The organism is Pseudomonas xionganensis (assembly GCF_009763245.1).
Taxonomy (GTDB): Bacteria; Pseudomonadota; Gammaproteobacteria; order Pseudomonadales; family Pseudomonadaceae; genus Aquipseudomonas; species Aquipseudomonas xionganensis.
In genome coordinates this window covers 450,328-506,224 of sequence record NZ_WKJZ01000001.1, presented here as the reverse complement: position 1 = coordinate 506,224, position 55,897 = coordinate 450,328, and the positions used below count along the sequence as shown (strand labels likewise).

General features: G+C 64.6%; 55 protein-coding genes (2 of these 55 running past the window's edge). 29 read left to right on the top strand and 26 right to left on the bottom strand.

Annotation, left to right across the window (positions count from 1 at the left end):
* Positions 1–1,561, bottom strand: the 5' portion of a protein-coding gene (locus GJV18_RS02305) for a putative bifunctional diguanylate cyclase/phosphodiesterase (RefSeq protein WP_160343109.1). Its footprint begins 1,316 nt before the window's first position; 1,561 of the gene's 2,877 nt are visible here — the first part of the coding sequence; the start codon lies at positions 1,559–1,561; its stop codon lies beyond the left edge, outside the window.
* 267 nt (positions 1,562–1,828) lie between these two features.
* Here GJV18_RS02305 and uvrD point away from each other — a divergent pair, with 267 nt between their 5' ends.
* The 3 genes from uvrD (at position 1,829) to GJV18_RS02290 (ending at position 6,039) form a co-directional block, all read left to right on the top strand.
* Positions 1,829–4,033 carry a DNA helicase II gene (gene uvrD, locus GJV18_RS02300; RefSeq protein WP_160343108.1) on the top strand — a complete coding sequence of 735 codons (2,205 nt, stop codon included), beginning with the start codon at positions 1,829–1,831 and terminating at the stop codon, positions 4,031–4,033.
* 163 nt (positions 4,034–4,196) lie between these two features.
* Positions 4,197–5,288, top strand: coding sequence for a TRAP transporter substrate-binding protein (locus GJV18_RS02295; RefSeq protein ID WP_160343107.1), 1,092 nt, complete (start codon positions 4,197–4,199; stop codon positions 5,286–5,288).
* Between the two features lie 172 nt (positions 5,289–5,460).
* Entirely contained in the window at positions 5,461–6,039 is a 579-nt protein-coding gene (locus GJV18_RS02290) for a TetR/AcrR family transcriptional regulator (RefSeq protein ID WP_160343106.1), read from the top strand.
* Positions 6,040–6,074: 35 nt separating this feature from the next.
* Here GJV18_RS02290 and GJV18_RS02285 read toward each other — a convergent pair whose 3' ends face one another.
* Positions 6,075–7,496 carry a GGDEF domain-containing protein gene (locus tag GJV18_RS02285; RefSeq protein ID WP_233280107.1) on the bottom strand — a complete coding sequence of 474 codons (1,422 nt, stop codon included), beginning with the start codon at positions 7,494–7,496 and terminating at the stop codon, positions 6,075–6,077.
* A 217-nt stretch (positions 7,497–7,713) separates the two neighbouring features.
* Here GJV18_RS02285 and GJV18_RS02280 point away from each other — a divergent pair, with 217 nt between their 5' ends.
* Positions 7,714–8,082, top strand: coding sequence for a VOC family protein (locus tag GJV18_RS02280; RefSeq protein WP_160343104.1), 369 nt, complete (start codon positions 7,714–7,716; stop codon positions 8,080–8,082).
* 6 nt (positions 8,083–8,088) lie between these two features.
* Positions 8,089–8,520: a hypothetical protein gene (locus GJV18_RS02275; protein WP_160343103.1), complete on the top strand. Its 432-nt coding sequence runs from the start codon at positions 8,089–8,091 to the stop codon at positions 8,518–8,520.
* Here GJV18_RS02275 and GJV18_RS02270 read toward each other — a convergent pair whose 3' ends face one another.
* Positions 8,521–9,078, bottom strand: a complete 558-nt coding sequence (locus tag GJV18_RS02270; protein WP_160343102.1) for a hypothetical protein — start codon at positions 9,076–9,078, stop codon at positions 8,521–8,523. It lies immediately after the preceding gene.
* 132 nt (positions 9,079–9,210) lie between these two features.
* Here GJV18_RS02270 and GJV18_RS02265 point away from each other — a divergent pair, with 132 nt between their 5' ends.
* The gene (locus GJV18_RS02265) at positions 9,211–9,621 is read left to right on the top strand and encodes an SMI1/KNR4 family protein (RefSeq protein ID WP_160343101.1); all 411 of its coding nucleotides are present in this window, start codon (positions 9,211–9,213) and stop codon (positions 9,619–9,621) included.
* Positions 9,622–9,920: 299 nt separating this feature from the next.
* On the opposite strand, the gene GJV18_RS02260 is transcribed toward GJV18_RS02265, so the two are convergent.
* From GJV18_RS02260 to GJV18_RS02245, 4 genes are all read right to left on the bottom strand, one after another.
* Positions 9,921–10,613, bottom strand: a complete 693-nt coding sequence (locus GJV18_RS02260; protein WP_160343100.1) for a sensor histidine kinase — start codon at positions 10,611–10,613, stop codon at positions 9,921–9,923.
* A complete protein-coding gene (locus GJV18_RS02255) occupies positions 10,610–12,214 on the bottom strand; it encodes a tetratricopeptide repeat-containing response regulator (protein ID WP_160343099.1) in 1,605 nt (534 codons plus the stop codon). The genes GJV18_RS02260 and GJV18_RS02255 overlap by 4 nt, the downstream gene beginning before the upstream one ends.
* An 84-nt stretch (positions 12,215–12,298) precedes the next feature.
* Entirely contained in the window at positions 12,299–12,946 is a 648-nt protein-coding gene (locus GJV18_RS02250) for a GntR family transcriptional regulator (RefSeq protein WP_160343098.1), read from the bottom strand.
* Between the two features lie 206 nt (positions 12,947–13,152).
* Positions 13,153–13,926 carry an SDR family NAD(P)-dependent oxidoreductase gene (locus GJV18_RS02245; RefSeq protein ID WP_160343097.1) on the bottom strand — a complete coding sequence of 258 codons (774 nt, stop codon included), beginning with the start codon at positions 13,924–13,926 and terminating at the stop codon, positions 13,153–13,155.
* 124 nt (positions 13,927–14,050) lie between these two features.
* Here GJV18_RS02245 and GJV18_RS02240 point away from each other — a divergent pair, with 124 nt between their 5' ends.
* From GJV18_RS02240 to GJV18_RS02220, 5 genes are all read left to right on the top strand, one after another.
* The gene (locus GJV18_RS02240; RefSeq protein ID WP_160343096.1) at positions 14,051–15,442 is read left to right on the top strand and encodes an aspartate aminotransferase family protein; all 1,392 of its coding nucleotides are present in this window, start codon (positions 14,051–14,053) and stop codon (positions 15,440–15,442) included.
* A 141-nt stretch (positions 15,443–15,583) separates the two neighbouring features.
* Positions 15,584–16,951 carry a glutamine synthetase family protein gene (locus GJV18_RS02235; protein WP_160343095.1) on the top strand — a complete coding sequence of 456 codons (1,368 nt, stop codon included), beginning with the start codon at positions 15,584–15,586 and terminating at the stop codon, positions 16,949–16,951.
* A 103-nt stretch (positions 16,952–17,054) separates the two neighbouring features.
* Positions 17,055–17,813: an SDR family NAD(P)-dependent oxidoreductase gene (locus GJV18_RS02230; protein ID WP_160343094.1), complete on the top strand. Its 759-nt coding sequence runs from the start codon at positions 17,055–17,057 to the stop codon at positions 17,811–17,813.
* A 56-nt stretch (positions 17,814–17,869) separates the two neighbouring features.
* Entirely contained in the window at positions 17,870–18,358 is a 489-nt protein-coding gene (locus GJV18_RS02225) for an acyl-CoA thioesterase (protein WP_160343093.1), read from the top strand.
* A gap of 29 nt (positions 18,359–18,387) precedes the next feature.
* Positions 18,388–18,783: a DUF3301 domain-containing protein gene (locus GJV18_RS02220; protein WP_160343092.1), complete on the top strand. Its 396-nt coding sequence runs from the start codon at positions 18,388–18,390 to the stop codon at positions 18,781–18,783.
* A gap of 19 nt (positions 18,784–18,802) precedes the next feature.
* Here GJV18_RS02220 and GJV18_RS02215 read toward each other — a convergent pair whose 3' ends face one another.
* Both GJV18_RS02215 and GJV18_RS02210 read right to left on the bottom strand, forming a co-directional pair.
* Positions 18,803–19,681 carry an alpha/beta fold hydrolase gene (locus GJV18_RS02215; protein WP_160343091.1) on the bottom strand — a complete coding sequence of 293 codons (879 nt, stop codon included), beginning with the start codon at positions 19,679–19,681 and terminating at the stop codon, positions 18,803–18,805.
* A 46-nt stretch (positions 19,682–19,727) separates the two neighbouring features.
* Complete coding sequence (locus GJV18_RS02210; RefSeq protein WP_160343090.1) at positions 19,728–20,693, bottom strand: CobW family GTP-binding protein; 966 nt, start codon at positions 20,691–20,693, stop codon at positions 19,728–19,730.
* A gap of 124 nt (positions 20,694–20,817) precedes the next feature.
* Here GJV18_RS02210 and GJV18_RS02205 point away from each other — a divergent pair, with 124 nt between their 5' ends.
* Complete coding sequence (locus GJV18_RS02205; protein WP_160343089.1) at positions 20,818–21,168, top strand: NADH:ubiquinone oxidoreductase; 351 nt, start codon at positions 20,818–20,820, stop codon at positions 21,166–21,168.
* Between the two features lies 1 nt (position 21,169).
* Here GJV18_RS02205 and GJV18_RS02200 read toward each other — a convergent pair whose 3' ends face one another.
* The 4 genes from GJV18_RS02200 to dksA form a co-directional block, all read right to left on the bottom strand.
* Entirely contained in the window at positions 21,170–22,807 is a 1,638-nt protein-coding gene (locus GJV18_RS02200) for a sensor histidine kinase (protein WP_160343088.1), read from the bottom strand.
* 175 nt (positions 22,808–22,982) lie between these two features.
* On the bottom strand, positions 22,983–23,627 hold the full coding sequence (locus GJV18_RS02195) for a DUF1826 domain-containing protein (protein ID WP_160343087.1): 645 nt from the start codon (positions 23,625–23,627) through the stop codon (positions 22,983–22,985).
* Positions 23,627–24,835 carry a zinc metallochaperone GTPase ZigA gene (gene zigA, locus GJV18_RS02190; protein WP_160343086.1) on the bottom strand — a complete coding sequence of 403 codons (1,209 nt, stop codon included), beginning with the start codon at positions 24,833–24,835 and terminating at the stop codon, positions 23,627–23,629. The genes GJV18_RS02195 and zigA overlap by 1 nt, the downstream gene beginning before the upstream one ends.
* 14 nt (positions 24,836–24,849) lie before the next feature.
* Positions 24,850–25,257, bottom strand: a complete 408-nt coding sequence (dksA, locus tag GJV18_RS02185) for an RNA polymerase-binding protein DksA (protein ID WP_160345935.1) — start codon at positions 25,255–25,257, stop codon at positions 24,850–24,852.
* Positions 25,258–25,348: 91 nt separating this feature from the next.
* Between dksA and folE2 the strand changes: the two genes are divergently transcribed.
* The 12 genes from folE2 to GJV18_RS02125 all read left to right on the top strand — a co-directional run bounded on the left by folE2 (position 25,349) and on the right by GJV18_RS02125 (position 35,225).
* On the top strand, positions 25,349–26,245 hold the full coding sequence (folE2, locus tag GJV18_RS02180) for a GTP cyclohydrolase FolE2 (protein WP_160343085.1): 897 nt from the start codon (positions 25,349–25,351) through the stop codon (positions 26,243–26,245).
* Positions 26,242–26,913 (top strand): metal ABC transporter ATP-binding protein, encoded by a 672-nt coding sequence (locus GJV18_RS02175; protein ID WP_160343084.1) that lies wholly within the window; start codon positions 26,242–26,244, stop codon positions 26,911–26,913. The genes folE2 and GJV18_RS02175 overlap by 4 nt, the downstream gene beginning before the upstream one ends.
* 41 nt (positions 26,914–26,954) lie before the next feature.
* The gene (locus tag GJV18_RS02170; protein WP_160345933.1) at positions 26,955–27,776 is read left to right on the top strand and encodes a metal ABC transporter permease; all 822 of its coding nucleotides are present in this window, start codon (positions 26,955–26,957) and stop codon (positions 27,774–27,776) included.
* 10 nt (positions 27,777–27,786) lie between these two features.
* Positions 27,787–28,659 carry a metal ABC transporter substrate-binding protein gene (locus tag GJV18_RS02165; protein WP_160343083.1) on the top strand — a complete coding sequence of 291 codons (873 nt, stop codon included), beginning with the start codon at positions 27,787–27,789 and terminating at the stop codon, positions 28,657–28,659.
* The gene (hisI, locus tag GJV18_RS18555) at positions 28,656–29,063 is read left to right on the top strand and encodes a phosphoribosyl-AMP cyclohydrolase (RefSeq protein WP_160343082.1); all 408 of its coding nucleotides are present in this window, start codon (positions 28,656–28,658) and stop codon (positions 29,061–29,063) included. The genes GJV18_RS02165 and hisI overlap by 4 nt, the downstream gene beginning before the upstream one ends.
* Entirely contained in the window at positions 29,060–29,305 is a 246-nt protein-coding gene (gene yidD, locus GJV18_RS18550) for a membrane protein insertion efficiency factor YidD (protein ID WP_218571953.1), read from the top strand. Before hisI ends, yidD begins: the two co-directional genes overlap by 4 nt.
* Entirely contained in the window at positions 29,298–30,638 is a 1,341-nt protein-coding gene (locus tag GJV18_RS02150; protein WP_160343080.1) for a dihydroorotase, read from the top strand. The genes yidD and GJV18_RS02150 overlap by 8 nt, the downstream gene beginning before the upstream one ends.
* Positions 30,639–30,673: 35 nt before the next feature.
* On the top strand, positions 30,674–32,599 hold the full coding sequence (gene thrS / locus GJV18_RS02145; RefSeq protein WP_160343079.1) for a threonine--tRNA ligase: 1,926 nt from the start codon (positions 30,674–30,676) through the stop codon (positions 32,597–32,599).
* Positions 32,593–33,174 carry a 6-pyruvoyl trahydropterin synthase family protein gene (locus GJV18_RS02140; protein WP_160343078.1) on the top strand — a complete coding sequence of 194 codons (582 nt, stop codon included), beginning with the start codon at positions 32,593–32,595 and terminating at the stop codon, positions 33,172–33,174. The genes thrS and GJV18_RS02140 overlap by 7 nt, the downstream gene beginning before the upstream one ends.
* A gap of 39 nt (positions 33,175–33,213) precedes the next feature.
* A complete protein-coding gene (locus GJV18_RS02135; protein WP_160343077.1) occupies positions 33,214–33,696 on the top strand; it encodes a GNAT family N-acetyltransferase in 483 nt (160 codons plus the stop codon).
* 136 nt (positions 33,697–33,832) lie between these two features.
* Positions 33,833–34,282, top strand: a complete 450-nt coding sequence (locus GJV18_RS02130; protein ID WP_407692328.1) for a ribonucleotide reductase subunit alpha — start codon at positions 33,833–33,835, stop codon at positions 34,280–34,282.
* A 94-nt stretch (positions 34,283–34,376) separates the two neighbouring features.
* Complete coding sequence (locus tag GJV18_RS02125) at positions 34,377–35,225, top strand: lipopolysaccharide kinase InaA family protein (protein WP_160343076.1); 849 nt, start codon at positions 34,377–34,379, stop codon at positions 35,223–35,225.
* A 4-nt stretch (positions 35,226–35,229) separates the two neighbouring features.
* Here the strand turns inward: GJV18_RS02125 and GJV18_RS02120 are convergent, their stop codons facing one another.
* Complete coding sequence (locus GJV18_RS02120; protein ID WP_160343075.1) at positions 35,230–37,140, bottom strand: DUF2207 domain-containing protein; 1,911 nt, start codon at positions 37,138–37,140, stop codon at positions 35,230–35,232.
* A complete protein-coding gene (locus GJV18_RS02115) occupies positions 37,137–37,706 on the bottom strand; it encodes a LemA family protein (protein WP_160343074.1) in 570 nt (189 codons plus the stop codon). Before GJV18_RS02115 ends, GJV18_RS02120 begins: the two co-directional genes overlap by 4 nt.
* Positions 37,707–37,810: 104 nt before the next feature.
* Between GJV18_RS02115 and GJV18_RS02110 the strand changes: the two genes are divergently transcribed.
* Positions 37,811–39,682, top strand: coding sequence for a DUF294 nucleotidyltransferase-like domain-containing protein (locus GJV18_RS02110; protein ID WP_160343073.1), 1,872 nt, complete (start codon positions 37,811–37,813; stop codon positions 39,680–39,682).
* Positions 39,679–40,386, top strand: a complete 708-nt coding sequence (locus GJV18_RS02105) for a 3'-5' exonuclease (RefSeq protein WP_160343072.1) — start codon at positions 39,679–39,681, stop codon at positions 40,384–40,386. Before GJV18_RS02110 ends, GJV18_RS02105 begins: the two co-directional genes overlap by 4 nt.
* Here GJV18_RS02105 and GJV18_RS02100 read toward each other — a convergent pair.
* The 4 genes from GJV18_RS02100 to GJV18_RS02085 form a co-directional block, all read right to left on the bottom strand.
* Positions 40,347–40,991: an SCO family protein gene (locus GJV18_RS02100; protein WP_160343071.1), complete on the bottom strand. Its 645-nt coding sequence runs from the start codon at positions 40,989–40,991 to the stop codon at positions 40,347–40,349. The two genes, GJV18_RS02105 and GJV18_RS02100, sit on opposite strands and share 40 nt — an antisense overlap.
* Positions 40,984–41,385: a hypothetical protein gene (locus GJV18_RS02095; protein ID WP_218571952.1), complete on the bottom strand. Its 402-nt coding sequence runs from the start codon at positions 41,383–41,385 to the stop codon at positions 40,984–40,986. The genes GJV18_RS02100 and GJV18_RS02095 overlap by 8 nt, the downstream gene beginning before the upstream one ends.
* Positions 41,375–41,947: a hypothetical protein gene (locus tag GJV18_RS02090; protein ID WP_160343069.1), complete on the bottom strand. Its 573-nt coding sequence runs from the start codon at positions 41,945–41,947 to the stop codon at positions 41,375–41,377. Before GJV18_RS02090 ends, GJV18_RS02095 begins: the two co-directional genes overlap by 11 nt.
* Positions 41,948–42,024: 77 nt before the next feature.
* Positions 42,025–43,203, bottom strand: a complete 1,179-nt coding sequence (locus GJV18_RS02085) for an MFS transporter (protein ID WP_160343068.1) — start codon at positions 43,201–43,203, stop codon at positions 42,025–42,027.
* A 158-nt stretch (positions 43,204–43,361) separates the two neighbouring features.
* On the opposite strand from GJV18_RS02085, the gene GJV18_RS02080 reads away from it, so the two are divergent.
* On the top strand, positions 43,362–44,333 hold the full coding sequence (locus tag GJV18_RS02080) for a LysR family transcriptional regulator (protein WP_160343067.1): 972 nt from the start codon (positions 43,362–43,364) through the stop codon (positions 44,331–44,333).
* A 59-nt stretch (positions 44,334–44,392) separates the two neighbouring features.
* Here GJV18_RS02080 and GJV18_RS02075 read toward each other — a convergent pair whose 3' ends face one another.
* Positions 44,393–46,060 carry a BCCT family transporter gene (locus GJV18_RS02075; RefSeq protein WP_160343066.1) on the bottom strand — a complete coding sequence of 556 codons (1,668 nt, stop codon included), beginning with the start codon at positions 46,058–46,060 and terminating at the stop codon, positions 44,393–44,395.
* A gap of 279 nt (positions 46,061–46,339) precedes the next feature.
* Between GJV18_RS02075 and GJV18_RS02070 the strand changes: the two genes are divergently transcribed.
* Entirely contained in the window at positions 46,340–47,095 is a 756-nt protein-coding gene (locus GJV18_RS02070; protein ID WP_160343065.1) for a substrate-binding periplasmic protein, read from the top strand.
* Here GJV18_RS02070 and GJV18_RS02065 read toward each other — a convergent pair.
* The 6 genes from GJV18_RS02065 to GJV18_RS02040 form a co-directional block, all read right to left on the bottom strand.
* The gene (locus tag GJV18_RS02065; RefSeq protein ID WP_160343064.1) at positions 47,089–47,604 is read right to left on the bottom strand and encodes a DUF3617 domain-containing protein; all 516 of its coding nucleotides are present in this window, start codon (positions 47,602–47,604) and stop codon (positions 47,089–47,091) included. The genes GJV18_RS02070 and GJV18_RS02065 overlap by 7 nt on opposite strands.
* Positions 47,605–47,749: 145 nt before the next feature.
* Positions 47,750–48,166: a DUF1850 domain-containing protein gene (locus GJV18_RS02060; RefSeq protein WP_160343063.1), complete on the bottom strand. Its 417-nt coding sequence runs from the start codon at positions 48,164–48,166 to the stop codon at positions 47,750–47,752.
* Complete coding sequence (locus GJV18_RS02055; protein ID WP_160343062.1) at positions 48,163–50,190, bottom strand: TRAP transporter permease; 2,028 nt, start codon at positions 50,188–50,190, stop codon at positions 48,163–48,165. The genes GJV18_RS02060 and GJV18_RS02055 overlap by 4 nt, the downstream gene beginning before the upstream one ends.
* Before the next feature lie 234 nt (positions 50,191–50,424).
* On the bottom strand, positions 50,425–51,378 hold the full coding sequence (locus GJV18_RS02050) for a TAXI family TRAP transporter solute-binding subunit (RefSeq protein WP_160343061.1): 954 nt from the start codon (positions 51,376–51,378) through the stop codon (positions 50,425–50,427).
* A gap of 324 nt (positions 51,379–51,702) precedes the next feature.
* Positions 51,703–53,046: a sigma-54-dependent transcriptional regulator gene (locus GJV18_RS02045; protein ID WP_160343060.1), complete on the bottom strand. Its 1,344-nt coding sequence runs from the start codon at positions 53,044–53,046 to the stop codon at positions 51,703–51,705.
* Between the two features lie 205 nt (positions 53,047–53,251).
* The gene (locus GJV18_RS02040; RefSeq protein ID WP_178113403.1) at positions 53,252–55,006 is read right to left on the bottom strand and encodes a sensor histidine kinase; all 1,755 of its coding nucleotides are present in this window, start codon (positions 55,004–55,006) and stop codon (positions 53,252–53,254) included.
* 178 nt (positions 55,007–55,184) lie between these two features.
* Here GJV18_RS02040 and GJV18_RS02035 point away from each other — a divergent pair, with 178 nt between their 5' ends.
* Positions 55,185–55,897 carry the 5' portion of an efflux RND transporter periplasmic adaptor subunit gene (locus tag GJV18_RS02035; protein ID WP_160343058.1) on the top strand. Its footprint extends 382 nt past the window's final position, so 713 of the gene's 1,095 nt are visible here — the first part of the coding sequence; the start codon lies at positions 55,185–55,187; its stop codon lies beyond the right edge, outside the window.

Here is a 55,897-nt window from a genome sequence, read left to right as displayed (position 1 = left end):
GGCGCGACGACAGGTCGGCGAAGAAGCCGACGATATGGCTGACCCGGCCCTGGTTGTCGCGCACCACATTGAGTTGCAGCCACTGCGGGTACAGCTCGCCGTTCTTGCGCGTCTCGATCAGTTCGCCCTGCCAGCTGCCACGGCTTTCCAGCTCCAGGCGGATCAGCTGGTACTGACGGCGGCTCTCGCGGCTGCTCATCAGCACCGCCACGTTCTTGCCGACCACTTCTTCGCGGCTGTAGCCGGTGACCAGGGTGAAGGCCTGGTTGATCGCCAGCAGGCGGTAATGGGGGTCGAGAATGACGATGCCTTCGCTGGCCGCCTCGAACACCGTGGCCGACAGCCGCTGCTGCTCCTCCTGCACCTTGCGCTCGCTGATATTGCGCCGCGTGCCAAGCATGCGCAGCACGCGGCCATCAGGGCCCCACTCCACGGCGCGGCCGCGGTCCTCGATCCACACCCAGCGGCCATCGGCGTGCTTGATGCGGTATTCCACCTGGTAGCCGTCGCTGCGTCCCTTCATGTGTTCGACCAGGGCGCGGCGCAGCACCGGCAGATCATCCGGGTGCAGGCGCGGCTTGAGGTCGCGCAGCATCACCTGCACCGACTCGGGCGCCAGGCCGAAGATCTCCTTGAGCCGGGAATGGTGCACCTCGTCGCTTTCCAGGTTCCAGTCCCACAGGCCCAGTTCGCTGGCCTCGATAGCCAGGGCCAGGCGCGCCTGGCTCTTGCTCAGGGCATGGCTGGCGGCGTCCAGCTCCAGGGTGCGCTCGGCCACGCGCATTTCCAGCTCATCATGGGTCTGGCGCAATTCACGCTCAGCCCGGCGACGCTGTTCCACCTCCCGCGCCAGCTCGTCGTTCAGGCCATCGGCCTGCTGCTTGGCCAGCTGCAGGTTGCTGATCAGCGCCTGATTCTGAAAACGCTGCAGCAGGCTGCGCTGCACCAGGCGATTGACCTGCCAGGCCACCACCAGCAACGACGCCAGCAGAATCAGGCCGAGCAGGCCCCAGCCGCGCTGCAGGCTGTTGCCTTCCAGCAGCAGGTAGGCCACGGTGGGCAGCAGACAAGGCAGGGCGAAACTCAGAAAGGCCGCCAGGCTGACCGCATAGGCCACGCTGGCAGAGAGAATGGCCGCCGCAATCAGGCCGTAGACCACCACCTGCAGATGAAACACATCGGCCGGCACCAGCCAGATGGCGGCAAAGGCCAGGGTCAGCCCCGAGGCGCCGGCCCCCAGGAGAAAGCGCTGGCGCCAGCGCGGCTCGGCCTGCCGGGCGGGCGTGGTCTGGTTGAAGGCACGCACCTGCACCAGGCGCAGGCCGCCGAGCAGCCCCAGCCAGACCAGCCAGCCGGACAGCAGGCCATGGGCCTGGGAATCCCACAGCAACAGGGCACAGGCCACACCATTGAGCAGGGTAAAGAGAGTCGGCACCAATGAGCCCTGATAGAGCAAACGGGTGCGCTCGGCGGCAATGTCCGTGGCGAACTGCTGCATGATCTGCCGGGGCGATTCCGGCAGGTCCGCACTGGCCACGGTGGATGAAGTGGATGCGGTCACAGGCGATTTTCTTGTAATGGTTGCCTTGGCGTACCGGAGGTCTCTACAGCCAGGCGCAAAAAACGCCTCCGGGACACACGCGTCGGCGCAGCATACCCGAGCTAGACGCATCGCCCAAGATCCCCTGGCGGCCATTTGCCAGCCTGATACCCCTACTTTCGATCAGCGCCCGAGCCGCAACAGCCCCTTGCGGGGTGCCGACCGCTGATCGGCTGACATCGGTCGTGCTGGTTTGCCCTGCCCGGTCCCGCCCCATAGAATGCGGCGATGCAAAATGATCCCGAACTTCTCCTCGCTTCCCTCAACGATGCCCAGGTCCAGGCCGTGGCCGCTCCGCTCGGCCGGCAACTGGTACTGGCCGGCGCCGGCTCGGGCAAGACCCGCGTGCTGGTGCACCGTATTGCCTGGCTGATCCAGATCGAAAAGGCCTCGCCCCACAGCATTCTGTCGGTGACCTTTACCAACAAGGCCGCCGCCGAGATGCGCGCGCGCATCGAACAGATGCTCGGCATCAATCCGGCCGGCATGTGGGTCGGCACCTTCCACGGCCTGGCCCATCGCCTGCTGCGCGCGCACTGGCAGGAAGCGGGGCTGGCGGAGAACTTCCAGATCCTCGATTCCGACGACCAGCAACGCCTGATCAAGCGGGTGATCCGCGAGCTGGGCCTGGACGAGCAGCGCTGGCCGGCCAAGCAGGCCCAGTGGTTTATCAACGGGCAGAAGGACGAAGGCCTGCGCCCGCAGCATATCCAGGCCGGTGGTGACCTGTTCCTGGCCACCATGCTGAGCATCTACCAAGCCTACGAGGCGGCTTGCGCCCGCGCAGGCGTCATCGACTTCTCCGAGTTGCTGCTGCGCGCCCTCGACCTGTGGCGCGACAAGCCGGGCCTGCTGGAACATTACCAGCGGCGCTTCCGGCATATCCTGGTGGACGAGTTCCAGGACACCAACGCCGTGCAATACGCCTGGCTGCGGATGCTCGCCAAAGGCGGCGACAGCCTGATGGTGGTGGGCGACGACGACCAGTCGATCTACGGCTGGCGCGGCGCGCGGATCGAGAATATCCAGCAGTTCTCCGATGATTTCGCCGGCGCCCAGGTGATCCGCCTGGAGCAGAACTATCGCTCCAGCGCCGGCATCCTCAAGGCCGCCAATGCGCTGATCGCCAACAACCAGGGCCGTTTGGGCAAGGAGCTGTGGACCGAGGACGGCGACGGCGAGCCGATCAGCCTGTACTCGGCGTTCAACGAGCACGACGAAGCGCGCTATGTGGTGGAGTCCATCGAGGATGCCCTGCGCAAGGACGGCCTCAAGCGCAGCGAAATTGCCATCCTCTACCGCTCCAACGCCCAGTCGCGGGTGCTCGAAGAAGCCCTGCTGCGCGAGAAGATCCCCTATCGCATCTATGGCGGTCAGCGCTTCTTCGAACGCGCCGAAATCAAGAATGCCATGGCCTACCTGCGCCTGCTCGATGGGCGCGGCAACGATGCAGCCCTGGAGCGCATCATCAATGTGCCGGCCCGCGGCATCGGCGAGAAGAGCGTCGAAGCCATCCGCGAATACGCCCGTGGCCATGATGTCTCCATGTGGGAGGCGATCCGCCTGATGGTCGCCGCCAAGGCCCTGCCGGCCCGCGCCTCGGGCGCCCTGGCCGGCTTTATCGAGCTGATCGAGAACCTCGCCGCCAAGGTGCTGAGCATGCCCCTGCACCTGATGACCCAGACGGTGATCGAGCAGAGCGGGCTGATCGCCTATCACAAGGCCGAGAAAGGCGAGAAAGCCCAGGCGCGCATCGAAAACCTGGAAGAACTGGTCAGCGCCGCCCGCGCCTTCGAGAACGATGAGGACGAGGAGCTGACCCCGCTGCAGGCCTTCCTCAGCCACGCCTCCCTGGAAGCCGGCGACACCCAGGCGGCGGAGAACGAAGACAGCATCCAGCTGATGACCCTGCACAGCGCCAAGGGCCTGGAGTTCCCCCTGGTGTTTCTGGTGGGCATGGAAGAAGGCCTGTTCCCGCACAAGATGAGCCTGGAAGAACCCGGCCGCCTGGAAGAGGAACGCCGCCTGGCCTATGTCGGCATCACCCGGGCCATGCGCAAGCTGATGATCACCTACGCGGAAACCCGCCGCCTGTACGGCAGCGAGACCTACAACAAGGTGTCGCGCTTTGTCCGCGAAATACCGCCGCAGCTGATCCAGGAAGTGCGCCTGAGCAACAGCGTCAGCCGGCCGTTTGGCGCAGTCAGCCGCAACCTGGGCAACAGCAGCATGGGCGGTGAGAGTCTGTTCGCCGGCAGCGCCGTGCCGGACACCGGCTTCAGCCTGGGCCAGCGCGTGCAACACTCACTGTTCGGTGAGGGCACCATCCTCAACTTCGAAGGCGCCGGCGCCCAGGCGCGGGTGCAGGTGAATTTCGAGAGCGAAGGCAGCAAGTGGCTGATGCTGAGCTATGCCAAGCTGCAGGCGCTGTAACAGCTGGCCGTAGCGCTTATGTTTAGTGGCAAGGCCTGGACCTTGTAGGGTGGATGACGCTTCGCCCATCCACCGACTGCGATGGTGGATGAGAAAACGTCAGCCACCCTACCCCTGATTGCATTCAGCTACACGCTCAACTTTCCAACAACAAGGAGCCTCCATGATCCGCCGCCCTCTGCTGCTCGCCAGCGCCCTGCTCGCCGCCCTCGGCCTGAGCGGTTGCAAGGAAGAACCTGCCGCACCGCAGGCAGCAGCAACGCCTGCCGCCGAAAGCTTCCAGTGGAAGATGGTCACCGCCTGGCCGAAGAACTACCCGGGCCTGGGCACCGCCGCCGAGCGCCTGGCCGAGCGGGTCAAGACCATGAGCAATGGCCGCCTGAGCATCAAGGTGTATGCCGGCGGCGAGCTGGTGCCGCCGCTGGAGGTGTTCGACGCAGTGTCGCGCGGCACCGCCGAGCTGGGTCATGGCGCCGCCTATTACTGGAAGGGCAAGGTGCCGGCGGCGCAGTTCTTCACCGCCGTGCCGTTCGGCCTGTCCACCAGCGAAATGAATGCCTGGCTGAGCAAGGGTGGCGGTCAGGCGCTGTGGGACGAGGCCTATGCCCCCTATGGCGTAAAACCCCTGGTGGTGGGCAATACCGGCATGCAGATGGGCGGCTGGTACAACAAGGAAATCAACGCCCTGGATGACCTCAAGGGCCTGAAGATCCGCATGCCCGGCCTGGGCGGCGAGGTGCTGAGCAGGCTCGGCGCCACCACCGTCAACCTGCCCGGTGGCGAGGTGTTCACCGCCCTGCAGACCAACGCCATCGACGCCACCGACTGGGTCAGCCCCTACAACGACCTGGCCTTCGGCCTGCACAAGGCGGCCAAGTTCTACTACTACCCGGGGTGGCAGGAACCCCAGGCGGTGCTGGAACTGCTGATCAACCAGAAGGCTCTGGACAGCCTGCCGGCCGACCTGCAGGCGATCCTTACCGAGGCCGCCCGTGCCGCCAGCCAGGACATGCTCGACGACTACGTCTACCACAACGCCCTGGCCCTGGCTGAGCTGAAGCAGCAGGGCACCCTGCTCAAGCGCTTCCCCGACGAAGTGCTGGCCGCCATGCAGCATGAAAGCACCCTGGTGCTCGGTGAACTGGCCGCCCAGAGCGAGCTGAACGGGCGCATCTGGGCCTCGATGCAGGCCTTCCAGGCTCAGGTCAGCCAGATGCACCAGGTCTCGGAAAAAGAGCTGTACGACTGGCGCTAAGCACTCGTAGGGTGGATGGCGCTTTATCCATCCACCATCGCCCCGGTGGATCGGTACAGCGTGATCCACCCTACAGGCTACAAGCCACCCACAACGGAAGCCTCGGCTTCCGTTGGTCGTTTCCGGCCCAGCCCCGCAAATCACCGGCCATACTCGATAGCGAGGTAAGCCGATGAAACCCACACCTGTCTGCGCCGCACAGATACTCGATAGCGCCCTCAAGCTGGCCGACGTCTGCGGCTGGGAGCGCCTGCACCTGTTCGATGTGGCCGCCGACCTGGGCGTCGGTCTGGATGCCATCGCCCAGCATTACCGGGAAAAGGATCAGCTAGTGGAAGCCTGGTTCGACCGCGCCGACCTGGCCATGCTGAGCCGCGGCCAGGCACCCGATCTGCTGCCCCTGGAAGCTGGCCAACGTCTGGAAGAACTGCTGCTGGCCTGGCTCGACAGCCTGGCGACACACCGCTCAGTCACCGGACAGATGCTGCTGTACAAGCTGGAACCCGGGCATATCCACCTGCAGATCGGCGGCATCCTGCGCATCAGTCGCACCGTGCAGTGGTGGCGCGAGGCCGCCCGGCGGGAAACCCTGCACCTGTCGCGCATCGTCGAGGAAAGCCTGCTGACCGGCGTCTACCTGCGCTGCTTTGTGCACTGGCTGCGTCACCCCGAACAGGACCCCGCCGAGTTCCGCGCCCTGCTGCGCAGCCAGCTGCGCTGCGGGCCGCTGCTGTACCTGCTCAAGCAATAGCAGGCCGAACACCGCCGCTGTTGCACAGCGGCCATTCAGGCCGCCGGCAAGACCTCATCGGCCAACATCACGCAATTGCGCCCGCCATGTTTGGCCCGGTACAGCTGGGCATCGGCCGCTTCCAGCAGGTCCTCGGCACTCTGCGGGCCTCCGCGATAACCCACCACCCCACTGCTGACGGTAATGGCGATCTGCTCGCCATCGATCGCCAGGGGCTTGGCAGCCAGGGCCAGGCGGATACGCTCCAGGGCCTGGGCCGCCTCTTCGGCACTGGCCTCGGGAAAGAGAATGGCGAACTCCTCGCCCCCGACCCGCGCCACACTGTCGATATCGCGCACATGCTGCTGCATCAGCACGGCCAGTTGCACCAGCACGCCGTCACCCACCCCATGGCCATATTGATCGTTGACCACCTTGAAGTGATCCAGATCGAGCAACGCCAGGGCGCAGGGCCTGTGGGTACGCAGCACGCGCTGGTGCTCGGCAGCCAGCAGCGGAGTAAAGGCACGGCGATTGAGCAGACCGGTCAGCGGATCGTGCAGGGCTTCACTCTGCCAGTGGGCACGGGAGCTGTCGGCCAGCTGCAGCTGGCGGTAGTACAGGCCCAGGCACAGGGTCACCAGGGCACTGGTGATGACAAAACCCAGCAACATCAGGTGCGCCTCGGCCGACTCCAGGCCGCGGAACGGCCCAGGCTGGCGCGCCGCCACCGCCATCAGCGCCAGCATGCTGAGCAGCAGCACCAGATGCAGCCCCGCCAGGCGCACCTTGACCACCAGCCAGAGCAGCACCGGCAGAATCAGATAAAGCAGGGCGCTCAGGCCATTGAACGCCAACAGGATCAGCAGCAGGTTGCCCAGGCCCAGGATCACGATCCAGCGCCATTCCTCCGCGCTCGGCCAACCCTGCTCGCGCCAGGCCTGATACAGGGGGTAAACCAACAGCACACCGAGGCTGTCGGCCAACAACAGCGCCGGCCACAGCTGCATGGCGGCCTTGCCCGATAGGTAGCCGCCCCAGAACAGATTGGCGCAGATCAGCCCGGTGCCCAGCAGGGCCGGCAACAGGCACACGTAAAAACAGAAAGCCCCCAGTTCCCGGGCCCGCTGCAGCCCCTCGGGCAGGCGACGCTGCAACAGCCAGGCCGCCAGGCCCGCGCTCAGGCTGTCGCCACAGGCGGCCAGCAGGGCATGCAGCAAGCCCTGTTGCCAGCCTGGACCACTCAGCCCCGGGTAGTTGGCCGCCAGACTGGCCAGCAGCACCAGAGGCAAGGCGCCCCAGCCATGGCGCACCAACAGCACCAGGCCAATGCCGAAAGGCAACCAGATCAGGGTCATATTGCTCGGCTGCAGGGCGAACAGCTGCATGCCCAGGCGCGCACTCAGGTAATAAAGCAGTGCCAGCAGCACGGCAGACGCCCAGGAAGGCGAACGGCCAGCGCTCAGTACAGGCGGCATCGACACCTATAATCTCCCGGCGGCCTGGCCCAGGCCCTCCGCCTGTTTTCCACCGCCCGATAAAGTTTGAGCACGCCCATCCCCTGTGCTTAGCTGCATCTCTCAGCCTAGCCCGTCACAAGCCTTGGCAAAGAGCTAGCATGTGTTAATTACGCCACGCCCGGGAGCTCAGCCCCTTGATACAGGTCATCAACGGCCTGCACTGGAGAACGAAACGATGATTGGATACTGCACGGTCGGCAGCAATGATCTGGACAAGGCCAAGGCCTTCTACGGCACCCTGCTCGCCGAACTGGGCGCCAAGCCCCTGATGGACACCGGTCGCGCCGCCTTCTACGGCCAGAGCATGGGCAAGCCGATGCTCGGTGTCTGCCTGCCCTTCGACAAGCAACCGGCCAGCGTCGGCAATGGCAACATGGTGGCCCTGCCGGCCGGCTCCCGCGAAAACGTTGACCGCCTGCATGCCATGGCCATCGCCCTCGGAGCCAGTGACGAAGGCGCGCCGGGTGAGCGCATGCCGGGCTTCTATGCCGGCTATTTTCGCGACCTGGATGGCAACAAGCTGGCCTTTTTCCATATGGGCTAAGGCGTCGTGCAAAGCCTCTACCTGGATACCGAGTTCACCTGCCTGAGCCCCGATCGCCGCCTGATCAGCCTGGCCCTGGTGACGCCCCACGGGCCGGAGTTCTATGTGGAATTGACGGACGGCTGGCGTCTCGACGACTGCAGCGACTTTGTTGTCGAGGTGGTGCTGCCGCAGCTGGACCTGTCATGCCATGGCCAGAGCCAGGAAGCGGCCAGGCGCGCGCTGCAGGCCTTTCTGGCCAATAGGGGTGACTTGGAAATCGTCAGCGATGCCCTGGCCTGGGACGGGCCCCTGCTGCTGGAGCTGCTGGGCCCTGCGGGTTTGCCGGCGAATGTGCTGGGCTGCCGCGAACAGGCGGACCTGCTCAGCGATCTGGACGAGGCGCAGATTCCTCACCACGCCCTGCTGGATGCGCGCCTGATGGCCCGCGCCGGTTGATCAGGGCTGTGCCCCGACGGCCTTGTCGCCCCAGGCCTGGATCGCCTCGCGGCGCTTGCGGCTGTTGAGCAGGGCGCGGTCCAGCGGCTCGTTGTACAGATTCAGCCAGCTGCGCGAACCCGGCAGCATATTGGCCAGATCGGCCATGCCGCTCTTCAGGCCCTGCAGCACCCGTTGAAAGTCTTCTTCCTGGGCCTGCAGCACCTGACTGACCTCGGTGATGCTGTCGGGGTTTTCGGCGCGCGCGAACAGGCCGGTCAGTTGATTGGCCTGCTGACTGGCAAACAGGTCCTCCTGATGCTTGAGCGCCTCCTGCTGGGTGGCCAGCTGCGCCCGCAGCTTCACCACCTGCTGCTCCAGCGCCGCGATACGCGGTTCGTCACCGGCACTGAGCAGGGCGTAGAAGTTAAAGCCCACCGAGAGCAGCATCAGGCTGCCCAGTACCCCGGCCAGGGCCAGGATAAACAGGCGGTTACGCCGCCCTGCGGCTGTCAGCAGCTGCAGGCGCTCGTCCTCGCTGGGCGGGCTGTCGGAGTCCTTCGGAGCAGTACTGGACATAATCGAACCGTTTTCTGGCGTGTGAAAAATGGCGCCTTATACCCAGCACAATAGCACTGTGCCTGCTTTTTGCCCGCCGCCAGCTAGGGTATAAGACGCCCCCATCATCCACTGCATACGCGAGGCCGCCCAATGGAAGAAGTCATCGAACAATTGCGCGAACTCAACGAACCGGTACCGGTGCCCCTGGAACTGCCGGAGGAGGAAACCCTGGTGGAAGTCCAGGAGCAGATCCTGATTCACCTCCCCTTCGCCCTGCGCGAATACCTGCTCACCGTCAGTGACGTGGTCTACGGTCGCCTGGAACCGGTCACCGCCAGCGACCCGCAATCGCACACCTACCTGCCGGAAGTCGCCGCCACCGCCTGGGACCTGGGCGTACCGCGCTACCTAGTGCCGCTGTGCGAAGACCATGGCAACTACTACGTGGTGGAAGAAGACGGCACCGTACTGCTGTGGGAAGCGGAAACCGGCGAGATCAACGAGGACGAAAGCTGGGAAAGCGTCTGGCACTGGTGCCGGGATATATGGCTGGAAAGCTGAGAACCTATACGATCTGCTGCGCGTCGGCCCTGCGGCGTTAAAAACAGGCTCGGAAAGCCGCTTGCGGCTAACGCGCCTCAGCGCGACCCGAAGGGCGAGTGAAACGAGTAATGCTCATGTACAAAAGTACACTCCGCTTGATTCGCTGCGCTCACCCTGCGGGCCAGCCGCTGGCTGTTACTACGCTGCGCTGCGTTTCTCGCCTGTTTTGACCAGCCGGAGGCTGTTAGCCCCTTGCAGGACTCTAGCTCGCGAGATCTCGAATAAATAATGAGCGACAACGCAGAAGCCCAACAACCCTACGGCAGGTAAATCCGAAACACCCCGCCACCCAGGGGCCCGCCGTTGGCCAGCTCGATGCGCCCCTGCAGGCCCTGGCGCTGGTGCAAGGCGGCGATGCGGCCGGCGAAGTACAGGCCCAGGCCGGTGCTGCCGCTGCTCTGGTTGAGGCCAAGGACGTAGCTGGACTGCTGTTCGATCATGCTCGGCGGGTAACCCTGGCCATCATCGCAGATGCTCAGCACCAGAAACTCGCCTTCCTGCCAGGCACTCACCAGCAACTGGCTGCGGGCGTAGCGGATGGAGTTATTGATGATATTGGCCACCACCGAGCCGAGCAGTTCCTGATCGAAAAAGCCCATCAAATCGAAGCTGTCCACCTCGCAGCGGGCTTCGATCTGGCGGCTTTGCAGTACCTCCTGATGGCGCGCCAGCTGGGCTTCGATAAAGTCTTCCAGCTCGTGGTAGGCCGGGTGCAGCGGCAGCTGGTTGGCCCCCAGTTTGTACAGGCCGAGCAACTGCACCAGCATGCCGTTGAGACGGGCGAATTCGTAGTCGATGATGCCCTGCTCGCGCCCCTGGCGCAGCTCGGCCGGCAGCTGCGCCTGCCACTGGGCATGGCTCTGGGTGAGCAGGGCCAGGGAGTTCTTCATATCGTGCACGGTGGAGGCGATCACCGTGGCGATATCCAGGCCGTCGGGCTGCTCGCTCATTGACCGAAGGCCTTGCGCCGCAGTTGCTGATAGCGCTCGTGGCGGGGGTCGCTGGCCGGCATCATGCGCACCGCCTCCAGGCAGGCACGGCATTCTTCCAGCAGCTCGGCAGGGGGCTTTTCACCGCCCTGACGCAGCAACGACTGGGCAGTGTTGAGGGCGATACTGATGTTCTTCGGCTGCAGGGCCAGGGCCTGACGGAACAGCTTGAGGGCCTCGTCGAACTGCTTCTGCTGGTAGCAGCGCACGCCCTGGCGATTGAGCTCCACCGCCTCCTTGCCGCCACTGAGAATGCCGGCGTCGCTGGTCTGCTTGGCCACGCCCTGCATCACCGCCGGGTCGTCGCCATACACCTCCACACAGGTCTTCAGCAGCTGGTCGCTGGCCGCAGCCTGGCCCAGGTCACGCAGCTGGCCGGCCACCTGCAGGGCGGTGTCGGCGGCGAACAGCTCGGGCAGTTCGGCCATGGCCTTGACCGCCTCCTCGGTGAGTTTGGCGGCGCGGGCCGGGTCGCCGGACTTCTTCAGGCTGGCGGCCAGGGTCAGGCGCGAGCGCACCTGCAGGGCCGGGTCGCCGCTATAGCTCTTGTCCATTTCCCCCAGGGCCTGGTTGATCTCGACCTGCACGCGCTTGTCCAGGGTTGCGTCACCTGCCTGCTGGGTCAGGGCCTGAGCCAGACCCAGGTAGTTTTCCGGGCTCTTGAAGCGCGAGGTGCGGCCCATGTCCACGGCCTGGCGATAGGCCTTGCTGGCAATGTCGAAATCCTGGTTGTCCATGGCCAGTTTGCCCAGCTGCATCTGCCGGCGAATGGCCAGGGGCGAGAGCTTCAGCGCATCTTCCAGGGCCTGCTGGGCGCGCTGGCTGTCGCCCTGGGCCAGCAGCACGGCGGCCAGGCCGTCATACAGCGCCGGCATCATCGGGAAGGTCTGCAGGCCCTGCTCGAAGGTGGCCTGGGCGCGGCTCAGATCACCGCGCTTGTGCAGCAGCTGACCGAGCAGCACGTAGGCCCAGGGCAGCGGCCGCTCGGCCAGCACAGCGCTAAGCAGGCGCTCCAGTTCCTCATGGCGGCCCAGGTCGCGCAGGGCATTGGCCTTGTGCCGCAGACACAGCGGCGCATAGCGTTTGTCCTGACGGGCAATATCCTCGCAGGCGGCCAGCACCGCGGCGGCGTCCTGCTTGTCCAGGGCCTGGAGAATGGGCTTGAGCACCTGCTTGCGTTCCACCAGCTTGTCCAGGCGCTGAGCCAGGCTGGCGCGGTTGAAGGGCTTGGTCAGGTAGGCGTCCGGTTCGTGCTCCAGGGCGCTCAGGACCATGGCCTGGCTGCTCTCGGCGGTGACCATGACAAAGATGCACTGGTGGCTGATCAGCTTGCCGACCATCAATTCTTCCAGCACCTGCTGGCCATTCTTGCCGCTGCCCAGGTTGTAGTCGTGGAGGATGATGTCGTAGCGCTTGTTGCGGCACATCTGCAGGGTGTCTTCGCCACGGTCGGCCATGTCCACATCCTTGCCGCCCATGTCCCAGAGCATGGCCTTGACCGAGCTGCGGAAATCGGAAAAGTCGTCGACCACCAGAAAGCGCTTGTCGCTGTAATCCTGCATCGAACAGATCCTTATGCACACCGGCAAATATGCCTGAGTGTAGTTGCCCGTCAGAGGCTCGCCAGAGGTTGCTGAGCGAGGTATTCAATAATGCTCCAGCTCCAGCAGGTTAAGCAGAAACTGGCCGAAATAGCTCAGGTCCTGCTCCATGGCGGCCCGCGCCGCCTTGCCGTCGCCGGCCTGCAGCGCCTTGAAGGCCTGCTCGTGGAAGTCGTTGAGACGCAGTGACAGGTCGGCCTCGGTAAACAGGCGATTGAAGAAGGGCCCGACCTGCAGCCACAGGGACTCGATCATACGCAGCAGAATGGGGTTGGCGCAGGCGCGGTAGAGGGTCAGGTGGAACAGGCTGTTGTCGTCCAGATAAGCCTGCACCTCGCGGCGCTCCAGGGCCGCTTCCATGCGGCTAATGCAGTGACCAAGCAGCTCCAGTTCAGCGGCGCTCAGGCGCGGGGCCGCCAGCTCAACGGCCAGGCCCTCCAGACCCAGGCGCACCTGAAACAGCTGCTGGAAGCGTTCGCGGGTCATCTCCGGCACCCGCACCGAGCGCTGCGGCTCACCTTCCAGGGCACCCTCGGCGACCAGGCGCTGCAGCGCGCCACGCACCGGCATCGGGCTGGTGCCCCACTCGGCGGCCAGGTCGCGGATCTTCAGCCGCTGGCCAGGCTGGAAGCGCCCGGCCAGCAGGCCCTCGCGCAGGCGTTGATAGAGTTGTTCCTGCAGGTTCTCGGCCATGGTGTTAGCGTCCTTGCGGCGGGGCGGGCAGTTGGGAAAGGGTTAATAGGCAGTTACGCATGGAGTTCTCCAGATTTAGGATCTAAGCACCTGAACGAGCGAGCTAGAAGCTGGCAAGGCGAAAAGCGGCGAGGACGCGGAGTTTACAAGCTGTAAATGAGCAGTCCGAGCCGCTTTTCAACACCGCCAGATCGACGCACAGCCGTTCAGCAGGGGGCTTTGTTCTCGATCAGGCAATTGCCGCCATCCACGACCAGTACCTCGCCAGTGATATAGCTAGCCTCGCGCGAGGCCAGAAAGGCCACCGCCGCCGCCACTTCCTCGGGGCGCCCGGCGCGGCCGATCGGGGTGTACTCGGCGGCGTGACGCTCCTCGTCGGTGGACGAGCCGGTGGCGATCCAGCCCGGTGCCACGCTGTTGACCGTGATGCCCTGCTTGGCCACCTCCAGCGCCAGGCCCATGGACAGGCCGAGCATACCGGCCTTGGCCGCGCTGTAGGCGGCCTCGCCAGGGTTGCTGCCGCGGGTGCCGGTGGTCGAGCTGATATTGACGATGCGCCCGTAACCGCGGACGCGCATGCCCGGCAACACGGCGCGGGTCAGCAGAAAGGCGCTGGTCAGGTTGCGCGCCAGGGACAGGTTCCAGGTGGCCAGGTCCATCTCGCTGACCTCGGCAAAGGGCTCGGGGCTGCCCTGCATGGCCATGCCGGCGTTGTTCACCAGCACATCCACCCGCCCCCACTGCGCCTCGGCCCAGGTCGCCAGGGCTGCCACCTGCTGCTCATCGGTCAGGTCGGCGGCCATGGCCCGTGCTTCAATACCTTCTGCACGCAGTTCGGCGGCACGCTGTTCGATGCGCGCACTGCTGGCGCTCAGCAGCAGGCGCATGCCCTGCTGGCCGAGGCGGCGGGCGATGGCCATGCCGATACCGCTGTCACTGCCGGCCCCGCTGACCAGGGCGATTGCGCTGTCTTGCTGCATGATTCAGGACTCTTTGTGATCACAGATAAGGCTGAGACTTTACACAAAATGCCTTCCAAACACAGTATTGACAATTATGTGATCACAAATGACGATGTGCAGATATTCGAACGAGGTGTGCAACATGACTTCCAGTGGTATCAGCCCCGCCGCCGTAGAACGCTTCTTCGCCGCCGAACGCGAGCGTTTCTTGCAACGCAATCCCAAGTCCGTGGCCCTGGCCGAACGTGCGCGCCACTCGCTGTACGGTGGCGTGCCGATGCACTGGATGGCCGACTGGTCGACCCCGGTGCCGCTGTTCGTCGAGCGCGCCAAGGGTGCGCGCTTCTATGACGTCGACGGCCACGAGTACATCGACTTCTGCCTGGGCGACACCGGCACCATGTTCGGCCACTCGCCAGACCCGATCGCCAAGGCCATCGCCGAACAGGGCAACAATGGCCTGACCACCATGCTGCCGGGCGAGGACGCGGTGGTCTGCGGCGAGCTGCTGGCGGCGCGCTTCGGCCTGCCGTTCTGGCAGGTCACCGCCACGGCCACCGACTCGAACCGCTATGTGCTGCGCTGGGCCCGCGCGATTACCCAGCGCAAGACCCTGCTGGTGTTCGACGGCTGCTACCACGGCACCGTGGATGACGTGATGGTACGCTGCATCGACGGCGAAACCGTGCCGCGCAGCGGCCTGGTCGGCCAGGCCTACGACCTGACCCAGTACAGCCGCTCGATCCCGTTCAACGACGTGGCCGCGCTGGAAGCGGCGCTGGCCCAGGGCGACGTCTGCGCCCTGCTCTGTGAGCCGGCGATGACCAATATCGGCATGGTCCTGCCCGAGCCGGGCTTTATGCAGCAGTGCCGCGAACTCACGCGTAAATACGGCGCGCTTTTGATCATCGACGAGACCCACACCATCTCCACCGATATCGGCGGCTGCACCAAACTGTGGAACCTCGACCCGGACTTCTTCGTGGTCGGCAAGCCGATTGCCGGCGGCGTGCCGTGCGGTATCTTCGGCTGCAGCGCGGCGATGGCCGAAGCCATGACCGCCGCGCGCCAACGCGCCAGCGAGGGCAGCCATGGTCATGGCCACAGCGGCATGGGTACCACGCTGTCAGCCAACGCCCTGGCCATGCACTGCATGCGCGCCAATCTGGAACAGGTGATGACCCCGGCCGCCTACGCGCACATGCTGCCGCTGGCCAAGCGCCTGGCCGATGGCTTCCGTTCGCTGATCGGCAAGCACGACCTCAAGTGGTCGGTGACCGAGCTGGGTGCGCGCAGTGAGTTCCAGTTCTGCCCGGTATCACCGAAGACCGGCGCCGAGGCCGAAGCCGCGTTCCACGACGAACTGCAGATGGCCCTGCACCTGTACCTGATCAACCGCGGCATCCTGATCACGCCGTTCCACAATATGACCCTGTGCTGCCCGAGCACCACGGCGGAGGATGTGGACAAGCTGATCGCCATGCTCGACCAGGCCCTGACCGAACTGCTGGCCATTCCCGGCGCCCGAGAGTAAGGCCTGCTATTTCGTAGGGTGGATGACGCTCTTTTCATCCACCAACCCACACAACCCCGGTGGATGGATAAAGCGCCAACTACGCGCCCCGATCCACCCTACGCCACGGTGCACAGCGTGCACCCCAGGTGAGAGACCACCATGCAATTCGCCAATCCCCAGGAAGCCCATGACTTCCTCGCCGCCCACCCGGAAGTGCGCAGCATCGAGCTGATGCTGATCGACGCCAACGGCATCCCCCGCGGCAAGCTGCTGCACCGTGACGAACTGCTGGCCATCTACGAGAACGGCCGGCCGCTGCCCAGCTCGATCCTGGCGCTGACCCTCCAGGGCGAGGACGTGGAAGAAAGCGGCCTGGTCTGGGAAGTCGCCGACGCCGACTGCTGGACCTACCCGCTGCCCGGCAGCCTAACCCTGCAACCCTGGCGCACCGTGCCCACCGGCCAGCTGCAGGTGAGCATGCACCCGACCCAGGGCCTGCCGGCCGCCCCGGCCGACCCCCGCCACGTACTGGTGCGCGCCATCGACCGGCTCAAGGCCGACGGCTACCACCCGGTGATGGCGGTGGAGCTGGAGTTCTACCTGCTGGACAAACAGCGCGACGCCAATGGTCGCCCGCAGCCGGCGCTGCAGATGAATGGCGTGCGCCCGCAGGCGCCGCAGGTCTACGGCGTGTACGAGCTGGAGCAGTTGCAGCCCTTCCTCGACGACCTCTACGTCGCCTGCGAAGTGCAGGGCCTGCCGGTGCGCACGGCGATTTCCGAATACGCCCCGGGCCAGGTCGAACTGACCCTGGAGCACCGCTTCGACGCACTGCAGGCAGTGGACGAAGGGGTGCGCTACAAGCGTCTGGTCAAGGGCGTGGCCAACAAGCACGGGCTGCAGGCCTGCTTTATGGCCAAGCCGTTCGGCGACCTGGCCGGCAGCGGCCTGCATATGCATGTGAGTTTGGCCGATGAGCACGGCAATAACCTGATGGCCAGCGAAGACCCACATGGCACCCCGCTGCTCAAGCACGCCATCGGCGGCATGATGGCCACGCTCAACGACGCACTGGCGATCTTCTGCCCCAATGCCAACTCCTACCGCCGCTTCCAGGCCAACAGCTACGCGCCGCTGGCCAAGAGCTGGGGGGTGAACAACCGCACCGTATCCTTCCGCGTCCCTGGCGGCCCGGCCAAGAGCCGGCATGTCGAGCACCGCATCTGCGGCGCCGATGCCAACCCCTATCTGGCAGCGGCGGCGATCCTCGCCGGCATCCATCACGGCATCAAAAACCAGATCGACCCCGGCGAGGAAATCATCGGCAACGGCTACGAGCAGGCCCGCGAAACCCTGCCCACCGACTGGCTGACCGCCCTGCGCGCGCTGGAAAGCTCCAGCTGGGCCAAGGATGCCCTGGGCGAGGGCTTCCTCAAGGTCTACCTGGCGATCAAATGGGCCGAATTCCGCCAGTTTATGGGTGAAGTCGGCGAGCAGGACTGGCGCTGGTACCTCACTCATGCCTAACCCGTAGGGTGCGCCGTGCGCACCGGGCTGCCTGCGCGGGGCTTGCGGTGCGCGCGGCGCCCCCTACGCAAGACACGATTCTTTTTGCATACGGAGCCTCGCCATGCCGCAACCCGTCGTACTGATCACCGGAGCCGCGGGTGGCCTCGGCCGCGCCCTGGCGCAACGCTTCCACCAGGGCAACTGGCGGGTGGCGGTAACCGATTGCAATGCCGCCGGGCTGACCCTGCTCGGCCATGAGCTGCCCCTGGCCGCCTCCATCAGCGCCGACCTGGGCAACGCCACGGCTTGTCGGGATGTGGTGGAGCGGGTTGTCGCCGGCTGCGGCCGCCTGGATGCCCTGGTCAACGCCGCCGGCATCTGGCGCGAAGGCCCGGTGGAAAGCTTCAGCGAGGCCGACTACGACCTGCTGATGGCGGTCAACCTCAAGGCGCCCTTCTTTATGTGTGCGGCGGCCATTGCCCATCTCAAGGAGAGCCGCGGCGCCATCGTCAATATCTCCAGCGACGCCGGGCGCCAGGGCAACCAGAACGCCGCCGCCTACTGCGCCAGCAAGGGCGGCCTGACCCTGCTCGGCAAGACCCTGGCGCTGGATCTGGCGCCCTTCGGTGTGCGCTGCAACACCGTCTCGCCCGGTGATATCGACACGCCGATGCTGGCCTTCCAGGCCGAGCGTTACGGCAACGGCGACCCCCTCGGCTATTACCGCAGCCTGCTGGACAAATATCCCCAGGGTGAGCAGGCGCGCTTTATCCAGCCGGCGGAAGTGGCCGAACTGGTGTACTTCCTCTGCCAGCCTGGCGCGGCGGCCATCACCGGCGCCGACCTGGCCATCGACATGGGGCTGTCGGCGGGCATCTGAGGTGTCTGTTAGGCTGTGGCATACGTCAGTGCGTAACCCCCCAGCCTGGAGCCTGCATGGAACCGATCAACGCCCAACTGACCATGACCGTCCTGATGACCCCGGACATGGCCAACTTCTCCGGCAATGTGCACGGCGGCACCCTGCTCAAGTACCTGGACGAGGTGGCCTACGCCTGCGCAAGCCGCTATGCCGGCAGCTATGTGGTGACCCTGTCGGTGGACCAGGTGATCTTCCGCGAACCCATCCATGTCGGCGAGCTGGTGACCTTCCTGGCCTCGGTCAACTACTGCGGGCGCACCTCCATGGAGATCGGCATCAAGGTGATCACCGAGAATATCCGCGAGCGCTCGGTGCGCCACACCAACAGCTGCTTCTTCACCATGGTGGCGGTGGATGAGCGCGGCAAGCCGGTGGCGGTGCCCCCCCTGCAACCCCAGACCCGCGATGGCCACCGACGCCAGTATCAGGCCGAGCAACGCCGGCAGATCCGCCAGGAACTGCAGCAGCGCTACCAGTCCCTCAATACCCCGGCGATGGACTAATATCGCCCTCCCGTACTGCGGATAGCCCCATGATCGAGCTGTTTGATGTCTTCCTGCTGATGCTCTTTGCCGCCGCCTGCGCCTGGCTCTGGCGCGGCCATGGCATCCGCGAGCGCGCCCTGCTGCTGGCCAAGCAGCATTGCGCCAAGCTGGATATCGAGCTGCTCGATGGCGCCGTGGCCCTGCGCCGGCTGGCCTGGCAACGTGATGCCCGCGGCCATCGACGCCTGGCGCGCCTGTACGACTTCGAGTTCACCGTGACCGGTGAACAGCGTCTGCGCGGTCAGATCAGCATGTTCGGTCAACGCCTGAGCAGTATCGAACTGCAGCCCCATCCGGTGCTCACCCCGCAGCCTGCGCCAGTGGCGACCCAGGGTCAGAGCCAGGTGGTCCAGCTGGAGCACTGGCGCAACAAGACCAATTAACGGGTCGTTTCAACAGCCCTCAGCCACGGGGCAGCAAAAAGGCGCTGATGCGCTCGGCTGCTGGCGCCGGCTGCTCCTGCATAAAGCAGTGCCCCCCGGGCAGCACATGGGCACTGACATGGGCATTGCCGGCGCACCAGCGCGCCACCGACTTGGCCACGAAGGGGTAACTGCGCTGGCCGTAAAGCACCTGGGTCGGCGTGCTGACCTTGGCCAGGGAGGGCCACAGGCGCTTGGGAAAGGAGCTGAAGATATCCGCCTCGCGACTGGGGCGGCATTTCAGCTCCACGCCCTGGTCGCTGTCCTTCAGCGCGTGCTGGATATAGGCGGCGAAGGCTTCCTCGGTCCAGCCGCGGAACATCCCGCGGCCATGCAGGGCGGCATGCGCGGCGGCGCGATCCGGCCAGCTGCTGCGGCGCTGCAACGCCTTGCTGGCCAGGGTATTGCGCCGACTCAGGCCGACCACATCGGACAACGCCATCACCCCGATCATGGCCGGGCTGAACAGCACCGGGTCGAGCAGCACCGCACGGCCAAACTGCTGCGGCTGCTGGGCCAGCATCAGGCTGGTCAGCACCCCGCCAAAACTGTGGCCCAGGGCAAAACGCGGCACCGCGCCGAAGATCGCGTTGCCGGCAGCAAAGGCCTCCAGGGCCAGCTCGGCGCTGCGGTTCCAACCGTGGAAGCGGCCGCCGTGATCGCTGTCACCATGGCCCTGCACATCACACAGCCACAGGTCGAAATCCTCGGCCAACAGCTGCAGCATGGGCGTATAGACCCGCCCACAGTAGCCATTGCCATGCAGAAAATGCAGCAGCGGTTTGCCCGAGGGCGGAGTGTGCCAGCCGCGCAGGGTAAAGCCGGCACTGCAGAGATAAGACCAGGGCAGCAGGGTCATGGGGCTATCCACAGAAAAGAGGCGGCCAGTCTAGCAAGAGTGGGCCTCAGGCCAGTAGACAGCGCAGCATGCCCGCCTGCAACGCCGCCTGATCCTGGGCCTCGGCGAAGATCAGCTCCAACCGCGAGTCCTTGCGCCAGAGGCTGGGCTGCCAGGCAAGCGGCTGATCGGCGAGGGCATTGGCCAACTGCCAGCCCTGCTCCGTGTGCAGCACCAGCTTGGCCCGGCGCCAGGGCAGACTGGCCAGCCACTGCTGCACCCGCGCCATATCGAAGCGCTGATCGGGGTGCCAGCGCCAGCCAATGCTCCAGCCCTCGGCCTGGGCCTGCACCTGGCAGATCGGCTGGTCAACGCGATGCCACAGCTGCGGCAAAGGCGCAGACGCTTCGGGAAGCGTGTCAGGATCGGCACCCGGCTCGACCTGGGCCTCCAGGCCCGGCAGCTCTGCAAGCGGCAACTGGCCCTGGCTGGTCCAGCGCTGCGGCACAGGCGGCAGCTGGCGCTGGATACGCGCCTTGTCCGCCTCACTCAGCCCTTCGGCCTTGTTCAGCAGCAAGAGCCCGGCTTCGCCCAGACAGGCCTGCTGGCTGTCCGGCAGGGCCTGGCCGGCAGCCAGGGTCTGGGCATCCAGCACCAGCACCAGCGGCTGCACCGCCAGCACCCCGGCCCAGGGCGGCTGACGCAGCTGCCTCAGGAGTTGCTGAGGGTGACCCAACCCGGACGGCTCAATCAGCAGGCGATCCGGTTTGGCCTGGCGCAGCAACCGGCCGAGGCCAACCTGAAAGGGCACACCGTTGATGCAGCACAGACAGCCGCCGGCCACCTCGCCCAGGGCGAAACCCTCGTCGTCCGTGGTCAGCAGGGCCGCGTCCAGGCCGATCTGGCCAAATTCGTTGATCAACACCGCCCAGCGCTCATGGGCCGGCCGCTGCGCCAGCAGGTGGTGGATCAGGCTGGTCTTGCCGGCACCCAGGGGGCCGGCGATCAGGTGGGTCGGGATATTTTTCAACATGGGCCTATGGTGCGGCTTTGCCCGCCGGCCGAGAACCCCCGGCGGGCGCAGACTGGATAAAAACAGCGTGCTAGAGTCGCCGCTTCTACCCCTCCAGCCGCTTTATGTATTGAGGAGGCCGCCGATGCGTGCCGTTCTGCTCCTGGGCTTATCCCTGTTATCCACCCTGGCCTGGGGTGAAGCCTGCGTGGTGCATAGCCAGGGCCAGCGCCTGGAGATCAAGGTATGCCAGCAGAACCGCAGCATTCCGCCCAACCTGTTTCGCAGCGGTTTCTGCCAGCCGCAGCTGCAGGGGCAGAAGGTCGAGGTGGAGTTCCTCGAACAGTGTCCCATCGGCGCCTTCGGCGTCTGCCGCAATGCCACGGTAAGCGGTCTGTACCGGCAGGATATCCACTATTACGGTGTTGCCAGCGACGCCACCTACCTCAAGCCCTACTGCGAGCAGCAGAGCAAGGGCGTGTGGATGAGCTACTGACTTATTCGCACAGCGGCAACTCAAAGTAGAAGGTCGTTCCCTCGCCCACCCGGCTGTCAAAAGCGATCCGGCCATCCATGCGCTCCAGTAACTGGCGCGTAATGGCCAGCCCCAGACCTGTGCCACCCTTGCTTCGCGTGCTGGAGCCATCGGCCTGGGTAAACTTCTCGAACACCCGGGCCTGAAACTCCGGCGCTATGCCACAGCCGTGATCCTGAACGCTGACTCTGACCCACCCCTCATGCACCTGAATATCCACCTCCACCTGGGCGCCACTGGGAGAAAACTTGGCCGCATTGGAGAGCAGGTTGTTCAGCACCTGCTCCAGGCGCAACTCGTCGACCCTTACCTGGGCATCCGCCTGGCTGATCAGCTTGAGCTGCACCTTATGTTGCGCGGCATAGCCCTGGTTGTTACGCACGGCCATTTCGACCAGCGGCCGCAGCGCCATGGGCTGTAAATTGAAATCCATCTTGCCCGCCAGCAGCTTCTCCATATCCAACAGATCATTGATCAGTAAAGCCAGTTGCTCGCTGTTCTGCCGGGCGATCTCCAGCATCTGTCGAGCCTTGTCCGGCAACTCGCCCAGCACACCGCCGCCGATCAGCCCCAACGCTCCATTTATGGATGTCAGCGGCGTACGCAACTCATGGCTGACTGTGGAGACAAACTCGCGTTGCATCCTGGCCAGGCGCTGTTCCTCGGAAATATCTTCGACCATGGACCAGATCTGCCGATGGCCCTGGGCATTCTTCAACAGCAATCCTTTCACCCTTACCGGAAAGCGGCTGCCGTCCTTACGGCACAACTCCTTCTCGTAAGGACCGAAGCGCCCCTGATCCAGTAACAGGCTCAACTGCTGCAGTTCCTGAGCCTCGTATTCGCGAGGTGTCAGTTGCCAGTAATCGAGCTGGAGAAACTCCTCCTGGCTGTAGCCGCTGTCCCACAGTAACTGCTCATTGACCTCCAGAAAGCGGCCTGTTTTGACATCACTCAGGGCGATGCCGATCGGCGACAGCTCGAACAATCCCCGCAAACGGGCTTCATTGATCTGCAGGGCCTGAGCCTGCTGCTTGAGGTGCTGCACCAGGGCCGAACCCACATAGCCGATGCAGGCACTGAACAAGCCTATGACCAGGGCCATGACCACCCAGACAGCAGGCTGTTGACTGTAGGCCTGGTAATCATGGATCTGCAGGGGCAAACCCTGCTGGGTAGCCAGCAGGGCGAAGGCAAACACCCAGAGCAGAATCAAGCCGCTGAGCAGCAACACCGCACGAGGCGTGGCGAATAACCCGACCAGAAAAGCCAGGAACATCAGAAAACCGCGGGACTCGGCAACAGGGCCCAGCTGCAGGGTCGAGGGAGTGACGAACAAAAAGAACACCAGCCCCAGAATCACCAGGCGCCGTGCAATTGAAAGGCGTTCACGCAACAGAACAATGGCCCAGACCAGCAGGCAGGCCAGCAACTGCAGCACCATAAACGGCTGCCAGCCCATAAAGCTGGCACGCCAGAGCGACACCAGCAAGGCCGGTAAAGACATCAACGCCATAATCAGCACGATATTGCCGAATACACGCTGGCTTAGCTGCTCGAATGACTCTTGCGAATGTCCCGCACGCACCCAAAGCTGCATCCCGCCAACCTCCACCGAGAGACTCGTACCGTACAACTGGGAGACAAGAGTAAGAGAGAACAGCGGATGCACGTCAATCGGGATATGTCGCTAACCGGTAAACGCCTTTTCTTCCGATGCTGATCGACCTGTCAAAGGGAGCTTAGGACAGACTGGCTCCCCTGCCCAATCCCCGTCAGGCCAGCCAATCCAGCGTCATCAACAACCGCCGCTCACCGGCCGGCGGTTGCGGCGAGCGATGAATCAACCCGCCACCCTCATTACCAATCCATTTCTCGCCCTTGGCCAGCAGCACATGGCCGGCCTCGGCACGCTGGATCAGGCTCGGATCGCTGGGTTCGGCGGCAGGCTCACCCAGCCGCCGACGCGCCATCAGGCCCTCTGCCAGCCACTCGCTGCCGACCCCGGCATAGCTGGTAATCAGCCGTACCGGCACATGGTCGACGTGAAAGCGCGGGCACATGGCTTTGTCCAGGATGCGCAGGCGCAGACCGATGCGTTTGGCGTCGAACAGGCAGGCAAAGGCGCTGACCAGCCAGCTGACGTCCTGCAAGAAGGCCGCCTGGCCCGGCAGATCGCTGTAGCCATCAACCAGGCCACTCAGGCTCGGTTCGCTCTCCGGGCTGGCCAGCTCCAGCACCATGGATTGCCCCAGCGGCTCGCCCTGGGCCAACAGGGCATTGGCAAAGTCGCTGATCTGCGCGGGTAGCTGACGTTGCCACAGCGCCAGGTTGACGTGATCGCGCAGCACCTCGCCGAATACATCGATCTGCTCGCTGGCGATCTGCTGCAGCGGTTGGCGCAACACCTGCGCGAGCATCAGGCCGCCTCCTCATGCCAGGGGCCGAAGGGGTCGGGCAGCGCCAGCCAGGCCTCCACCCCCGCGGCCATTTCCGCATCGGTCAGCAGGCAGGCATCCAGCTCGGCCGTGAGCCGGGCGAAGTCGATGTGCTGACCGATAAACACCAATTCCTGGCGGCAATCGCCGACCTCGGCACGCCAGTGTTTCATGATGGCCTGCAGGCCTTCCTCGTCGGTCGGCCACTGCGCCTTGGGCACAAAGCGCCACCAGCGCCCGGCAAATCCATGGCGCATCAGGCCACCGGCCTGGGACCAGCTGCCGGCTTCCTGGTACTTGCTGGCCAGCCAGAAGAAACCCTTGCTGCGCAGCAGGCGGCCATTACTCCATTCGCGGTTGATAAAGTTGAAGAAGCGCTCGGGATGGAAGGGCCGACGCGCCCGGTACGCCGTGGAGGCGATGCCGTATTCCTCGGTCTCCGGCACATGCTCACCGCGCAGTTCCTTGAGCCAGCCCGGGGCCTGCGCCGCGCGCTCGAAATCGAAACGGCCGGTGTTGAGGATCTTTTCCAGCGGCACCGCGCCCATGGCCATGGGGATGATCTCGGCGTGGGTATTGAGGCCCTTGAGGATGGCCAGCAGCTCTTCGCGCTCGGCGCTGCTGATCAGGTCGATCTTGCTGATCAGCAGCACATCGGCGAACTCCACCTGCTCGATCAGCAGATCGGTGATCGAGCGCTCGTCCTCCTCGCCCAGGGTTTCGCCACGGCTGGCCAGGCTCTCGGCCTCGTGGAAATCGCGCAGGAAATTCACCCCGTCGACCACGGTGACCATGGTGTCCAGGCGCGCCAGATCGGCCAGGCTCTGGCCGTCTTCACCGCGGAAAGTGAAGGTTTCCGCCACCGGCAGCGGCTCGGAAATGCCGGTGGACTCGATCAGCAGGTAGTCGAAACGACCATCCCGGGCCAGGCGGCCGACTTCTTCCAGCAGGTCTTCGCGCAGGGTGCAGCAGATGCAGCCGTTGCTCATTTCCACGAGCTTTTCTTCGGCGCGGTTCAGGCTGACATCACGCTGAACTTCGCTGCCATCGATATTGATTTCGCTCATATCGTTGACGATCACCGCCACTTTCAAACCCTGGCGGTTTTTCAGGATGGCATTGAGCAAGGTGCTTTTACCGGCGCCGAGAAAGCCGGACAACACGGTTACGGGTAGGCGTTCTGGGGTCATGTTCGGGTCCTCGTTCAGTCACGGTCACGCTGGTGTTTTTCGCGCTGTTCCTGGCGCTCCTTGGCCTCGATGCACAGGCTGGCGGTGGGGCGCAGCAGCAGGCGTTTGAGGCCTATCGGCTCGCCGGTTTCCCGGCACCAGCCGTACTCGCCGCGGGCCAGGCGGTCGAGGGCCTCGTCGATCTTGTCCAGCAGCTTCTTCTCCCGCTCCAGCAGGCGCAGCTGCCACTGCCGCTGTTCCTCGGCACTGCCGATATCGGCCGGGTCGCTGCTGGTATCACGCTCGCGCAGGCCTTCGAACTCATCGGCAATGCGCGCCTGCAACTCGGCGCGCTGGCTGAGCAGCAAGGCGCGGAAGAACTGCTGCTGGGCGTCGTTCATATAGTGATCGGCTGGCTGGGCCAGCAGATCGTCCTGGGTAATCGGGCTCGTGCTCATCGGGTGAATTCACTGGTATGCGATTGCAATTGTTATAACATAACATTTGTCGCCACTTTCATGCTCAGGATTTCTGATGAACGCCCTTACCCTGCCGGATATCGCCAGCCAGGCGAGCCACCACGAACAGCGCCTGGACTGGGTTGGCATGGGCGAAATCGCCCTGCCCGTGCTGCTGGCCGGCCAGCGCATCAACGCCCGTGCCAGCGCCGGGGTCAGCCTGGACGACAGCGCTGCCCGCGGTATCCATATGTCACGGCTGTATCTGGCGCTGCACAGTCTGGAATCGCACAACCTGACCCTGGCCTTGCTGCAACAGCTGCTCAGCGAGTTTCTGCACAGCCACGCCGGGCTGTCGCAACGGGCCAGCGTGACCCTCAGCGGTGAAGCCTTGTTGAGCCGCCCGGCCCTGGTCAGCCCCTTGTCGGGATGGAAGGCTTACCCCTTCGAAGTGCGTGCACGCCAGGATGCATGGGGGTTTCACGTGGAACTACAGGTGCAGGTGGCCTATTCCTCCACCTGCCCCTGCTCGGCGGCCCTGGCCCGCCAGCTGATCCAGCAGCAGTTCGCCCAGGACTTCGCCGGCCAGCCGCTCAGCCATGAACAGGTGCTGGCCTGGCTCGGCTCGGCCCAGGGCATAGTCGCCACCCCACACAGCCAGCGCAGCACCGCCACCCTGCAGGTACGCCTGCACGGCGACTGTGCCGAGCTGCCGCTGGTCGAGCTGATCGACAGCGCCGAACAGGCCCTGGGCACGGCCGTGCAAACCGCGGTCAAGCGCGCCGACGAGCAGGCCTTTGCCCTGGCCAACGGGCAGAACCTGATGTTCTGCGAAGACGCCGCCCGCCGCCTGCATAGCGCCCTGCTGGCGCAGCCGGGCCTGAGCGCCTTCGCCCTGCGGGTGGTGCATGCGGAAAGCCTGCATGCCCACGACGCCATTGCCGAAAGCCGCTGGAACTGGAGCCCGGCATGATCCACTGCCACAACCTGCAATGGGGCCCTGCCGGCCAGCCGCTGACCCCGCCGCTGAATCTGTACCTGGCCCGCGCCAGCCTGACCGGGGTGATCGGCGGCAACGGTTGTGGCAAAAGCAGCCTGCTCAAGGTGATTGCCGGCATCGCCCGGCCCTTGCGCGGCCATATCGAGCTGAGCGTCGCGCCGCTGGGCGGGGTCGCCTACCTGGTGCAACAGCAGGCGCTGGATCGGCAGTTCCCGATCACCCTGCAGGATCTGGTCAGCGCCGGGTTATGGCGCAGCCGCCTGAGTCGGCCGCAACGTCAGGCGCGGCTGGAGCAGGCATTGGCCGACTGGGGCCTGAGCGCGCTGGCACAGCACAGTCTGCAGGCCTTGTCCGGCGGCGAATTGCAGCGCGCCCTGCTCGCCCGCCTGAGCCTGACCGATGCGCAGATTCTGCTGCTCGACGAGCCGGAAGCCGCGCTGGATGAACCGGGCCTGGCCCTGCTCTGGCAGCACATCGCCCGCTGGCAGGCTGAGGGCCGCACGCAGATTATCGTCAGCCATGCCCTCAGCCATATGAGCCAGCACCTGGATAACGCCCTGCTGCTGTCGCGCAGCGGCTGCATCTTCGCGCCGATTCGCGAGCTGATCGGCCAGCACTCGGCTCTGGAGCAGGTGGCGTGAGCCTGGAGCTGCTGTGGAGCCCCTTTGTCGATTTCGCCTTTATGCGCCGCGCCCTGCTGGGCGGCGCGGCCCTGGCGATCAGTGCGGCACCACTGGGTGTGTTTCTGCAGTTGCGGCGTTTAAGCCTGATGGGTGACGCCATCGCCCACGGCATCCTGCCTGGCGCGGCGCTGGGCTTCTGGCTGTATGGCCTGAGCCTGCCGGCGCTGACCCTGGGTGGCCTGGTCGCCGGCCTGGGCATGGCCGGGCTGGCCGCCTGGGTGACGCGGCGCACCGGCCTGCGCGAAGACGCCAGCCTGGCTGCCATTTACCCGATCTCCCTGGCCAGCGGTGTATTGCTGCTGGGCCTGGCCGGCAACAAGCTGGATCTGCTGCACCTGCTGTTCGGCTCGGTGCTGGCCGTGGACCCGCCAACCCTGAACGGCATGCTGCTGGTGTCCATCGGCAGCCTGCTGCTGCTCGCCCTGATCTACCGCTGGTTGCTGCTGGACAGCCTCGACCCGCTGTTTCTCGCCGGGGTCAGCCGCTTCGGGCCGCTGGCCTACGGGCTGTTTCTCGCCCTGGTGGTGCTCAACCTGGTGGTCGGTTTTCAGGCCATCGGCGCGCTGATGGTGGTCGGCCTGATGATGCTGCCAGCCGCCGCCGCCCGCTTCTGGAGCCGTCACCTGCCGCGCTTGTTACTGCTCGCCGCCGGCATCGGCGCGAGCTGCGTCTGGCTCGGTCTGCTGCTGTCCTACTACGCCAACCTGCCGAGCGGCCCGTGCATCGTGCTGCTCGCCGGCCTGGCCTACATCAGCTCCGTCGTGTTCGGCCCACAAAATGGGCTGCTGCGCCGCCCACCCCGTTTATCTCCAGCACCATAAGGAACCCACCATGCGCATCCTGATTGCCTTGCTGACCTTGAGTTTTGCCCTGTTCACACACGCCCAGGACAAGCTCAAGGTCGTCACCAGCTTCAGCATTTTGGCCGACATTACCCAGAATATCGCCGGCGATCGCATAGTGCTGCGCAATCTGGTCGGTGCCGATGCCGACGCCCACGTCTACCAGCCCAGCGCAGAGGATGCCAAAGCGCTGTTCGCCGCCGACCTGATCATCGCCAACGGCCTGGGCTTCGAGCCCTGGCTGGCGCGCCTGATCGCCAGCAGCGAAGCGCCCGGCACGCGCATCGATGCCAGCAGCGGGGTGCTGCCGCTGATGCTCGATGAAGACGGTGAAAAGGTTCCCGATCCCCATGCCTGGCAGAACCTGGCCAATGCCGAAATCTATGTACGCAACATCGCCAAGGCGCTGAGCCAGCTCGATCCGGCCAATGCACAGCATTACGCCTACCGCAGCGAGGCCTATATCAGCCAGATTCGCGCCTTGCTGAGTGAGGCCCGTGCCAGCCTGGGCCAACTGCCGCCGGCGCAGCGCAGCATCATCGCCAGCCATGACGCCTTCGCCTACCTGGGCCAGGCCTACGGCCTGAAATTTGTTGCGCCGCAGGGTTTGAGCACGGCCGATGAGCCCTCTGCCGCCGAGGTGGCTGCGCTGATCCGGCAGATTCGCGCCGACGGGGTAAAAGCCGTTTTCGTCGAGAACATCCGCGACCCGCGCCTGATCCAGCAGATCGCCAGCGAAGCCGGGGCCCAGGTCGGCGGTACCCTGTACTCCGACGCCCTGGCCAGCGAGGGGCCGGCCAGTACCTACCTGGGCATGTTCAAGTACAACCTCGACACCCTGCTGGCCGCGCTCAAGCCATGAACCTGTGGCTGCAACTGGAACAGGCCGGGCTGGGCGACAGCCGCCCCCTGGCAGAGGTGCTGGACGCCATGCCCTGGAATGCCGACGGCCTGATCGCCGCCATCGCCCAGCAGCACGACAGCGGCGAGGTGCTGATGCTGGCCTGGGTCAACCGCGCCGCCCTGGAAGAAACCCTGAGCACAGGCCAGGTCTGCTACTGGTCGCGCTCACGCCAGCAGCTATGGCGCAAGGGCGAAACCAGCGGCCACCGCCAGCGCCTGGTGGAGGCGCGCCTGGACTGCGACGGCGACGCCATTCTGCTGCTGGTCGAGCAGCAGGGCCCGGCCTGCCACACCGGTCGACCCAGCTGCTTCTACAACGCCATCCGCGACGCGCGGGTGTGCGTGATCAGCGTGCCGCAATGAAAAGCCTGCTACTGAGCCTGGTGCGGCTCTACCAGTACCTGATCAGCCCATTGCTCGGGCCACGCTGCCGCTTCCACCCCAGCTGTTCGCACTACGCCATCGAAGCGCTGCAAACCCACGGCGCATGGCGCGGCAGCTGGCTGGCCGTGCGCCGCTTGTTGCGCTGCCACCCCTGGCATCCGGGCGGCTACGACCCGGTGCCGCCCATCCATCGCTGCAATCAGGAACATCCCCATGACTGATCTGCTGATTCGCAACGCCCGCCTGGTCAACGAAGGCCGCGAATTCGACGCCGACCTGCTGGTGCGCCACGGCCGCATCGAAACCATCGCCAGCAGCCTGAGCGGCATAAATGCCAAGGTTGAGATCGACGCCGCCGGGCAGTACCTGCTGCCGGGCATGATCGACGATCAGGTGCACTTCCGTGACCCCGGCGCACCGCACAAAGGCAGCTTCGCCACGGAATCCCGCGCGGCGGTGGCCGGCGGTATCACCAGCGTGATGGACATGCCCAACACCAACCCGCCGACCCTGACCCTGGAAGCACTAGAAGCCAAGGAGCGGCGCGCGGCCAACTGCTCCATGGCCAACTATGGTTTTCACTTCGGCGTCAGCCAGGAAAACCTCGACATCGTCGCCGCACTGGCCCCCAACCGGGTGGCGGCGGTGAAGGTGTTCATGGGCGCCAGCACCGGCAATATGCTGGTCGACGACCTGCCCTCGCTGGAGCGGTTGTTCCGCGACTGCCCCACCATTCTGCTGACCCATTGCGAATACACCCCACGCATCCGCGAACGTGAACAGCAGTGGCAGGCGCAGTACGGCGAGCAGATCCCGGCCGACCAGCACCCGCTGATCCGCGATGCCGAGGCCTGCTACCAGTCCTCCAGCCTGGCCGTGAGCCTGGCGCGGCGCTTCGATACCCAGTTGCACGTGCTGCACATCACCACCGCCCGCGAGCTGAGCCTGTTCCAGCCGGGCCCGCTGGCCGGCAAGCAGATCACCGCCGAGGTCTGCGCCCATCACCTGTATTTCGATGACCGCGACTACGCGGCGCTGGGCCACCTGATCAAGTGCAACCCGGCGATCAAGACCCAGGCCGACCGCGACGCGCTGCGCCAGGCCCTGCTCTGCGGCCGGCTGGATATCATTGGCACCGACCACGCGCCACATACCCTGGAGGAGAAGCAGCGGCCCTACCTGCAGGCGCCCTCCGGCCTGCCGCTGGTACAGCACGCCCTGCCATCCCTGCTGGAGCTGGTGGCCGACGGCCAGCTGCCCCTCACCACCCTGGTGGAGAAAACCAGCCACGCCGTGGCACAGCGCTTTGCCATCGAGCAGCGCGGCTACCTGCGCGAAGGCTACTGGGCCGACCTGTGCCTGATCGAACGCCTGGCCGAGCCACGCCCGGTTGCCGCCGACCCGATCCTCGCCCACTGCGGCTGGACACCCTTCCAGGACCGCGCCTTCCGCCATGCCGTGCGCAGCACCGTCGTCTCCGGCCAGCTGGCCTGGCACGAAGGCCAGCTGCACAACGATTGCCAGGGGCTGCCGCTGCGCTACCAGCGCGGCTGAGCGCCCCGTTAACCGAACCTGATTAGAGACCCCCTATGCCCAGCATTACCCTGCCCGACGGCAGCCAGCGTCAGTATCCCCAGCCCCTGAGCGTCGCCGAGGTGGCCGCCGATATCGGCCCCGGCCTGGCCAAGGCCGCATTGGCCGGCCGCCTGGATGGCCGCCTGGTGGACACCAGCGCACTGATCGAAAACGACGCCCAGCTCAGCCTGATCACCGCGCGCGACCCCGAGGGCGTGGAGCTGCTGCGCCACTCCTGCGCGCACCTGCTGGCCATGGCGGTCAAGCAGCTGTACCCCAGCGCCCAGGTGACCATCGGCCCGGTGATCGAGGACGGCTTCTACTACGACTTCGCCTTCGAACGCCCCTTCACCCCGGATGACCTGGCGCTGATCGAGGCGCGCATGACCGAGCTGGCCGCCGCCGACCTGCCGGTCAGCCGCCGCGAGCTGCCACGCGACGCCGCCATCGCCCACTTCGAAGCCCAGGGCGAGCACTACAAGGCCGAGCTGATCCGCGACATTCCGGCCGGCGAAGTGCTGTCGCTGTACCGCCAGGGCGAGTTCGAAGACCTCTGCCGCGGCCCGCATATTCCGCGCACCGGCCATCTGCAGGCGTTCAAGCTGACCAAGGTGGCCGGTGCCTACTGGCGCGGCGATGCGAAGAACGCTGCGCTGCAGCGCATCTACGGCACCTGCTGGGCCACGCCGAAGGAACTCAAGGCTTATCTGACCCACCTGGAAGAAGCCGGCAAGCGCGACCACCGCAAGCTCGGCCCGCAGCTCGACCTGTTCCATTTCGACGACTGCGCCCCGGGCTCGGTGTTCTGGCACCCCAAGGGCTGGACCCTGTTCCAGCAGTTGATCGGCTACATGCGCCAGCAGCAGGACGCCGCCGGCTATGTCGAGGTCAACACCCCGGACGTGATGGACCGCAGCCTGTGGGAAACCTCCGGGCACTGGTTCAACTACCGCGAGGCCATGTTCACCACCAGCACCGAGGACGAGCGCGTGTTCGCCCTCAAGCCGATGAACTGCCCCGGCGCCGTGGCGCTGTTCGCCCGTGGCCTGAAGAGCTACCGCGACCTGCCGCTGCGTATGGCCGAGTTCGGCAAGGTGCACCGCTACGAGCCCTCCGGCGCACTGCACGGCCTGTTGCGCGTGCGCCACTTCACCCAGGACGACGCGCACATCTTCTGCACCGCCGCGCAGATGGAGCAGGAGTGCGCCGACACCATCGCCCTGGTGTTCGCCATCTACCGCGACTTCGGCTTCAACGAGGTGGCGGTCAAGCTCTCCACCCGCCCGGCCAACCGCATCGGCAGCGACGCCACCTGGGATCAACTGGAAGGCGCGCTGTCCGGCGCACTGCAACGGATGAACATCGACTACCAGCTCAACCCCGGCGAAGGCGCCTTCTACGGGCCCAAGCTGGAATTCGTCCTGCGCGACGCCATCGGCCGCGACTGGCAGTGCGGCACCCTGCAGGTGGACCTCAACCTGCCCGAGCGCTTCGATATCAGCTACGTCAACGAGCAGGGCGAACGCGAACGCCCGGTGATGCTGCACCGCGCCCTGTTCGGCTCACTGGAGCGCTTCACCGGCATACTTATCGAGCACTACAGCGGCCTGTTCCCGCTGTGGCTGGCGCCGCAGCAGGCCGCCGTGCTGACCATCAGCGAAGGGCAGAACGACTATGCCCGCCAGGTGCTGGCCCGCCTAAAGCGCGCCGGTTTGCGTGCGGCGGCGGACCTGCGCAACGAGAAGATCGGCTACAAGATTCGCGAAGCCACCCTGCAGAAAGTGCCCTACCTACTGGTGATCGGCGAGCAGGAAAAGGCCGAAGGCTGCGTCACCCTGCGCAGCCGCGCCGGCGACAACCTCGGCAGCCTGACGCTCAATGATCTGGTCGAGCGGCTGAGCACTGAGGCGCGCATGCCCGGTCAGGAGCCGCCATGCTGATCCGCAAGCTGTTCAAGTTCGAGAGCGCGCATATCGTGCGCGGCTGCAGCAGCCGGCTCTGTTCGCGCTCGCTGCATGGCCATTCCTACAAGATAGAAGTATTGCTGGAGGCCCATGCCCTGGATAACGGCCAGATGGTCTATGACTTCGGCCTGCTCAAGGGCGATGTGCGCGACCTGATCGACGCCTTCGACCACGCCGTGACCTTCTGGGATGGCGACGACGCCGACTATATCGCCAGCTGCCAGCGCTTTTCCGAGCGCTGGATCAGCCTGCCGGTATCACCCAGCGCCGAGCAGTTCTCGCGGGTGATCTTCTGCCTGGTGGACGGCCTGCTGCAGCTCACCGAGATGGTCAACGGCGAACAGGACGTGCGCCTGCACTCGGTGATCGCCCACGAAACCGACACCGGCTACGCCCAGTGCTTTCGCGAGGATGCCTACAACCCGCGTATGGTCGCGTTCGAGCTGGGGCAGATTGTCTTCGCCGAGCGCATCCGCCAGGAATGGGGCGACCCACAACTGTTCCAGCGTTTGCTGGATGGGCACGCCAGACGCAACCCACAACAGGTCTAAAGGGCTAAACTGACAGGCGACTATAACGGGTCAACCACCATGAGCACTGTCACCCCCCTGTTGCGCCCCTACCAGCCTGACGACCTCGACGCCCTGCTCGTCTTGTTCAATGCCTCGGTGCAGCAACTTGCCGCCAGCCACTATGACCAGACACAACGCCGAGCCTGGGCGCCCGAGTCAGTGGACAGGCAGGCCTGGGCCAGGCGTCTGGCCGCCCAGCAGGTGCTGCTGGGCGAATGCCAAGGCCAGATGGCCGGCTTTATCGGCTTCGACCTGGACGGTCATATCGACCTGCTGTTCAGCCACCCCGAGCATGCCCGCCAGGGCGTGGCCCAACGCCTCTACCAGGCCGCCGAGGCCGAACTGCGCGCCGCCGGCGTCAGCCTGCTGCACACCGAAGCCAGCCTGTTGGCCCAGCCCTTTTTTGCCCGCCAGGGTTTTGTTGTGGTGGAGCAGCAAGAGGTGCAACGCGGCGATGTCAGCCTGCCGCGGGCGCTGATGCACAAAGCACTGAGCGGCTAGCCTGTAGAACGGCGTCCCGACATCAACCGCGAGCGCGGCACTGCCAGCATCGCCCGCTTGAGTCCGTACGGCAGCTGCGACCTGGCAAAGCCCCGAAGGCATACACCTTTGGGGATATGGTCGACAGCTGGTCAGCATGGCAGTGTGGTGTTCAGCCCATGCCACCCCGGACCCACCCGTCATGCATATCCACGACTTCGCCGACCTGCTCAGCGCCGCCCAAGCCCAGCCCGAACCCCAGCGTCTGCTGCTGGTATTCGCCCGCGCCGAGCTGCCGGAGGATGCCAGCGAGGCTGAGTGTGAGGCCTTCGCCCAAGGCCAGGGCGGCGCGCTCAAGCCGGTGCTGTGCGTGGATAAACTGCCCACCGAGTTGGCGGACTTCACCAGTCTGTGTGCCGAGGCCGAGCGTACCGGCCAGACCTGGGACCTGCTGTTCGCCGCCGGCCTCAGCGGCCGCGCAGGCCAGGCGCCGAGCAGCGATGAAGCCGAGCAACCGCTGCGCATGATGGTCAGCGCCATCGAGGCCGGCAGCATTGGCAGCTTTATCGCCTTCGACCACAGCGGCGAGCCCCTGAGCCTGTACTGAGAGCATTCTCATTCAACCAACAGTATGGCTTGTTCATCCCAAGGGAAACTCTGAGAATACCCGTCTAGACCACTACCCCTGCAAGGTTGCATACATGCTTTCCTACCTGAAGGAACTGGCCAAGATATTTCCCGTCCAGGCGCAGTTGCACAGAATGCACTTGTTCGGTCGCGAGGCTGATGCCGAGCAGTTACTCCAAAGCCTGCACAAACAGCTTAGCCATCACTCCCATGACAAGCGTCGAATAGCCGAGGCTATGGATGATCAATATGCCCATCTGTTTCTAAAAAGCGCCGTCATTAACGGCTGGCGTACACGCATGCGTCTGACCCTCGGTTTACGGCGCAGTGAGCGCAAGGGCGGTGGCTACGAACGCGCGGTAGAAGAGTTGATCAATGCTGTACAGGCTCACCAGCGTGGCATCCCCACACCTCGAATTATCGCCTTCGGTTACAACCTCACTGTAATGGGCTGGGTCAGTGAGCTGTTTATCGTCAGCGAAAATCTGGCCGACCACATCAATGGGGAGAAATGGCTGGCCAGCCCCAGCCATGACCCACAAGAATTTGCCCGCCAAGCCACCGCCCTGATTGCCCAAATGGTCGGTGCGGATGTCATGCACCTCGATACCTGGGCAGCCAATTTCATGGTACCTGCAGATACCAGCTGCCCCTTGCAAGTGATTGATTTCGAGAACTGCCTGATCGGCACGCGCGGAGATGCTGCTGCCGCACTGGGTACTCAGTTTGGCTTGCTCTACCGCATTACTCTGCAGCGCTTCATCAGCGAAGCGGAATTTGATCAACTGGTCATGGACAAGTGCCCCACAGCCCCAGCGGCACGTGACACCTTTCTGACGAGTTATGCCCATGCAAAACAGCACAGCATGTCACGTAAAGAAGTGCGGCAGATTGTCTTGTCAGGCCGTGTAATACGAACCTAAGCCACTACCAGCCGCCGCCACCACCACCGCCACGCCCGCCACCGGACGAACCGCCCCCCGAGGATCCGCCGGATGACGAACTGGAGGGTGGCCGCGAGGTGCTGGCCGTGGCGCGGCTGAGACCGCCGGCCAGGCTGCTGCCCAGGGCCTTGGCCGACAGTGGTTCGCGGCTGCGGTACCAGCGTGGCTGATAGTCGCGCTGCGCCGGGTCGATCAGGCCGCTGGCCAGGGCCTCACTGAAGCGCGCCGTCCACTGTTCTTCCACCCCCAGGGCCATGGCGTAGGGCAGATGCTGCTCGTAAAGGGCGATGCTCATGGCGGGCGCCGCGCCGGCCCGGGCCAGGCTGTCACCCTCGGCCAGCTGCAGGTAGTTGCGGTAGCCCTCCAGCTGGTCGAGCAGGCGCCGGCCCTCCTGGGTCGGCGCCGGCAGGAGAAAGAAGAACAGCAGCACCAGCAGCACATAGGCCGCCAGCAACAGCAGCACCCAGGAATTGACCACCTCGGTGAGCAACCACAGGCCCACCGGGGCCGGCCAGAGAAACATCAAGCCGGCCAGGCTCATAAATAGCCGGCTCTTCCAGCTCGGCTGCCGCCAGGCCATCACCAGCATGCCCAGGGCCGGACCACCAAAGGCCAGGGCGAACAACAGGCCGGCAAAGGCCTGGCCCATCTCATCGCCACTGTGCAGGCTGAAAAACAGCATCAGCCCGCAGCCCAGCAGCGCCCACAACAGGCCCAGGGTCCAGCGTCCGTAGTTGCGACTGAACCACTGCTTGCCGGTGTCCAGCAGCAGGCTGGTCAGCTCGCTCAGCCCTTCACCCAGGCGTGACTGATAGCTGCCCCCCAACTGCAGCGGCGGCGCTTCGGCGTTGGCGAATACCGTATTGAGCCAGGCCTGCTCCTCACGCCAGGGCTGCCCTTCGCCACTACGGCTGAGCGAGTAACGCCCCTTGCGGGCATCATCCTCCAGCTGCAGACGCCCACCGATGGCCAGTTCGGTGATGCTGATGGCCAATGCCCTGGCCGAATCGAAGCCCTTGCTGAAACCTTTATGCCAGAGATAACCGGCGCAGGCCGGCCCCATGCCCTCGGGCGGAGCGAACAGCGGAATGATCAGGCCCTTGCGCGGATCACGTCCCAGCTTCCACCAGCTGCGCAGGTAGAACAGCAGCAGCCCCAGCAGCAGCCCGCCCCCCAGGGCCAGCCCCAGGTTATCGCGCAGGCCCTGCAGGGCCTGTTCTTCGGCACTGGGTCGTGCCACCAGACCCGCCGGCCAGTCCAGGGCGATGGTCAACCCCTGGTAAGGCGCCAGCGGCGCGGTGGTGCGCAGGCCGAATCGCGCCTCCTCCAGCACCAGCAACTCATGGGCTTGGCCCTGCTCGCCGGCCGCCCCGGTATAGGCGGCCCAGTTCTGAATCCGCGCCCCGGCGGGTAACTGCACCTCTACCGAGGCCGCCCGGATGGGAAAGCTCCAGCCATTGCCGGTGACGTTCCAGTACAGCTCGTCGCGTTCCGGGTGATGCAGCAGCTGGCGCTCGGTGCGGTAGCGCAGCTGGTACTCATAGCGCCCATCATTGAGCAGATGGTTCGCCGAGCCCAGGTAATAGCGCCGATAGGCGCCCAGGTTCTCTTCATGGAAAGGCTCGGGCCGACCATCGCGTAGGACCTCCAGCAGCTCGATGGGGGCATGCGCCTCAAGGCCGGAATCCAGCTGGTAGCGCACCGGCAGGTCGCGGTAGATGCCGCGGCGGATTTCCTGGCCCCGGGCCTGCACGCTGATGCGCTCAGTCACCAGCAGGCTGCCGTCGCGCTGCACCTCGATCCGTACGCTGAAATCCTCGATCAGCTCTTCAGCCAGGGCCGCAGGTGCCAACAGGCACAGCACCAGCAGCACACAAGCTCGCCATCCCTTCATCCTTTCCACTCCATTTGCGGCGGGCGCCCCTCGGCGCTGTCGTCCAGGGCGAAATACTCGGCCTCGGCAAAGCCGAACAACCGCGCCACCAGGTTGCTCGGCACCGAGTGCACGCGCACATTGAGTTCACGCACCGCGCCGTTGTAATAACGCCGGGCCATCTGGATATGCTGCTCGACCTCACTGATGTTGCGCTGCAGGTCGAGAAACTGGCCATCGGCCTTGAGCGTCGGGTACTGCTCGACCAGGGCGAACAGCTGGCGCAACTGGCTGCCCAGGTGCGCTTCCACCGGCGCCCGCTGGCCCAGGGGCGAATCGGCCAGTTGCACCGCCCGCGCCCGCTCCTCCACCAGCGCCTGCAGGGTCGCCTGCTCATGCTGCATGTAGTGGCGCACACACTGCACCAGCGCCGGAATCAGACTAGCGCGGCGCTTGAGCTGCACATCGATGCCGCTGGCGGCCTCGGCCACCCGGGCACGATCGGCTACCAGTCGGTTGTAGTAAAAGATCAGCCCGGCGGCCAGCAGCACCAGCACGCCCAACAGCCAGAATCCCAACCCTTGCATCGCCTTTCCTTGCGCTGAAATTGACTAAAACCCTAGCAGGCCGCGAGCAACATGGCGCCATTCACGCTATGGTCTGCCCTGAACCCGCACTGACGAGAGAGCCGATGCAGATCGAGTTACTGGAGATCCGCGACCACCTCAACCGTTTCCCGCCCTTCGACAACCTGCCCGAAGACAGCCTGGATGCCATCGCCCGCCAGGTCGAGGTGGCCTACTTCAAGGCCGGCACCGACATCCTCCTGTACGGCGCGCCCATCCATGAGCTGCACTATGTGCGCAGCGGCGCGGTGGAGATCTACCGGCGCAGCGGCGAGCTGTACAACCGCCTGAGCGAGGGCGATATCTTCGGCCAGGCCGGCCTGCTGCGCAGCAACAAGGTGCGGTTTCCGGCCCGGGCCATCGAGGATAGCCTGATCTACTTTATCCCCGGCGCCCTGTTCGGCCAGCTCTGCGAGCAGTTCGACAGTTTCGCCGAGTTCGTCGAGGCCGAGGGCCAGTCGCGGCTCAAGTCGGCGGTGGAGAGCCAGGGCAAGGCCAGCGGTCTGATCCAGCTCAAGGTGCGCAAGCTGCTCGGCCGCGCGCCAGTCTGCGCCAGCCAGGACACCCCGGTGCAGCAGGCCGCGCAACTGATGACCGAACAGGGCGTGTCCTCCCTGGTGATCATCGACACACCCCCCGCCGGGCAGGCCGCCGCGATGGTCGGTATCCTCACCGACCGCGATCTGCGTACCCGGGTGCTGGCCGAGGGCCTGCCTGGCAGCACCCCGGTCAGCCAGGTGATGTCGCCCAACCCCGTCACCATCCAGGCCGACGACAGCGTGTTCGAGGCCATGCTGTGCATGCTGCGGCACAATATCCATCACCTGCCGGTGGTGCAGCGGCGCCGCCCGATTGGCCTGATCAACCTGACCGACATCATCCGCTACGAGTCGCAGAGCAGCCTGTCGCTGGTCAATTCCATCTTCAACCAGAGCGACGTGGCCGGCCTGCAGAGCCTGCTGCCGGACCTGCGCGGCACCTATGTGCGCATGGTCAACGACCAGGCCACCGCCCATATGATCGGCAGCGCCATGGCCGGCATCGGCCGCGCCTTTATCCAGCGCCTGCTGGAGCTGGGCGAACAGCAGCTGGGCCCGGCGCCGGTGCCCTACTGCTTTATGGTGGCCGGCTCCATGGCCCGGGACGAACAGCTGCTGGTCACCGACCAGGACAACGCCCTGGTGCTCGATGACCGCTTCGACCCGGCCCAGCACGACGCCTATTTCGCCGCCCTGGCCCAGTTCGTCAGCGATGGCCTGGCCGCCTGCGGCTACAGCTACTGCAAGGGCGGGATCATGGCCAGCAACCGCCAGTGGCGCCAGCCGCTGCGGGTCTGGCGCGAGTATTTCAGCCAGTGGATCGAGCAGCCCAAGCCCCAGGCCCTGCTCAACAGCTGCATCTTCTTCGACCTGGACGGCGTCTACGGCGAAATCGAACTGGTGGACAACCTCAAGGAGCTGCTGGCGGACAAGGCCAGCGCCAGCCCGGCCTTCCTCGCCGCCCTGGCGCGCAATGCACTGAACCGCACGCCACCGCTGGGCTTCTTCCGCACCTTTGTCATGGAAACCGACGGCCAGCACCGCCATATCATCAACCTCAAGGGCCGTGGTACCGCGCCGCTGACCGACCTGATCCGCGTGCACGCCCTGGCCTGTGGCTCCAGGGCGCAGAACTCCCTGGAGCGCCTGGACGATATCGGCAAGACCAAGCTGCTGCAGCCCGAGGCCCTGGCCCAGCTGCGCTATGCCCTGGAGTTCCTCAGCATGGTGCGCATCCGCCACCAGGCCCGCGCCATCGAGGACGGCCTGGAGCCGAACAACTACATCGAGCCGGACAAGGTCTCCGCCAGCGAACGGCACAACCTCAAGGAAGCCTTTGGCGTGCTGAGCAATGCGCAGAAATTCCTGCGCTTTCGCTACCCGGGGCAGCCCGGATGAGCGCAACCCCGCCCCTCGACTGGGCGGCACACTTCGCCAGGCTGGCGGACAGCGCCCGCGACCCGCGCCTGCAGGCCTATTACCGCGCCGGCGCCCCGGCCGCCGACACGCCCCTGAACGAGCTGCCGCTGCTGGCCCTGGATGTGGAAACCACCGGCCTCGACCCGCAGCAGCACGCCATCGTCAGCCTTGGCCTGGTGCCCTTCGACCTGCGTCGCATCCGCTGCGCCGAGGCGCGCTACTGGGTGGTCAAGCCCAGCAGCGAACTGAGCAGCGAGTCGGTCACCTACCACCACATCACCCACAGCGATATCCGCCACGCACCCGCGCTGGGGCAGATCCTCGACGAGCTGCTGACGGCCATGGCCGGCCGGCTTATGGTGGTGCATTACCGCAATATCGAGCGTGGCTTTCTCGACCAGGCCCTGCGCCAACACCTGGGCGAGGGCCTGAGCTTTCCGCTGATCGACACCATGGAACTGGAGGCGCGCCTGCACCCCAAGCGCCAGCCCGGCTGGCTGGGCAAGCTGCTGGGCCGCCAGCCCACCTCCATCCGCCTGGCCGACAGCCGCCTGCGCTACAACCTGCCGCCCTACACCGCCCACCATGCCCTGAGCGACGCCCTGGCCACCGCCGAACTGCTGCAGGCCCAGGTGGCGACCCACTACTCAGCGGCTACAACCGTGGGCGAGCTGTGGAGCTGAAACGCCTCGGCCTCGAACCTGGCTGTCAGTGCTCGGGCCACGCTGCACATATCGGCATCCGCACGGAAGCGCCCACGAAACTGTCCATCAGGATCAATGATCGAAAAACCCGTGGAATGGGCCACCCGATAGTCATCCGGGTCTGCTGAAACCTTGAAGCGAGCGCCCAAGGCTCTGGCCAAGGTCGTCAGTTGCGCTTCATCTCCCGTGACACCGAGAAAAGCCGGGTCAAAGTGCCTGACAAACCGCCCCAAATCAGCCGGCGTATCTCGCCCTGGATCAACAGACACAAAGACGTAGGCAATCTCCGCTTCACCGATCCGATCAGGCAAGCCTCCCGCCAGCCTGGCCATTTGCCCCAACCCCGCCGGACAGATATCGGCACAGTGCATAAAGCCAAACAGCACAAGGCTCCAGCGCCCGCTCAGTGCGCTGTTGGCAAAGGCGCCCTGTTCGGATTCAAGCCGGAAACCCGGCACGCTGCGTGGTGCTTCCAGCCACTCGATGGCTTGCGACGCAATCGGCCTGGGGGCAACGAACGCCAGTACGGCGCCCAGCGCAAGCGCCAGACTCAACAGTGCAGCCGCAATAACCGGCTTACTCACCTTGCTGCGCCTTGGCGCTGTGATACAGCAACCCCAGGGCAAGCAACGCTGGCAGTGTCACACCGGCAAAATCCTCAAGCAGCGATGCAGGCCCACAGATACCGACCAGTACCTCCCATATGTGGAACAGTGCATGACCCACCAGCCAGGCGGTGGGCACCGCCCAGAGGATCAGCCGCTGTGCTGGGTAAAGCGCCCCGCAGACAAAAGCCGCACCGATCAGCATGTAGTTGATGCCGATATCCCGTAAAAAATGCTGATTGAACGGCCCTCGCTCCGGCACACCCGGCACCAGCCAGTACCAGGTCTCGGGGGCGAGGGTCATAAAGGCGCCGTTGACCAGCGCGGCCAACCCCAGCACCAACGCCAGGCCGGTGGAACATCTAGCCAACACGGGCAGTATCCTCCGCCGACACGGCATTGCGCGTGGGTACGAGCGAGGATTCGTTGACCTGAATCCGGCTGCAGGCCTTGCCATATCCCAGGGCGTATTTCAGTGCCGGATAGACCCGATAGGCGCTGATGGCATAGCCAATGGAGATAAGCCCCTGAGTGCCCCATAAAGCGACTATCTTTTCTCGCAAGTCATCCGCTTCAGGGCTATGGGCCAATACACAGTCAGTAAACTGCACCACCCAGGCAATCTCTTCAGGCAGCTTGTGCAGGTCTTTATCGATAATGGCCCGCACAATACGGGCGTCTATCTTGGCCTCCAGCGCCATATCCACCACCAGTTGGGTACAGGGCCCGCAGTCATCCCAGATAATCGCGCGAATCCGCGCGGCATACAGGGGTTCTGCAGGCAAACCGGCCGAGTGCGCGGCCATGGTCTGAAAGCCCATGAACTTTAGATAGGCGCCTAAGTCGGCTTGCAAGATATCCTGCTGATAACGAACGTCATAGTTATAGCGCTTCTTCATCGTCAGCAGCATTTTATTAAAGGCGTAGCGAATCATTAAGCTCACCGCTTTATTTAGGGATAAATATTTTTAAGTACGGGCACAGAGATAACTAGCGCCCGTGTCTATCTGTCTTATGCGGGATAATTAGTTGGCAGCACAGCCAAGGCCGAACGTTCATATGCCTGTACCGGCTTTAACAAGAGCAAATAGCTCAATACAAACAGCAGCGCACAGCTGTAGAGCATCAGTGAATAATTGCCCTTATCCAACAGACTGGAGGCGAGCAGTGGGCCTGTGGCCAAGCCAACAAAGGAAACGACTGCCGCCATGGTGGCAAGCCGACCACTGCCATCTATCTCTGCCGTTACCGCCAGCAAGTAGGCCTGAACGGCTGGCCAGGCAAAAAACAGCAAGGCCATTGCGCTGACGTACAGCGTCGCGTGCTGGGCGAAATCCAGTAACAGCGCCGCCATAAGCGACAGTGCCACACCCGTGACAACCCAGCTCAAGCGGCCCAGACGACTGCCCGTCACGACGGGCAACATGGCGCCTAGCAGGCCAAGCAAGCCGGTGATGGCGATATATGAACTCGCACGTTCTGCGGCGATGCCCGCTGCCAGGCCAATCAGCCCCACATAGGCCCAGATCGCGCTGGCGGCAACCTGATACAGCATAATGGCCGCCAAAAGTAAGAACGCGTTCCGATATTCCCCAAACAACGGTTGCGGCCGCTTACTCAATTCCTTGCTTAAATTAAGTCGAGGGAGAAGCGCTATAAACACAATACTTAACAGCGCGATGCTGGCCATCATATAAAAGACGGCATAGGCATTTATCAGTGCCTCAAGCCCAGGCAACAGATAAACAACCAACGAGCCAATACTGAACTGGACAAACAACAAAGTACCGAAGGAGCGATCGGGATTGTCCAGCCGTGCCAATACGGAAAACACCACACCAAGGCTTAACCCGCCTAATATCCCCGCTAAGAAGCGCCAGCCCAGCATGATGCTATAGCCCTCGATCCAGGCAGTCGCGCTATCCATTAATGTCAGCAGGGTTAAACAGGTCACCACGGCTGTTTTCCAGTTGACTCGGCGCACTAGAAAAATAGCGACCACACTGCCGACCAGGCCACCATAGCCATTCACCGCAACAATCTGCCCGGCTTCTACCTCACTGAAGCCTATACCGCCGGCTAATGCACTCACGACACCAGGCAGGAAATTGATATAGGCCAGCCCCGCCATGCAGATAAAAGCCAGGGCAAAGTAGGTCCATAGCGTCTTGACGGATAGTGTGTTCAACATAGCGCCTCACTTAAGCAATACGGCTTATTACTGGACGCTGAATATGATCCATCCGGAAAAGCAGAAAAACAGAACACCCGCCCTTTGACTCGTGAATAGTATTCACGAATATCCATGCTACTCTCGGCCGATAGCACACTGCATGTATTGAGTCAGTCATGGATAAACTGCGCTTATTGGAACTCTTTCTGGCCACCTGCGACGGTGGGAGCTTCGCGGCGGCAGCCAAGACCTGTGACACCGATCCGTCCACCGTCAGCAAGGCAATAGGCCGCCTGGAAGCTCAGCTGCAGCTGACCCTGTTCCAGCGCTCCACCCGCCAGTTGCGCATTACCACGGCCGGCCGGCGCTATGCCGCCACGGTGCGTAAGTTGATGCAAGACCTCGGTGCCTGCGAAGACGAGTTGAAGCAGCTGAATGACTCGCCCAGCGGGGCCCTGCGTATCAATTCGGCCGCCTGCTACGGCCACCTCTACCTTCGCCCGTTGTTACAGGCCTTCTGCCAGCGTTATCCGGCGATCAGGCTGGAACTTGAGATCAATGATCTGCACCTGGACATCATCGAGCATGAAATCGATGTCGCCCTGCGCACGGGTTATGTAAAGGACAGCCGCCTGGTGGCCCGGCGGCTCAGCCCCATGGACTTTCTGGTCTGTGCCTCGCCACACTACCTGGACACCCATGGTATACCGCGCAATGCCGAGGACTTTCATCAGCACAGCTGGATTGGTTTTCGCATCAAGGAAAGCCAACAGCTGCAGCCGATCTTCTTGCCCGACCCTCATGGCCAATACCAGCCCTATGAATTGGCGCGGCGTCATATCACCGATGACGGTGAAGCCATGGCGCATATGTGCGCGGATGGCCTGGGCTTTGCTCAGCTGCCGCACTTTCTGGCCAAACAGGGTTTGCACAGTGGCGCCCTGGTCTCCCTCTACCCTTACTACCGGCCACCGCAACCGGACAGCGGTGTATTCGCCATCTTCCCCAAACGCGAGTACCTACCGGCGAAGGTCCGGGTGTTTATTGAATTTATGACGGCTGCGTTGGACGCCATGGGCGAAGGCACTCACCATACCTGGGCTGAAAACCTCGACCCAGTTGTGAGCTTCCCGGCAACCCAGCCATAACATCCGCACAATAAAAAGCGCGCCCGAAGGCGCGCTCATGAACCACTCAGCAACAACGCTTAACGCGGCTCGCTCATCAATCCCTTGACGATGGACACGCAGCCCACCAGCAGCACGATGGTGAACGGCAGGCCCGTCGACACCGCCATGGCCTGCAAGGCCACCAGGCCGCCACCGAGCAGCAGGGCGATGGCGATCACTCCCTCGATGGTGCACCAGAACACCCGCTGCGGCACCGGTGCATTGACCTTGCCGCCGGCGGTGATGGTGTCGATCACCAGGGAGCCGGAGTCCGAGGAGGTGATAAAGAATACGATCACCAGCACGATGCCGATAAAGGAGGTGATGGCGGTCAGCGGCAGCTCGCCGAGCATGCTGAACAGCTTGAGTTCCAGCCCGGCCTGTTGCGCGCCGGTAAAGCCATCCACCAGCAGCTGGTTGATCGCGGTGCCACCGAAGGCGGTCATCCACAGCACCGACACCAGGGACGGCACCAGCAGCACCGAGACCAGGAACTCGCGCACCGTGCGGCCACGGCTGACCCGGGCGATAAACATGCCCACGAACGGCGACCAGCTGATCCACCAGGCCCAGTAGAAGGCGGTCCAGCCCTGGCTGAAGTTGGCGTCTTCACGGCCAATGGGGTTGGACAGCGCCGGCAGGTATTGCAGGTAGGCGCCGAGGTTGTCGAAGAAGCCGGTGAGGATGGCGAGGGTCGGCCCGGCGATGATGATAAACAGCAGCAGGGCCAGGGCCAGGCCCATATTGATCTGCGACAGGCGCTTGACCCCCTTGTCCAAGCCGGCGACCACCGAGGCCAGGGCGATGGCGGTGATGGCGATGATCAGCAGCACCTTGCTGGTATCCGAGGCTTCGATGCCGAACAGGTATTCGACGCCAGCGGCGGCCTGTTCCGCGCCCAGACCGAGGGAAGTGACCAGACCGAACAGGGTGGCAAACACCGCCAGAATATCAATCACATGGCCCGGCCAGCCCCATACCCGCTCACCCAGCACCGGGTAGAAGATCGAGCGAATCGACAGCGGCAGACCCTTGTTGAAGGAAAACAGCGCCAGGGCCAGGGCCACGATGGCGTAGATCGCCCAGGGGTGCAGGCCCCAGTGGAAGATGGTGGCGGCCATCCCCAGACGTACCGCCTCTTCGCTATTGCCCGCGGCGGCGCCCAGTGGCGCCCAGTCGCTGCGCAAACCGTCTTCGCCGACACTGATCCCGGCCATGGCCGAACTGTAGTGCGACATGGGCTCGGACACGCCGTAGAACATCAGACCGATGCCCATGCCGGCGGCGAACAGCATGGAGAACCAGCTGAGATAGGAGTAGTCCGGTGTGGCCTCCATACCGCCGATGCGCACCTTGCCCAGGGGCGAGACGATCAGGCCCAGGCAGAGCAGCACGAAGATATTGGCCGAGCCAATAAAGAACCAGGACAGGTTATTGGTGATCGCGCTGCGCAGGGCACCGAACAGGGGTTCAACCTGATTCTGCAGGGCCAGGGCGAGGATCACGAAGATCACGGCGGTGATGGCGGAGATGCTGAACACCTTGCCGTGGATATCCAGGGAGAAGGAAAACTGCCCCTGAATGTTGTCCTGACCGATCACATAGTCGGTGTCGATCAGATTGGCATCGCCACTGGGGGCCGGGATGCCGTCCAGATTTTCCGCATCTGGTAGCGGGGTCGTGTCAGACGAAGGGTGTTGGCCCATGGGGGGTTGCTCCTTTGACGTGTGGCACGCTTTACGCGCACGAGGACGGGATTGCCCTACTCGTTCGGTCGCCAGAATCGGCGACCTAGCCCTACAGGGTAACAGCCATGGGCCATGCCTGCAGGCAAAAGGCCAGATTCGGCGCGGCTTGGCGGGCAACGGCGCGACGATTTTCTGGTAAATGAGTCAATTTAACTGCTGCGGATACTTCCCCGAGTCACGGCCGATTGGCTATGGTTGCTATAGACCGGATGCCCTATTCCAATAAGAGTCTGCCCGATGAGAGTTGCCACACTGCTGGCCAGCATGGCTTTAGTACTCAGTACCTCGCTGCAGGCTCAGACCTTCACGATCGGGGTCGAACTACAGCCCTATATGCCCTACTCCAGCGTCGAGGAGGGCCGTTACTTGGGCTACGGCCGCGAGCTGCTGGACGCCTTCGCCGCCCAGGCCGGCCATGAATTCGTCTACCAGCCTTTGCCGGTGCGGCGCCTGCTCAGCGACTTTCTGCACGGCCGGGTGGACTTCAAGTACCCCGACAACCCGCGCTGGAATGCCGATATCAAGACCGGCCACGCCATTCACTACAGTCAGACCGCGGCGCCGGCCATCGACGGGGTGATGGTCAAGCCACAATACCTCGGCCTGGGAGAGCAGCGTATCCGCCGCCTCGGCACCCAGCGCGGCTTTACCCCCTGGCCCTATCTGGAAGATATCGAGGCCGGGCATCTCCTGCTGATCCAGGCCAACCAGATCGACTCACTGCTGGCCATGGCCCTCAATGATCGGGTCGATGCGGTCTATCTCAACCCCCAGGTGGTGGCCCATCAACTGGGCCTGATGGGCAAGAGCGGCGCCCTGGTATTCGACCCCAGCCTGGACTACCTGGACGATCACTACTTTCTCTCCAGCATCCAGCACCCCGAAGTAATTGAGCAGTTCAACGCCTTCTTGCGCGACCAGGCCGAATGGATCGAGGCACTCAAGTTGCGTCACGGCATTACCGACCAGGGCTCGCCAAGCCACGCTCACTGAGGCTGCAAGCCACCACAGTCCGCACCGACCCAGCGCCCATGGCTCTCCATGCGGGTGCTCTTGCCGCCGTGCATGCCACGGAACTGGCTGTGGAAGGCCTTGCCGTCGATAAAGCGGGTTTCCCCTTCACCGTCGCCATCCGGGCAGCTGAAACGGAATTTCCAGGCCTGGGCACTGCGCTCGACGATCTCATGGCGACAGCCGTCCTGCAGATCCGGCATGGCGAACTCTTCCCGGGCGATCTGCTCGGCACTGAGGCAGATACGCACGCCCTGATCGCCCAGCTGCACACCCTGCTGGGCCATCATCTGTTCCATCATCTGACGCTGCTCGGGGGGCAGGTTCTTCAACTGCTCCATCATCTGCTGCATGCCCGGCATGCTCTGGCCATCGACCTGCATCTGCTGCGAGCTGATCTCCCACAGCCCCGGCTGCAGATCGACCGCACTGGCCAGGCCTGGCGCCAGGCAAAGACCAAGGATCAGGGGGGTAAGACGTAGATGGCGCATGGCAGGGCTCTCCGCTAATGGCTGACCCTGCAAGCCTAGACCAGCAAGCCCCCCAGGCCAAAAGAACAAAACCCCCACAGGCCTGCGCCACATGGGGGTTCTCCTCTACAGCACCAGGGCTTGTGGCCTTGGGAGCAGACGGGGATTAACCGCCGTCCTGGCCCGCCGCAGCGGGGGAGCCTTGCTCACAGCTCCAGAGTTCCAACGCCGGCTGACTCGCTTGTGGCGGGCCGAGCCATGCACTCATCGAGTGGCAACGCTGGTTGAAACACAGTTGATAATCCCCTGCCTCGGGGGTTCGCCCCAAGCGCAGCGGTTGCAAGGGGGGTAGCTGACGCTGGTAATGCCAACTGCCCTCGCGCAGTTCGGCGCCGTCTGGAATCTCCATGCCGGCCCCGGAACCCTTGATCCGCGCCTCGCCGAGGAGCAGGCCCTCGGGCGTGATGCGGTAATCCTCTTCCCAACGCACCTTCTCGATGCTGTGTGTCCAGGCCAGGGTAAAGGCCGGCACGGGCACTTCGGCCCAGACCGCCCCAGCCAGGCCCAGACACAGGCCGATCATGCCGTGGCCACCTGGGCGCGGCGGGCGCGCCAGAGGTGCTGGGCGATAAACAGCGCCGCCAGGGCAAAGCCGATTTCATCGCTCATGGCCGTGGCCAGGATCAGGCTGGCGCCGGCCGCAAAGCCCAGGGCGCGCTCCCACCAACTCAGCGGCCGCTGCAAGAAGCCGGTGAACACCACACCCCAGATGCCCACCGCCAGGGCCGCCTTGCCCAGCACATAGAAGGTGGCCAGCAGGCTGTCGCCCTGCAGCATCAGTGCCGGGTCGTATACCGCCATAAAGGGCACGATAAAGCCGGCGATGGCGATGCGGACCGCCCACAGGCTGATCTTCAGGCCCTTCTCCTTGGCAATCGGCGCGGCGGCAAAGCAGGCCAGGGCCACCGGCGGGGTAAGGTCGGCCATGATGCCGAAGTAGAAGACGAACATATGCGAGACGATCAGCGGCACGCCCAGCTCCAGCAGGGCGGGCGCGGCAATCGAGCTGGTGATGATGTAGTTGGGGATGGTCGGAATACCCATGCCCAGCACCAGGCAGGTGAGCATGGTGAGGATCAGCGAGAGGAACAGGTTGTCCTGGCCGATGGCGAGGATATAGCCGGCGAAGGTGGAGGCCACCCCGGTCAGCGACACCACGCCGATGATCACCCCCACCAGGGCGCAGGCGATGCCCACCGGCACGGCATGCCGTGCCCCCTCCACCAGCGCATGCAGGCAGATGGTCAGGGTATCGCGCCCGCCCTTGATAAACCCGCACACCGCCACCAGCAGCGCGACGACGCCGAACACCACGCCGATGCCCAGTTGGAAGAAGCCGGCGCAGAGCACACCCAGGGCGATCCAGAAGGCGAAGCGCATGGCCGTGGACGACACCTGCAGGATGATCGCCGAGCCGAGAATCACGATGGCGGTCAGGGCCAGGCCGACCATGCCGGAGAACAGCGGCGTGCGCCCGGAAAACAGCAGGTAGATCAGGATAAACAGCGGGATCAGCAGGTACCAACGCTGCTTCACCGCGGCCCAGGGGTTGGGGCACTGGTCTTTCGGCAGGCCCTGCAGGTTGGCGCGTTTGGCTTCCAGGTGAACCATCCAGAACACCGAGCCGAAATACAGCAGCGCCGGCAGCAACGCCGCCTTGGCCACCTCGAAGAACGGCACGTTGATGGTCTCGGCCATGATAAAGGCCACCGCGCCCATGATCGGCGGCATGATCTGGCTGCCCATGGACGAGGTCGCCTCGACCCCGCCGGCAAAGGCCGGACGATAGCCGAAGCGCTTCATCAGCGGGATGGTGAACTGGCCGGTGGTGACCACATTGGCCACGCCGGAACCTGTGATGGTGCCCATCAGCGCCGAGGACACCACCGACACCTTGGCCGGCCCGCCGACCTTGTGGCCGAACAGGCCCATGGCAAAATCGGTGAACAGCTTGATCATCCCGGCCTGTTCGAGAAAGGCGCCGAACAGGATAAACAGGAAGATATAGGTGGCCGAGACATAGGTCGGCGTGCCGTACAGGCCTTCGGTGCCGAAGGCCAGCTGGTTGACGATCTGGTCCAGGGCGTAGCCGCGATGCATCAGGTCGCCCGGCAGGTACTGGCCGAACAGGCCGTAGGCGAGAAACAGGGCACAGATCAGCGGCAGGGCGATGCCCATGACCCGCCGCGCGGCCTCGAACACCAGCACGATCAGCACCAGGCCGATGGCCATATCGGCCTGGGTCAGATCCCCCGAGCGCTGGATCAGGTCCGCCTCGAACACCCACTGGTAGATCGCCGTGGCCATGCCGGCCAAACCCAGCAGCCAGGCCAGGGGTTGCCAGGGCCGCGCCTGGCCACGGGCCGGGTAGCAGAGAAACACCAGCAGCAACAGAAAGCCCACATGCACGGCGCGCAGGATCTGGCTGGACACCGGGTGGAAGGCCGCGGTGATGATCTGGAAGGTGGAAAACAGCAGCGCCACGGCCAGCAGCGCTTTCGGCCAGTCGGCGGGGCTGGCCGCCAGGCCTTGATGATGATCGCTCATGGAGCTAATGCCCTCGTTGGCGCATGGATAAGTTCAGAGTCGCCAACAAAACCTGCCGTGCAACGCACGCCGGTTTTATTCGCAGCTCTAGGACAGTGATGCCTGGGTAGGATGGGTTAGCCGCACAGCGGCGTAACCCATCGAGCGATGGTGAAGGCTGTCACCAGGCTCAGACCGTGCAGCATGGGTATCGCGATGCTCAACCCATCCTACCCGGCCAACCCTTCAACAGCCTTACAGCGCGCCGGCTTCCTTGTAGAAGCGCTCGGCACCCGGGTGCAGCGGGATCGGCAGGTTCTTGGCGGCGCCTTCCAGCTTGATGTCCTGGGCGGCGGAGTGGGCATTGCCCAGGCGCTCCAGGTTGTCGAACATCAGCTTGGTCATCTGGTAGGCCACTTCCTCGGAGACGTCCTCGTGGCTGACCAGGATGTTCTGGATGGCCACGGTGGGCACATCGCTGTCCTGACCGTCGTAGGTACCCGCCGGGATCGCGGCAGCCTGATAGGCGGCGTTATCGATCTTGGCAGTGACCTCGGCGGGAATCGCCACGAAGGTGATCGGCAGGGTCGCGGCCAGGTCGCGGATCGCCGCCATGCCCAGGCCCGAGGACTGCAGGGTGGCGTCCAGCTGGCGGTTCTTGATCAGCTCAACCGACTCGGCGTAGGGCAGGAACTCCACCTTGCCCATGTCCTCGTAGCTCAGGCCGGCGGCGGCGAAGATGGCGCGGGCATTGAGCTCGGTGCCGGACTTCGGCGCGCCGACCGAGATGCGCTTGCCCTTGAGGTCTTCCAGGCTGGTGATGCCGGACTCCTTGTTGGCGACGATCTGAATGTAGTTGGGGTAGGTGCCGGCAATGGCCCGCAGTTTTTTCAGCGGCGCCTTGAAGCCGGCCTCTTCCACACCATTCCAGGCGTCACTCACCGAGTCGCCCAGGGCCAGGGCCAGCTCGCCACGCCCGCTCTGCAGCAGGTTGAGGTTTTCCACCGAAGCCTTGGTCGCCTGCACCGAGGTCTTCGAGCCTTCGATGCCATTGCTGTACAGCTGCGACAGGCCCACGCCGATGGGGTAGTACACGCCACTGGTGCCCCCGGTGAGGATATTGATAAAGGTCGGCGCGGCGAGGGCGGCGGTGCTGGCAGTAAAGGCTGCGGCTGCAGCGAGCAGGCTGAGACGTTTGGTCAGTCGCATGGAGGTTCTCCGTCGTTGTTATGGCTTTATGCAGAGCTTTAACTCTAGACGCTGTTGACCAGCGCCAGACTGCGAAAGCTATTGCAGATGCCATGCCAGGCGCAGAAAGCCCGATCTAGAGCGGTTTTGCTCGATTAGACGGAGCGCGATAGGCGGAAAATCGCCTATCGCGAAAGGCGGCTAAGCGGAAAATTGCCGAAGCAGGACGCTCATGCGCCCCCAACAGCCGTGTAGGGTGGATAGCGCTTCACCTATCCACCGGCGGTGGTTGTATCGGTGGATGAAAAAGGCGTCATCCACCCTACGTACCTTGGCAGGTCCGCCCTACGGCTGCTCGTCGGGCAGGTAGTCGCTGCGCTGCAGGCCGTGGCGCTGCATCTTCTCGTTGAGGGTACGCCGGGGCAGCTGCAGCCGTTCCATCACCGCGGCGATATTGCCCTGGCACTGCTGCAGGGCAGTGTGAAGGCACTGGGCCTCGAAGGCTTCCATCTGCTCGGCCAGGGATTGCCCGACCACCTGCGCCTGTTCGCCTGGCTGCCCACCCAGTCCGAGGGCATGGCGTTCGGCGGCGTTGATCAGCTCGCGCACATTGCCCGGCCAGTCGTGGGCCTGCAGCCGGGCCAGCTCGCCCGGCACCAGCGGCGGTGCCTCGCGGCCATGGCGCTGGGCCGCCTGCTGGGCAAAGTGCTCGAACAGCAGGGCAATGTCCTCACGCCGCTCACGCAGCGGCGGGATACGCAGATTGGCCACGTTCAGGCGGTAGTACAGATCCTCACGGAAACGTCCGGCCTTGACCTCATCCAGCAGGTCCGGCTTGACCGCGCAGATCACCCGCAGATCGACCTGGATGCTGGTGTTCGAGCCCAGCCGCTCCAGGCTGCGCTCCTGCAGCACGCGCAGCAGCTTGACCTGCTGGGCCAGGGGCAGGCTCTCCACCTCGTCGAGAAACAGGGTGCCGCCGTCGGCATGCTCGATACGGCCGATGCGCTTGCCCTGGGCGCCGGTAAAGGCGCCGCTCTCATGGCCGAACAGCTCGCTCTCGAACAGCTGCTCGGGAATCGCCGCGCAGTTCAGGGCGACAAAGGGCTTGCTGGCCCGCGGGCTGAACTGATGCAGGCAGCGCGCCACCCGCTCCTTGCCGCTGCCGGTGTCACCGCGGATCAGCACATTGACCGAGGTGCCGGCCAGTTCGAGGATCTGCCGGCGCAGCGCCTCCATGGGTCGGGAGATGCCGATCAGCTCGCCTTCGATACGCCCGCGGTCGGCCACCTGCTGGCGCAGCTGGCGGTTCTCGCAAACCAGGCGGCGCTTGTCCAGGGCGCGGCGCACGCTGTCGAGCAGGCGTTCGGGGGTAAAGGGCTTCTCGATAAAGTCATAGGCGCCCTGGCGCAGGGCCTGCACCGCCATGGGCACGTCACCGTGACCGGTGACCAAGATCACCGGCAGGTCGCGGTCCAGCTGCAGCAGGGCATCGAGCAGCTGCAGGCCGTCGCGCCCGGGCATGCGCACATCGCTGACCACGATGCCCTCATAGTCGCGGTCGATCAGGCCCAGGGCCTGCTCGGCACTGGCACAGCACTGCACGACAAAGCCGGACAGCTCCAGCCACTGCTGCAGCGCCTCGCGGATCGCCGCCTCGTCATCGACCACTATCACCTTGCCGGACATAGCACCTCCTGGTTCCAGCGGCGCAGTGTAACGCCTAGTTTTTTATCGAGGGATTCAGCGTCACCGCGCCGCCCCATGGTGGATAAAAACAGCGTTATCCACCCTACGCCGCCATGCATCCGAGGTATCCAGTTTGTAGGGTGGATGTCACTTTTCACATCCACCAACGGGGCAATCCAGGCGGGTGGATACAGCGCCATCCGCCCTATCGATTTGCCGCCGCCGGCAGGCGCAACTCGAATACCGCACCGCGCTCGCCATTGCGCGCCTGCAGGCTGCCGCCCAGTTCGCGGACGATGCCGTAGGACACCGCCAACCCCAGGCCCAGGCCGGCGCCCACCGGCTTGGTGGTGTAGAAGGGCTCGAAGATATGCGCCAGGTCCTGCTCGGCAATACCACCACCGCTGTCGGCGATGCTCAGCACGCAGCTGTCGGCCTCACGGCGGATAGCGATCTGCAACTGCCGCTGGGGACTGTTCGCCATGGCATCCAGGGCGTTGTTGAGCAGGTTGAGCAGCACCTGCTCCAGGCGAATGGCATCGCCCAGCACCTGGGCGCCCTCGTCGATCTCGCTGTGGATCTGCACCTGCTCGCTGCGCAGGCGCGGCGCCAGCAACTGCAGGGCCTGTTCCAGCACATCGCCCAGGCCCAGGCGCTCGCTGAGGCCGGCCGGGCGCTTGCGGGCGAAGGTCTTGAGGTGCCCGGTGAGCGCGGCCATACGCTGCAGCAGGGCGTCGATCCGCTGCAAGCCCTCACGCACCTCGTCCTGCCGACCGCTATCGAGCAGCAGGCGCAGGCTGCCCAACTGCATCTGCATGGCGGTCAGCGGCTGGTTGATCTCATGGGCCATGGCCGCCGACATCTGCCCCAGGGCGGCCATCTTCGCCGCATGCACCAGGCCGTCCTGGGCCTCGCGCAGCTCGGCGGTGCGCAGCGCCACCTCGCGCTCCAGGCGCTCGCGAATGCCGGCCTGCAGACGCTGGGTCTTGCGCCGCTGGGCCAGGTACAGGAGCAGAAAGGCCAGGGTCATCCACACCCCGGCGGCGGCCAGGCGATAACTGCGCAGGCTCTCGCCGAGGTTGTTCGGCTCGCTCAGCAGGTGCAGGGTCCAGCCCTCCTCGGCCAGGCTCAGGCGCTGCCAGAGGTAGTCGCGCAGCCCCTCCGGGCCATCCACCCGGCGCCACTGGCTGCTCGCATCGAGCTCCCGGCGCAGCTCGCTGGGCAGCGGCTGCAAGGCCTGCTCGGCATACTGGCGCACCTCGGCCAGGCTCTCCTGGGTGGCGTTGCTCAGCGGTTGCAGGGCGCGAAAGCGCCAGGCCGGACGGCTGCTCAGGATCACCACGCCATGGCGGTCGGCCACCAGCAGCACGCCGCTCTGGCTGGCCCATTCGCGTTGCAGATCCTCCAGCTCAAGCTTGACCACCAAGACCCCGAGCAGGCGCTGATCCTCAGCGTAAACCGCACGGGAGAGAAAGTAGCCGGGAATCCCGGTGGTCACCCCCACGGCAAAATAGCGCCCGGCGCCCTGGGCCACGGCATCCTGAAAATAGGGGCGAAAGGCGTAGTTGTTGCCGACAAAGCTGCTCCACTCACGCCAGTTGCTCGACGCCAGGGTGGTGCCCTGGGCATCCAGCAGGTAGAGCACGGTGGAGCCGGCCGCCTGATTCAGGCGTTGCAGGCGCTGGTTGATCGCCCGACGCAGCAGGCGCTCGTCCGGCGCCCGCAGCAGGGCGCGGATATCGCTGTCCAGGGCCAGTACCTCGGGCACCGAGCGAAAACGCTCGACCAGGGTGTGCAGCGACTGCCCATACAACTGCAGCTGCTCGCGCGCCTCAACGCTGCGCGACTCCCAGGCGCGGCGCTCGGCATAGTGGCCAGCCAGCCAGACACTGGCCAGCAGACCACCGGCGATCAGCAGCAGGCGCAACACAACCCGGTAATGGCCCTGGCGTTGAGGCATGGGCAAGCATCCAGAAAAAGATGCGCCATATTAAGCCATGCCTGCCCGACAGGTCGCGGATGCCAGCGCCGTGTCAGCCGGCCACATGGAGATAGCCGCGATTAACACCTAAACTCTCGTCCATTGCATCCCAAGGATGCCCTTTTTCATTGATCTCGCCAGATTAGGGATAGCCATCTTGAACCTTCGCCCCCTGCTCCTTCTGTGTCTGCCGGCCGGCCTGTTGCTGAGTGCCTGCGATCAGGCCCCCGCCCCCCGGGAACAGGCGCCACGCCTGGTCAAACTCTTTACCGTGGAAGACCCGGCCGGTGCACGCCTGCGCGAGTTCCCCGCACGCCTGAAGGCCACCGAGGAAGCCGAGCTGTCCTTTCGCATCGGCGGCCAGCTGAAGACCCTGGAAGTGCTGCAGGGCCAGCGGGTCAAGCTGGGCCAGCTGATCGCCAGTATCGAAGACACCGACCAGCGCCTGCGGGTGCGTGATCGCCAGGCCAGCTATGACCTGGCCAACGCCCAGTTCCAGCGCATGGCCAAGCTGCTGGAGCGGCAGATGATCTCCCGCGCCGAGTACGACCAGCGCAAGGCCACCCTGGACTCGGCCAGTGCGGCGCTCAGCCTGGCCCGTCAGGAGCTGGAATACACCCGCTTGCTGGCACCCTTCGATGCCGTGGTGGCCAGCACCCATGTGGACAACTTCCAGGTGGTGCAGGCCAAGCAGCCCGTGGTCACCCTGCAAAGTGGCGACCAGCTGGATGTGCTGTTCCAGATGCCGGAAAACCTGCTGGCCAACCTCAGCCGCCGCGAGGAAACCCGCGACTATCACCCCAGCGTGGTACTCGACAGCCTGCCCGAGCGCGAATTCGAGGCGGTGTACAAGGAACACAGCACCCAGCC

Coding starts and splice junctions, on each gene's coding strand:
- uvrD (WP_160343108.1), top strand. CDS start 1,829: ATGCAAAATGATCCCGAACTTCTCCTCGCTTCCCTCAACGATGCCCAG.
- GJV18_RS02295 (WP_160343107.1), top strand. CDS start 4,197: ATGATCCGCCGCCCTCTGCTGCTCGCCAGCGCCCTGCTCGCCGCCCTC.
- GJV18_RS02290 (WP_160343106.1), top strand. CDS start 5,461: ATGAAACCCACACCTGTCTGCGCCGCACAGATACTCGATAGCGCCCTC.
- GJV18_RS02285 (WP_233280107.1), bottom strand. CDS start 7,496: ATGCCGCCTGTACTGAGCGCTGGCCGTTCGCCTTCCTGGGCGTCTGCC.
- GJV18_RS02280 (WP_160343104.1), top strand. CDS start 7,714: ATGATTGGATACTGCACGGTCGGCAGCAATGATCTGGACAAGGCCAAG.
- GJV18_RS02270 (WP_160343102.1), bottom strand. CDS start 9,078: ATGTCCAGTACTGCTCCGAAGGACTCCGACAGCCCGCCCAGCGAGGAC.
- GJV18_RS02265 (WP_160343101.1), top strand. CDS start 9,211: ATGGAAGAAGTCATCGAACAATTGCGCGAACTCAACGAACCGGTACCG.
- GJV18_RS02260 (WP_160343100.1), bottom strand. CDS start 10,613: ATGAGCGAGCAGCCCGACGGCCTGGATATCGCCACGGTGATCGCCTCC.
- GJV18_RS02255 (WP_160343099.1), bottom strand. CDS start 12,214: ATGCAGGATTACAGCGACAAGCGCTTTCTGGTGGTCGACGACTTTTCC.
- GJV18_RS02250 (WP_160343098.1), bottom strand. CDS start 12,946: ATGGCCGAGAACCTGCAGGAACAACTCTATCAACGCCTGCGCGAGGGC.
- GJV18_RS02245 (WP_160343097.1), bottom strand. CDS start 13,926: ATGCAGCAAGACAGCGCAATCGCCCTGGTCAGCGGGGCCGGCAGTGAC.
- GJV18_RS02240 (WP_160343096.1), top strand. CDS start 14,051: ATGACTTCCAGTGGTATCAGCCCCGCCGCCGTAGAACGCTTCTTCGCC.
- GJV18_RS02235 (WP_160343095.1), top strand. CDS start 15,584: ATGCAATTCGCCAATCCCCAGGAAGCCCATGACTTCCTCGCCGCCCAC.
- GJV18_RS02230 (WP_160343094.1), top strand. CDS start 17,055: ATGCCGCAACCCGTCGTACTGATCACCGGAGCCGCGGGTGGCCTCGGC.
- GJV18_RS02225 (WP_160343093.1), top strand. CDS start 17,870: ATGGAACCGATCAACGCCCAACTGACCATGACCGTCCTGATGACCCCG.
- GJV18_RS02220 (WP_160343092.1), top strand. CDS start 18,388: ATGATCGAGCTGTTTGATGTCTTCCTGCTGATGCTCTTTGCCGCCGCC.
- GJV18_RS02215 (WP_160343091.1), bottom strand. CDS start 19,681: ATGACCCTGCTGCCCTGGTCTTATCTCTGCAGTGCCGGCTTTACCCTG.
- GJV18_RS02210 (WP_160343090.1), bottom strand. CDS start 20,693: ATGTTGAAAAATATCCCGACCCACCTGATCGCCGGCCCCCTGGGTGCC.
- GJV18_RS02205 (WP_160343089.1), top strand. CDS start 20,818: ATGCGTGCCGTTCTGCTCCTGGGCTTATCCCTGTTATCCACCCTGGCC.
- GJV18_RS02200 (WP_160343088.1), bottom strand. CDS start 22,807: ATGCAGCTTTGGGTGCGTGCGGGACATTCGCAAGAGTCATTCGAGCAG.
- GJV18_RS02195 (WP_160343087.1), bottom strand. CDS start 23,627: ATGCTCGCGCAGGTGTTGCGCCAACCGCTGCAGCAGATCGCCAGCGAG.
- zigA (WP_160343086.1), bottom strand. CDS start 24,835: ATGACCCCAGAACGCCTACCCGTAACCGTGTTGTCCGGCTTTCTCGGC.
- folE2 (WP_160343085.1), top strand. CDS start 25,349: ATGAACGCCCTTACCCTGCCGGATATCGCCAGCCAGGCGAGCCACCAC.
- GJV18_RS02175 (WP_160343084.1), top strand. CDS start 26,242: ATGATCCACTGCCACAACCTGCAATGGGGCCCTGCCGGCCAGCCGCTG.
- GJV18_RS02170 (WP_160345933.1), top strand. CDS start 26,955: ATGCGCCGCGCCCTGCTGGGCGGCGCGGCCCTGGCGATCAGTGCGGCA.
- GJV18_RS02165 (WP_160343083.1), top strand. CDS start 27,787: ATGCGCATCCTGATTGCCTTGCTGACCTTGAGTTTTGCCCTGTTCACA.
- hisI (WP_160343082.1), top strand. CDS start 28,656: ATGAACCTGTGGCTGCAACTGGAACAGGCCGGGCTGGGCGACAGCCGC.
- yidD (WP_218571953.1), top strand. CDS start 29,060: ATGAAAAGCCTGCTACTGAGCCTGGTGCGGCTCTACCAGTACCTGATC.
- GJV18_RS02150 (WP_160343080.1), top strand. CDS start 29,298: ATGACTGATCTGCTGATTCGCAACGCCCGCCTGGTCAACGAAGGCCGC.
- thrS (WP_160343079.1), top strand. CDS start 30,674: ATGCCCAGCATTACCCTGCCCGACGGCAGCCAGCGTCAGTATCCCCAG.
- GJV18_RS02140 (WP_160343078.1), top strand. CDS start 32,593: ATGCTGATCCGCAAGCTGTTCAAGTTCGAGAGCGCGCATATCGTGCGC.
- GJV18_RS02135 (WP_160343077.1), top strand. CDS start 33,214: ATGAGCACTGTCACCCCCCTGTTGCGCCCCTACCAGCCTGACGACCTC.
- GJV18_RS02130 (WP_407692328.1), top strand. CDS start 33,833: ATGGCAGTGTGGTGTTCAGCCCATGCCACCCCGGACCCACCCGTCATG.
- GJV18_RS02125 (WP_160343076.1), top strand. CDS start 34,377: ATGCTTTCCTACCTGAAGGAACTGGCCAAGATATTTCCCGTCCAGGCG.
- GJV18_RS02120 (WP_160343075.1), bottom strand. CDS start 37,140: ATGAAGGGATGGCGAGCTTGTGTGCTGCTGGTGCTGTGCCTGTTGGCA.
- GJV18_RS02115 (WP_160343074.1), bottom strand. CDS start 37,706: ATGCAAGGGTTGGGATTCTGGCTGTTGGGCGTGCTGGTGCTGCTGGCC.
- GJV18_RS02110 (WP_160343073.1), top strand. CDS start 37,811: ATGCAGATCGAGTTACTGGAGATCCGCGACCACCTCAACCGTTTCCCG.
- GJV18_RS02105 (WP_160343072.1), top strand. CDS start 39,679: ATGAGCGCAACCCCGCCCCTCGACTGGGCGGCACACTTCGCCAGGCTG.
- GJV18_RS02090 (WP_160343069.1), bottom strand. CDS start 41,947: ATGATTCGCTACGCCTTTAATAAAATGCTGCTGACGATGAAGAAGCGC.
- GJV18_RS02085 (WP_160343068.1), bottom strand. CDS start 43,203: ATGTTGAACACACTATCCGTCAAGACGCTATGGACCTACTTTGCCCTG.
- GJV18_RS02080 (WP_160343067.1), top strand. CDS start 43,362: ATGGATAAACTGCGCTTATTGGAACTCTTTCTGGCCACCTGCGACGGT.
- GJV18_RS02075 (WP_160343066.1), bottom strand. CDS start 46,060: ATGGGCCAACACCCTTCGTCTGACACGACCCCGCTACCAGATGCGGAA.
- GJV18_RS02070 (WP_160343065.1), top strand. CDS start 46,340: ATGAGAGTTGCCACACTGCTGGCCAGCATGGCTTTAGTACTCAGTACC.
- GJV18_RS02065 (WP_160343064.1), bottom strand. CDS start 47,604: ATGCGCCATCTACGTCTTACCCCCCTGATCCTTGGTCTTTGCCTGGCG.
- GJV18_RS02060 (WP_160343063.1), bottom strand. CDS start 48,166: ATGATCGGCCTGTGTCTGGGCCTGGCTGGGGCGGTCTGGGCCGAAGTG.
- GJV18_RS02055 (WP_160343062.1), bottom strand. CDS start 50,190: ATGAGCGATCATCATCAAGGCCTGGCGGCCAGCCCCGCCGACTGGCCG.
- GJV18_RS02050 (WP_160343061.1), bottom strand. CDS start 51,378: ATGCGACTGACCAAACGTCTCAGCCTGCTCGCTGCAGCCGCAGCCTTT.
- GJV18_RS02045 (WP_160343060.1), bottom strand. CDS start 53,046: ATGTCCGGCAAGGTGATAGTGGTCGATGACGAGGCGGCGATCCGCGAG.
- GJV18_RS02040 (WP_178113403.1), bottom strand. CDS start 55,006: ATGCCTCAACGCCAGGGCCATTACCGGGTTGTGTTGCGCCTGCTGCTG.